The organism is Rhodococcus sp. FG69 (assembly GCF_057808915.1).
In genome coordinates this window covers 1-57,671 of sequence record NZ_JBMDIX010000032.1, presented here as the reverse complement: position 1 = coordinate 57,671, position 57,671 = coordinate 1, and the positions used below count along the sequence as shown (strand labels likewise).

General features: G+C 64.5%; 46 protein-coding genes (1 of these 46 running past the window's edge). 17 read left to right on the top strand and 29 right to left on the bottom strand.

The window, feature by feature from the left end:
- Both ACODSO_RS21740 and ACODSO_RS21735 read right to left on the bottom strand, forming a co-directional pair.
- On the bottom strand, positions 1–1,310 hold the 5' portion of the coding sequence (locus ACODSO_RS21740) for an ABC transporter ATP-binding protein (protein ID WP_489038753.1). 439 nt of this gene lie to the left of the window's left edge; 1,310 of the gene's 1,749 nt are visible here — the first part of the coding sequence; it begins with the start codon at positions 1,308–1,310; the stop codon falls past the left edge of the window.
- Positions 1,307–3,028, bottom strand: coding sequence for an ABC transporter ATP-binding protein (locus ACODSO_RS21735; protein WP_489038752.1), 1,722 nt, complete (start codon positions 3,026–3,028; stop codon positions 1,307–1,309). The genes ACODSO_RS21740 and ACODSO_RS21735 overlap by 4 nt, the downstream gene beginning before the upstream one ends.
- A 180-nt stretch (positions 3,029–3,208) precedes the next feature.
- Between ACODSO_RS21735 and ACODSO_RS21730 the strand changes: the two genes are divergently transcribed.
- Together ACODSO_RS21730 and ACODSO_RS21725 are read left to right on the top strand one after the other, a co-directional pair.
- Complete coding sequence (locus ACODSO_RS21730) at positions 3,209–3,382, top strand: hypothetical protein (protein ID WP_197480703.1); 174 nt, start codon at positions 3,209–3,211, stop codon at positions 3,380–3,382.
- Positions 3,383–3,422: 40 nt separating this feature from the next.
- Positions 3,423–4,874, top strand: a complete 1,452-nt coding sequence (locus ACODSO_RS21725; RefSeq protein ID WP_068373090.1) for an alpha,alpha-trehalose-phosphate synthase (UDP-forming) — start codon at positions 3,423–3,425, stop codon at positions 4,872–4,874.
- A gap of 81 nt (positions 4,875–4,955) precedes the next feature.
- Here the strand turns inward: ACODSO_RS21725 and ACODSO_RS21720 are convergent, their stop codons facing one another.
- Together ACODSO_RS21720 and ACODSO_RS21715 are read right to left on the bottom strand one after the other, a co-directional pair.
- On the bottom strand, positions 4,956–5,423 hold the full coding sequence (locus ACODSO_RS21720; RefSeq protein ID WP_489038751.1) for a h domain protein: 468 nt from the start codon (positions 5,421–5,423) through the stop codon (positions 4,956–4,958).
- On the bottom strand, positions 5,420–6,217 hold the full coding sequence (locus ACODSO_RS21715) for a hypothetical protein (RefSeq protein ID WP_489038750.1): 798 nt from the start codon (positions 6,215–6,217) through the stop codon (positions 5,420–5,422). Before ACODSO_RS21715 ends, ACODSO_RS21720 begins: the two co-directional genes overlap by 4 nt.
- Before the next feature lie 173 nt (positions 6,218–6,390).
- On the opposite strand from ACODSO_RS21715, the gene ACODSO_RS21710 reads away from it, so the two are divergent.
- Positions 6,391–7,332, top strand: coding sequence for an alpha/beta hydrolase (locus ACODSO_RS21710; protein WP_489038749.1), 942 nt, complete (start codon positions 6,391–6,393; stop codon positions 7,330–7,332).
- A 14-nt stretch (positions 7,333–7,346) separates the two neighbouring features.
- On the opposite strand, the gene ACODSO_RS21705 is transcribed toward ACODSO_RS21710, so the two are convergent.
- From ACODSO_RS21705 to ACODSO_RS21660, 10 genes are all read right to left on the bottom strand, one after another.
- A complete protein-coding gene (locus ACODSO_RS21705) occupies positions 7,347–8,747 on the bottom strand; it encodes an MCE family protein (protein WP_489038748.1) in 1,401 nt (466 codons plus the stop codon).
- Positions 8,744–9,907, bottom strand: coding sequence for an MCE family protein (locus ACODSO_RS21700; RefSeq protein WP_489038747.1), 1,164 nt, complete (start codon positions 9,905–9,907; stop codon positions 8,744–8,746). The genes ACODSO_RS21705 and ACODSO_RS21700 overlap by 4 nt, the downstream gene beginning before the upstream one ends.
- A complete protein-coding gene (locus ACODSO_RS21695) occupies positions 9,904–11,160 on the bottom strand; it encodes an MCE family protein (protein ID WP_489038746.1) in 1,257 nt (418 codons plus the stop codon). Before ACODSO_RS21695 ends, ACODSO_RS21700 begins: the two co-directional genes overlap by 4 nt.
- Position 11,161: 1 nt before the next feature.
- Positions 11,162–12,217, bottom strand: a complete 1,056-nt coding sequence (locus ACODSO_RS21690) for an MCE family protein (protein ID WP_489038745.1) — start codon at positions 12,215–12,217, stop codon at positions 11,162–11,164.
- A complete protein-coding gene (locus ACODSO_RS21685) occupies positions 12,204–13,232 on the bottom strand; it encodes an MCE family protein (RefSeq protein ID WP_489038744.1) in 1,029 nt (342 codons plus the stop codon). Before ACODSO_RS21685 ends, ACODSO_RS21690 begins: the two co-directional genes overlap by 14 nt.
- Complete coding sequence (locus ACODSO_RS21680) at positions 13,229–14,377, bottom strand: MCE family protein (RefSeq protein WP_489038743.1); 1,149 nt, start codon at positions 14,375–14,377, stop codon at positions 13,229–13,231. The genes ACODSO_RS21685 and ACODSO_RS21680 overlap by 4 nt, the downstream gene beginning before the upstream one ends.
- A 2-nt stretch (positions 14,378–14,379) precedes the next feature.
- Positions 14,380–15,231 carry an MlaE family ABC transporter permease gene (locus tag ACODSO_RS21675; protein ID WP_068373058.1) on the bottom strand — a complete coding sequence of 284 codons (852 nt, stop codon included), beginning with the start codon at positions 15,229–15,231 and terminating at the stop codon, positions 14,380–14,382.
- Positions 15,232–15,242: 11 nt separating this feature from the next.
- Complete coding sequence (locus ACODSO_RS21670) at positions 15,243–16,007, bottom strand: MlaE family ABC transporter permease (RefSeq protein ID WP_489038742.1); 765 nt, start codon at positions 16,005–16,007, stop codon at positions 15,243–15,245.
- Between the two features lie 239 nt (positions 16,008–16,246).
- Positions 16,247–17,176 (bottom strand): 3-oxoacyl-ACP reductase, encoded by a 930-nt coding sequence (locus ACODSO_RS21665; protein ID WP_489038741.1) that lies wholly within the window; start codon positions 17,174–17,176, stop codon positions 16,247–16,249.
- A 39-nt stretch (positions 17,177–17,215) separates the two neighbouring features.
- A complete protein-coding gene (locus ACODSO_RS21660) occupies positions 17,216–17,407 on the bottom strand; it encodes a ferredoxin (RefSeq protein WP_068373049.1) in 192 nt (63 codons plus the stop codon).
- Between the two features lie 187 nt (positions 17,408–17,594).
- Between ACODSO_RS21660 and ACODSO_RS21655 the strand changes: the two genes are divergently transcribed.
- The 4 genes from ACODSO_RS21655 to rsgA all read left to right on the top strand — a co-directional run bounded on the left by ACODSO_RS21655 (position 17,595) and on the right by rsgA (position 22,593).
- Positions 17,595–18,773: an acyl-CoA dehydrogenase family protein gene (locus ACODSO_RS21655; RefSeq protein WP_489038739.1), complete on the top strand. Its 1,179-nt coding sequence runs from the start codon at positions 17,595–17,597 to the stop codon at positions 18,771–18,773.
- Between the two features lie 19 nt (positions 18,774–18,792).
- Positions 18,793–19,887, top strand: coding sequence for an acyl-CoA dehydrogenase family protein (locus ACODSO_RS21650; RefSeq protein WP_489038738.1), 1,095 nt, complete (start codon positions 18,793–18,795; stop codon positions 19,885–19,887).
- Entirely contained in the window at positions 19,887–21,452 is a 1,566-nt protein-coding gene (locus tag ACODSO_RS21645; protein WP_489038764.1) for an AMP-binding protein, read from the top strand. Before ACODSO_RS21650 ends, ACODSO_RS21645 begins: the two co-directional genes overlap by 1 nt.
- A 145-nt stretch (positions 21,453–21,597) precedes the next feature.
- Complete coding sequence (gene rsgA / locus ACODSO_RS21640) at positions 21,598–22,593, top strand: ribosome small subunit-dependent GTPase A (protein ID WP_489038737.1); 996 nt, start codon at positions 21,598–21,600, stop codon at positions 22,591–22,593.
- On the opposite strand, the gene ACODSO_RS21635 is transcribed toward rsgA, so the two are convergent.
- The 3 genes from ACODSO_RS21635 to ACODSO_RS21625 all read right to left on the bottom strand — a co-directional run bounded on the left by ACODSO_RS21635 (position 22,590) and on the right by ACODSO_RS21625 (position 25,632).
- Entirely contained in the window at positions 22,590–22,811 is a 222-nt protein-coding gene (locus ACODSO_RS21635; protein WP_068373033.1) for a hypothetical protein, read from the bottom strand. The two genes, rsgA and ACODSO_RS21635, sit on opposite strands and share 4 nt — an antisense overlap.
- A 71-nt stretch (positions 22,812–22,882) precedes the next feature.
- On the bottom strand, positions 22,883–23,998 hold the full coding sequence (locus ACODSO_RS21630) for an NAD(P)H-dependent flavin oxidoreductase (RefSeq protein WP_489038735.1): 1,116 nt from the start codon (positions 23,996–23,998) through the stop codon (positions 22,883–22,885).
- Entirely contained in the window at positions 23,998–25,632 is a 1,635-nt protein-coding gene (locus ACODSO_RS21625) for an acyl-CoA synthetase (protein WP_489038734.1), read from the bottom strand. The genes ACODSO_RS21630 and ACODSO_RS21625 overlap by 1 nt, the downstream gene beginning before the upstream one ends.
- Before the next feature lie 80 nt (positions 25,633–25,712).
- Between ACODSO_RS21625 and ACODSO_RS21620 the strand changes: the two genes are divergently transcribed.
- Positions 25,713–26,528, top strand: coding sequence for a crotonase/enoyl-CoA hydratase family protein (locus ACODSO_RS21620; protein WP_489038733.1), 816 nt, complete (start codon positions 25,713–25,715; stop codon positions 26,526–26,528).
- A 10-nt stretch (positions 26,529–26,538) separates the two neighbouring features.
- Here the strand turns inward: ACODSO_RS21620 and ACODSO_RS21615 are convergent, their stop codons facing one another.
- A complete protein-coding gene (locus ACODSO_RS21615; RefSeq protein ID WP_489038732.1) occupies positions 26,539–27,285 on the bottom strand; it encodes an FAD-binding oxidoreductase in 747 nt (248 codons plus the stop codon).
- A gap of 63 nt (positions 27,286–27,348) precedes the next feature.
- On the bottom strand, positions 27,349–28,509 hold the full coding sequence (locus ACODSO_RS21610) for a globin domain-containing protein (RefSeq protein ID WP_489038731.1): 1,161 nt from the start codon (positions 28,507–28,509) through the stop codon (positions 27,349–27,351).
- 327 nt (positions 28,510–28,836) lie between these two features.
- Between ACODSO_RS21610 and ACODSO_RS21605 the strand changes: the two genes are divergently transcribed.
- The gene (locus ACODSO_RS21605; protein WP_489038730.1) at positions 28,837–29,976 is read left to right on the top strand and encodes a nitric oxide synthase oxygenase; all 1,140 of its coding nucleotides are present in this window, start codon (positions 28,837–28,839) and stop codon (positions 29,974–29,976) included.
- Positions 29,977–30,194: 218 nt separating this feature from the next.
- Here the strand turns inward: ACODSO_RS21605 and ACODSO_RS21600 are convergent, their stop codons facing one another.
- The 5 genes from ACODSO_RS21600 to ACODSO_RS21580 form a co-directional block, all read right to left on the bottom strand.
- Positions 30,195–30,596, bottom strand: a complete 402-nt coding sequence (locus ACODSO_RS21600; protein WP_156520309.1) for a heat shock protein transcriptional repressor HspR — start codon at positions 30,594–30,596, stop codon at positions 30,195–30,197.
- A complete protein-coding gene (gene dnaJ, locus ACODSO_RS21595; RefSeq protein ID WP_489038729.1) occupies positions 30,596–31,771 on the bottom strand; it encodes a molecular chaperone DnaJ in 1,176 nt (391 codons plus the stop codon). Before dnaJ ends, ACODSO_RS21600 begins: the two co-directional genes overlap by 1 nt.
- Before the next feature lie 31 nt (positions 31,772–31,802).
- Positions 31,803–32,450, bottom strand: a complete 648-nt coding sequence (gene grpE, locus ACODSO_RS21590) for a nucleotide exchange factor GrpE (RefSeq protein WP_068373006.1) — start codon at positions 32,448–32,450, stop codon at positions 31,803–31,805.
- Positions 32,447–34,291: a molecular chaperone DnaK gene (gene dnaK / locus ACODSO_RS21585; protein ID WP_068373003.1), complete on the bottom strand. Its 1,845-nt coding sequence runs from the start codon at positions 34,289–34,291 to the stop codon at positions 32,447–32,449. Before dnaK ends, grpE begins: the two co-directional genes overlap by 4 nt.
- Before the next feature lie 239 nt (positions 34,292–34,530).
- Positions 34,531–35,022, bottom strand: coding sequence for a Pro-kumamolisin, activation domain family protein (locus ACODSO_RS21580; protein WP_489038728.1), 492 nt, complete (start codon positions 35,020–35,022; stop codon positions 34,531–34,533).
- Positions 35,023–35,262: 240 nt separating this feature from the next.
- Here ACODSO_RS21580 and treS point away from each other — a divergent pair, with 240 nt between their 5' ends.
- Positions 35,263–37,443 carry a maltose alpha-D-glucosyltransferase gene (gene treS, locus ACODSO_RS21575; RefSeq protein WP_489038727.1) on the top strand — a complete coding sequence of 727 codons (2,181 nt, stop codon included), beginning with the start codon at positions 35,263–35,265 and terminating at the stop codon, positions 37,441–37,443.
- Between the two features lie 51 nt (positions 37,444–37,494).
- Positions 37,495–38,046 carry a hypothetical protein gene (locus ACODSO_RS21570; RefSeq protein WP_489038726.1) on the top strand — a complete coding sequence of 184 codons (552 nt, stop codon included), beginning with the start codon at positions 37,495–37,497 and terminating at the stop codon, positions 38,044–38,046.
- Here ACODSO_RS21570 and ACODSO_RS21565 read toward each other — a convergent pair whose 3' ends face one another.
- From ACODSO_RS21565 to ACODSO_RS21555, 3 genes are all read right to left on the bottom strand, one after another.
- A complete protein-coding gene (locus ACODSO_RS21565) occupies positions 38,047–39,513 on the bottom strand; it encodes a dynamin family protein (RefSeq protein ID WP_489038725.1) in 1,467 nt (488 codons plus the stop codon).
- Positions 39,510–41,324 (bottom strand): dynamin family protein, encoded by a 1,815-nt coding sequence (locus tag ACODSO_RS21560; protein ID WP_489038763.1) that lies wholly within the window; start codon positions 41,322–41,324, stop codon positions 39,510–39,512. The genes ACODSO_RS21565 and ACODSO_RS21560 overlap by 4 nt, the downstream gene beginning before the upstream one ends.
- A gap of 106 nt (positions 41,325–41,430) precedes the next feature.
- Positions 41,431–44,142, bottom strand: coding sequence for an IniB N-terminal domain-containing protein (locus tag ACODSO_RS21555; protein ID WP_489038724.1), 2,712 nt, complete (start codon positions 44,140–44,142; stop codon positions 41,431–41,433).
- A 254-nt stretch (positions 44,143–44,396) separates the two neighbouring features.
- On the opposite strand from ACODSO_RS21555, the gene ACODSO_RS21550 reads away from it, so the two are divergent.
- The 5 genes from ACODSO_RS21550 to ACODSO_RS21530 all read left to right on the top strand — a co-directional run bounded on the left by ACODSO_RS21550 (position 44,397) and on the right by ACODSO_RS21530 (position 51,997).
- Complete coding sequence (locus ACODSO_RS21550) at positions 44,397–46,151, top strand: Hsp70 family protein (RefSeq protein ID WP_489038723.1); 1,755 nt, start codon at positions 44,397–44,399, stop codon at positions 46,149–46,151.
- Positions 46,152–46,156: 5 nt separating this feature from the next.
- Entirely contained in the window at positions 46,157–48,268 is a 2,112-nt protein-coding gene (locus ACODSO_RS21545; RefSeq protein WP_489038722.1) for a LuxR C-terminal-related transcriptional regulator, read from the top strand.
- A gap of 82 nt (positions 48,269–48,350) precedes the next feature.
- The gene (locus tag ACODSO_RS21540) at positions 48,351–49,502 is read left to right on the top strand and encodes a hypothetical protein (RefSeq protein WP_489038721.1); all 1,152 of its coding nucleotides are present in this window, start codon (positions 48,351–48,353) and stop codon (positions 49,500–49,502) included.
- 65 nt (positions 49,503–49,567) lie between these two features.
- Positions 49,568–50,575, top strand: coding sequence for a hypothetical protein (locus ACODSO_RS21535; protein WP_489038720.1), 1,008 nt, complete (start codon positions 49,568–49,570; stop codon positions 50,573–50,575).
- A gap of 105 nt (positions 50,576–50,680) precedes the next feature.
- A complete protein-coding gene (locus tag ACODSO_RS21530; RefSeq protein ID WP_489038719.1) occupies positions 50,681–51,997 on the top strand; it encodes a S1 family peptidase in 1,317 nt (438 codons plus the stop codon).
- Between the two features lie 277 nt (positions 51,998–52,274).
- Here the strand turns inward: ACODSO_RS21530 and ACODSO_RS21525 are convergent, their stop codons facing one another.
- Both ACODSO_RS21525 and ACODSO_RS21520 read right to left on the bottom strand, forming a co-directional pair.
- Positions 52,275–53,345, bottom strand: a complete 1,071-nt coding sequence (locus ACODSO_RS21525) for a GNAT family N-acetyltransferase (RefSeq protein WP_489038718.1) — start codon at positions 53,343–53,345, stop codon at positions 52,275–52,277.
- Between the two features lie 407 nt (positions 53,346–53,752).
- Positions 53,753–54,427 carry a DUF8020 domain-containing protein gene (locus ACODSO_RS21520; protein ID WP_489038717.1) on the bottom strand — a complete coding sequence of 225 codons (675 nt, stop codon included), beginning with the start codon at positions 54,425–54,427 and terminating at the stop codon, positions 53,753–53,755.
- Positions 54,428–54,962: 535 nt separating this feature from the next.
- On the opposite strand from ACODSO_RS21520, the gene ACODSO_RS21515 reads away from it, so the two are divergent.
- The coding region (locus tag ACODSO_RS21515; RefSeq protein WP_489038716.1) for a heterodisulfide reductase-related iron-sulfur binding cluster at positions 54,963–57,671 on the top strand (2,709 nt) is incomplete at its 3' end.

The following is a 57,671-nucleotide window of genomic DNA, read 5'->3' as shown; positions in this document are numbered from 1 at the left end:
TCGTCGATCAGACTGCCGGCGAACACGTGCACTTCCTGGCTGACGATCGCGATGTGACGACGCAGACCGTCGGCACCGAGCTCATCGAGGCTCGCCCCGCCGATACGGACCAGCCCCGAGGTCGGATCGATAGAGCCCGCCGCAATCGCCGCAATGGTGGATTTGCCTGCGCCAGTGGATCCTACGAGCGCAACCGTCTCCCCTGCGTGCACCGTCAGATCGATCCCGTGCAGCACCTCGTGACCGGTGTCGTACGAATGCCGAAGACCGGTGACCTCGAGCGTCCCGTCCGTCGGCATCGCTCCGGTACCGCGGGAACGCTCGTCGGGCATATCGATGACACCGACGAGCCGCGCGAGAGACGCACCGGCGGACTGGATGTCGTCGAACGAGAACATCAGCATTCCGATGGGATTGAACAGCCGGTGGAACAGCAGTGCCGCGGCAGTGACCTCACCGACCGTGACATGCCCGTCCTGCACCAACACGAACCCCGCGGCGAGAATTACCGACAGACCCACACACTCGGCGCGATTGCTGCGAGAGCCGAAGCGCGTGAACAACCGGAAAACCTTGATACCGATGTCCCGAGCCTTGCCCGACGCCGCGTCGATCTCGGCAAGGTGGGCCTGCTCCAATCCGTACGCTCGGACGGTTCGCGCGCCCTGCATGCTGCTGATGAGTGCCTGCGATCGTTCACCCATCGCGATACGTTCCGCGGCGTACATCGGCGCAGACCTGGGCAGATACCATCGCAACGCGAGCACGTACATCGGGATCGCGACCATACCGGAGAGGCCGAGCCGCCAGTCGAGGCTCAACATGGTCACGACACTCAGCGACACCAGCAGCAACGCCGAGACGATGTTCGGGATGACCTCACCGATCGATTTCGCCATGACTGCGACGTCGTCACCGACACGAGACAGCAGGTCGCCCTTGCCGACTCGTTCGAGGGTGTCGGCCGGAAGGTGCAGGGCACGGCCGAGCACTCGTTCACGCAGTGACGCGAGAATGCCCTCGCCGAGCTTGCTGATCAGATACGAACTGAGCGCGGTGAACACCCCACCGACGAGAGCGGCGACGGTGATGATGGTGACGACGGAAACGATCGTCGACGTCGGCGCCCCCTCGGTCACACGGTCGACCAGCACGCCGAACACGTAGACCGGCACGAGCGACATCGCCGCGGCGACAGCCGAAATCACGAGAGTGACCAGGCCGAGGACCCGTCGTCCCCTCAATTCGCCCGACAGAAACGCCCAGGACCGTGCGCCTGTCGCGATGGGAAGCAATTCGGGTGTGCTCATCGCAGGACCGTCTCCCGGTAGCGTTCGTCGTTCGCAGCGAGATCGTGGTGTGTGCCCTCGGCGACGACCCGTCCGCCGTCGACGACAAGCACCCGGTGAGTCACCGCGAGCAACGCGGGACTCGTCGTGATCAGCACGGTTGTCTGCGCGAGATCACCCGTATGACGCAACTGCTCGATCCCAGCGGCGATGGCGTGTTCGGTGACGGCGTCGACGGCCGTCGTCGGGTCGTGCAGCACCAGCACCGGCGCGGACACCGACAACGCTCGGGCGAGAGCGACGCGTTGACGCTGGCCACCGGACAGCGACGCTCCCCGGTCGGTGACGGCGTGATCGAGCCCGCTCTCGTGCATCGCGACAACGTCCGTGGCAGCGGACGCTTCCAGAATCCTGTCCAGTTCGTGATCGGCGCGATCACGTCCGGCGATGACGTTGCTGCGCACCGTGCCTGCGAAAAGGTCGGTGTTGTGTGGTTCGACCAGAACGGTTCGGCGCGCCTCGGTGAGTCCGAGTTCGCCGACTCCGACGCCACCGATCGTGACAGAGCCGAGATAGTCGTCGGCACCGATTTGTCCGGACAGGACGGCCGCCAGCGCCTCGCCGTCCTGTGCACGCAGCGTGACAACGCCCAGCAGCTCACCCGGCGCGGCCGCCATGTCCAGCCCGTCGAGCGAGCGGTAAGTGACACCCTTCACGGCGACGTCGGTCGCCGTCGGCACCTGGGAACCGCCCTCGGCGAGTACATGGTCGGCGCCGAGCACCAGCGCGAGTCGGTCCGCCGATCCTCGTACCATCGCGGCGATCCCAGGTAGGCGCGACATCGTCGTCAACGGCTCGATCACGAACTGCGAGAGTCCGACGACCGTGATCAGCTCACCCACCGAAATGCGCCCCTGCAGAGCGAAGAAGCCTGCAGTGCCCGCGATCCCGACCGAGAGCAGCGCACTGACGGTCGTCGAGAATCCGAGGTAGATGCTGTTGGCTTTGGCCATTTTCATGGTGGCGGTCAATGCTTTTCGGCTCGACTCGTCGAACCGCGCCGATGCCGCACCCTCGGCGCCGATTCCGCGCAGCGGCCGCACACCGCTGACCAGGTCGGTCGCCATCCCGGATACCCGGGCGACCTCGGCCTGCTGCGTCGTCGCGGTGCGCGTCAGAAGCGGCGCCGCGCGTTGCAGCAGATACATGATGACCGGCGTTCCGACGAGCACTGCGAGGCCGAGGGGAATGTCGATGATCAGCAATGCGACCGCGCAGACGACGGTCGCGGTGATCGCGGCGACAGTCCGCGCGATGACGTCGAGAATCCAGGAGGTCTTTTCCGCGTCGGAGGTCGACACCGTCAGGAGCTCGCCGGACATCAGATCGGTACGGACGCCCCGAGGGTGCAGAACCCGGCTCGCGACCTCGACGCGCATCATGTGCGCCTCACGCTCGATCGCCACGATGATGATGCGGGCACCGAAGCGGTAGGCATACGACAACACCACGAACAGCCCAGCCAGGGCGAACAACGAGACGATCATCGCCCTGCCGTCACCGGTGTCGATCGCCCGGCCCACGATGAGTCCGATCGCGACGGGAACCATCGTCTCGCAGAACTGGTGGACGCAGAAAAACAGCGAAGAAATGATCATTCGTGCTCGTTGGCGCATGACGGTCCGGCGAAGAATCGAGCTGCCGGTCAACGGTGAAGTGGCGTTCGAGGACGTCGGCATCACGTCGCCGGTGGAGAAAAGGACATTAGCCGACCCTAAACCATCTGCCCGTCCAGTTGGCCGCCGACAACAGAAAGTGGCGTGAGGGCAGCGAACTCTCATAGAGTCGGGGCGCGAGAAGCACATCGACGCTCGACATGCTCCCGCAGTCGACACCGACGAAGGAAGACGGAGAAGATCATGCCCGCCAAGACGACCACCGACACCGACATTGCAGACGAGGATCTGGTTCCTCTCGCCGACGAAACCGCCAGCCAAGCGCAGCGTGTTGTCGCCGCCTACGCCGCGGATGCGGACGAGTGCCGCATGCTTCTGGCGATGTTGGGTATCGAACCCACAGCGAAGGTCGACTGACTCGCGTCATTCTCGAGATCGATGAACGAAAAGGACAGTAGTGGCTGACGCCTCGAAGGGCTCGGATTTTGTCGTAGTAGCCAACCGGCTACCCGTCGACCTGGAGACACTGGCCGACGGCAGCACCCGATGGAAGCGCAGCCCAGGCGGTCTAGTCACTGCACTGGAGCCGATCCTTCGTGCCAACAAGGGTGCGTGGGTCGGCTGGCCGGGAGTTCCCGACGTCGAGGTCGAGCCGTTCGTCGAGGACGAGCTCGAGCTGTGCCCGGTCACGCTGAGCGAGCAAGAAGTTGCGGACTACTACGAGGGCTTCTCCAACGCGACACTGTGGCCGCTGTACCACGACGTCATCGTCAAACCGGTGTACGACCGGGCGTGGTGGAACGCGTACGTCGAAGTCAACCGGCGCTTCGCCGAGACCACCTCGGCGGCGGCAGCCGAGGGCGCGACGGTGTGGATCCAGGACTACCAGCTCCAACTCGTCCCGAAGATGCTGCGGATGCTGCGTCCGGATCTCACCATCGGTTTCTTTCTGCACATCCCGTTCCCGCCCGTCGAGCTGTTCATGCAGATGCCGTGGCGTACCGAGATCGTGGAGGGTCTCCTCGGCGCCGACCTGATCGGCTTCCATCTCCCCGGCGGGGCGCAGAACTTCCTGTACCTGGCTCGGCGCCTGGCCGGGCAGGTCACCTCGCGTGGAAGCGTCGGAATTCGCTCGAGGTTGGGTTCGGTACAGGTCGGGTTCCGAACAGTTCGTGTCGGCGCCTTCCCGATCTCCATCGACTCGGGCGATCTGGACGTCAAGTCCAGGTCCAAAGCCGTCCGTGACCGGGCCAAGGAGATCCGCAAGGAACTCGGCAACCCGAAGCGCATCATGCTCGGTGTCGACCGCCTCGATTACACCAAGGGCATCGACGTCCGGCTCAATGCATTCCGCGAACTCCTCGAAGAGGACCGCGTGGACCCGGCTCAGAACATCATCGTTCAGCTCGCCACTCCGAGCCGTGAACGAGTCGAGAGCTACAAGGCGATGCGCGGTGAGATCGAACAGCAGGTCGGACGCATCAACGGCGAGTACGGGCAGGTCGGCCATCCGGTGGTTCACTACCTGCACCGCCCGATACCCCGCGACGACCTCATCGCCTATTTCGTTGCAGCGGACGTCATGCTCGTGACCCCGCTGCGCGACGGCATGAACTTGGTCGCCAAGGAGTACGTCGCTTCCCGCAGCGATCTCGGCGGTGCGCTCGTACTCAGTGAATTCACCGGCGCTGCAGCCGAACTACGTCAGGCGTACCTCTGCAACCCGCACGACCTGGACAGTGTCAAGGACGCGATCATCTCCGCGCTGGATCAGCCGGCGGAGGAAGGTCGACGGCACATGCGCGCCATGCGTCGTCAGGTCCTGGCCCACGATGTCGACCGGTGGGCGCGGGCGTTCCTCAATGCGTTGTCCGATCCGCCGCAGGACGGTCAGGCGACGTCGAGGTAGGGGACTCCACCCCCAGTGTCATAACGGGCTCCGCCCCCAGTGGCACGGTTGAGTGCACTGGGGGGACGCTCTACCGCGCCACTAGATGGGCTCCAGGTTGCTCGTCAGCCAGCGCCCGTCGACCTTTTCGAGGCTCATTCGCACCCGGCTGCCGCTGCTCGCGGCGTCCGGGGCATCGGAACTCGTGGTGATCTGATTGAGAAACAGCAATACCGACGCGGCGTCAGGTTCTGCGGACACGACGGCCGTACCCTGCACCGTGACCTGCACCGTCAGCGACTTCTCCTTCGCGGCCGGTGCAATCACATCGGTGATGAGCCCTAGGTACTCGTCTTTGAAGTCGCCCGTCAGTCCTTCTGCAGCGGAGCTCAATTGCTGATCGACGCCGGTGTAGTCGTAGGCCAACATCGCCAGCGCCTGGGCACTGGCAGCGTCGACTGCCTCCGAACGTGCCTGCTCGACCTGCTGAGTCTGTCGATACTGGTAATACAGGGCACCGACACCCGCGGCCAGAACGACGACCACTAACACAGCCAGCAGTTTCTTCACGGTACGAACTCCACTCTCGACGCCGTCATGACGCCACCCTCATCGACGACTCTGACGCGAAGCCTGAAGTCCCGTGGTTGGGGTTCTTCTGCGTCCGAGTTCTGCACCATCGCCCGCGCTGCGACCAGAACTTCGGCGTAATCGTCTGCGCTGCTCTCGATTCCAGCTTCGATGATCTCACCGTTGGAATCGACCTTGGCTTGCTGGACGACCTCCACGAACGGCCCCTCGCGCCCTTCGAACTCCGCCTTGAAGTCGCCGCTCGCACCTTCGAGCAAGCGGTCGACGTCGGCCTGAGCCGAATCCGGGTGAATGGTCGTCAGATTGAGGACTGTCTGACGTGCAGTCTGCACGAACCTCTCTGCGCGAGCATCATCCGCATTCGAAGTACGCAGGCCGACAACGAGATACGCGCCTGCGGCCACCAGAGCCAGAACGACGATCACGAACGCCGCCGTCAGCAGGACACCTCGACGCCGAGCAGGAGCATCCTCGGTCGGCTGAGGTTGCCGAGACTCGGACTCGGGCTGGGTTTCGGACTCGGGCCGGGACTGGGACTCAGCTTCCAACGAGGGCTGGGTTTCGGACTCGGGCCGGGACTGGGACTCAGGCTCCCCCGAAGACTGGGACTCAGGCTCTCCCGAAGGCTGGGACTCACGCTCTCCCGAAGGCGACGGCGACGGCTCGATCGGGGTCGTGCGCTCTGCCGGTGCGCTCGCGCCGGCCACCGGCCCCGCCGCTCGCACAGCTCGACGGCGTGGACGCCTCGGCGTCGTACCCTCGTCCTCGTCCATGAAACCCTTCCTCGTACCAGCAGTCATCGACATGCTAACTAGAACCGGTTTTTCGGGTACATCAATGACGATAGTGCATGCCAATCGTTGCCGGACACACCCCAACTGGAACCCGTTCCTTCGACTGCTAGCCTCACAAGGTCCGGTCTCACCCGCGAGAGGATGTTCGCCGCATGCCCCACACGCTCACGTGGCATCACGACGTCAGCCGCCAGGCACGAGTGTTGTCCTACGCCATGAGGCTGATGTTCAAGCCGGCTCTGCGCATGTGGCCCCTCACCGACGGCGGCATCAAAGCGATCGCACATCTCGACCGTGCGGTGGACAAGATGCCCAGACCGAAGCGCGTCACGATCGAACAGGTCGCGCTCGGCGGCGTTCCGTGCGAGAAGACGACGCATCCTCGCACCGCGAGCGGCTCGCTGGACGGTGCGACGGTCCTGTACTTCCACGGCGGAGGCTTCGTGTTCTGCGGCCTCGCTACCCACCGCGTTGCCTGCGCGACCATCGCTGCGCGCTCGGGCGTGCCCGTCTACTCCGTCGAATACCGGCAGATTCCCCATGGCGGCATCGGGACATCCATCGCCGACGCCATGGCGTCGTACCGGGCGGCACTCGACCTCGTCGCCGATCCCACGAAGATCGTCGTCGCTGGAGACTCCGCGGGTGGATACCTGGCGATGAAAGTCGCCGAGATCGCCGTGCTGGAGGGCCTCACTCCACCGGCCGCGGTCATCGGATTCTCGCCGCTGCTGAACCTCGACCTGAAGAACCACCCGCGCAAGTTCATGAACAAGGACGCCTACCTGCCGATGAAACAGGTTCTTGCGCTGGAGGATCGGTGGATGAACGGCCCGGACGCCATTCCTGGTTCGGCATCGCCCATCGACGCCGATCCGTCGGCGTTCCCCCCGGTCTTTCTCTCGACCGCCGAGTACGAACTCATGCGCCCTGACGTGGAAACGATGACACGACGACTGGTCGACGCGGGCGGCACCGTCGAGACACACGTCTGGAAGGGGCAGGTGCACGCTTTCCCGGTCCTCGCCGGAGCTGTGCCGGAGGGCCGCACCATCCTCGAGCTTGCCGTCGCGTTCGCTGCCCGAAACCTCTAGGACTGCACCCCTACTCACCCGACATCCTGCTGCCCCGTCATCAGGCCGGCAATACCGTCTACGCCTCCGAGCGTCGGCTGATGGTACGCCGTGCCGTCGGGTGCGACGTAGGTTCCGGTCTGCGGGTTGTACGGCCTGGCCGCCGAAGCAGGCGCGACACTGCTTTCGCCGCTCGGGATTTCGGTGTACGACGGTTGATCCTGTTCGACGGGTCCCCACGGTGGGTTGTTGCCGAGCGGCACGTATCCCTCTGCGCTGCGGCAGATCTCCGGCGTCGGGGCTCGCCGTCCAGGCACTTCCATACACGGCAAGTTACGCGACCCACGGACGGCGGTGCTGTCGTTCTGGTCGACTTTGCAGAACAGATCGGCGGGGGTGTCGGGTATCGACATCTCGTTGGGATCGCGGCGTTGCTCGGGTAGCAGGAAGCCCGTCGTGCATGCCGGAGGATCGTTGACCTCGAGTTGGAAGTCGACGATGGCCCCCTCGTCCGCCGGTCCGCTTCCCGCTGCGGTGACAAGTGCGGCCGTGACCGGCGGGTACAGCACCAGAATCTGCTCGATGCCTGCGTTGTAGATGACTCCAACCTCCCCGATGCTGACGAGGTTGGCGACCAGGATGGGGAGCGTCGGCCGCAAATTCTGAAACAGTTGGTTCGCCTCGGCTGCCGCTGCAGGACCCTTCTCGATGATCGCTCGCAGATTCGGATCGCTGGCGCGCAGCTGGTCGGTGAAGGTCGCGAGATTGCTTGTCCACGAACGTATCGCGTCACTACTGACGACTTGTCCGTCGAGCAACGGGCCGGCTTGATCCAGCAGGATCTTGGTCTGTTCCGAGTTGGCCTGCGCTTCCTGGACGAACAACCGCGCCGAATCGATGAGCTGTTGCAATTCCGGACCGGTCCCGTTGAACGCCTTGAACGCTTCGTCGACGACTGTCTCGAGCCTGGTATCGGAGATACTCCTCAGCAGCACGTCGGCCTGATCCAACATCGGACCGACGTCCTGCGGCACCGTCGTCCGGTCTTCGGGTATCACGTCCCCGTTCACCAGCGCGGGTCCCGAACTCGTGCGCGGGATCAGATCGACGTATTGCTCACCGATCGCAGATACGCTCTTGACCTGAGCATCGACGTCGGCGGGGATGCGATAGGAACTCTCGATCGACATTTCGGCGTCGACGCCGTCGGGCGTCAGGCGCACCGAACTCACCTCGCCCACCGTGGTGCCGCGGTACGTGACGTTCGCGTGTGGGTACAGACCACCCGTGGTGGGCAGCTGCACGGTGACGCCGTAACGCCCGATGCCGACCAGAGCCGGAGCTCCGACGTACTGCGTCGCCATGACCACAAGCCCGAGGACGGTGAGGATCGAGAAGATGATCAATTGTGCGCGAACGAACTTGGTGAGCATCATGGCGCCGGCACCCCGAGACCGGGAATGACCGGAAGCTCGATCGGTGGTAGGCCCGGGATCTGCAGCGTCGGCGGAGCCACCGGGGCGAGCAGCGGATCGACTGCCGACGATGCCGTCGGCGCAGCCTGCGTCCCGAGCGCGCCCTCCAGTCCACCCATCCTGCCCGCCAACGGTGTTCCCGTCAGGAAGTTCGCGTCGAGTCGTGGAAGCGACATGTCGATCGTCATCGCCAGATTTGCATAGTCCCCGCGCATGACGTTGTCGATGCCCTCCTGCGGGAATGGGTATGTCAACAGCACCGACAACACGTCGGTGAGTGCGTTACCGGAGTCGGCCAAGGCCTTCAGCACCGGTGTCAGGCTTGCGATGTTGGTCTGCAAGTCCTGCCCCGACGTCTCGATCAGCCGACTCACCACCTCACTCAGATTCCCGAGGGACGAGAATGCAGTGGTGATGTTTTCGCGGTCTGCGATCAGCACGTCGAGCGCCGGCGGAATCTCGTTCAGCGCCCTGGTGAGAGTCGCGTTCTGATTCTGGACGGTCACTGCCAGTCGATCGATGCCGCTCATGGCGTCGATGATGTCCCCGCGTTGCGCATCGAGGCTGGATACGAGTTCGTCGAGTCGCGGCAGCAGGTCACGGACGGAATCCTCGCGTCCGCCGAACGCGTTGTTCAGTTCCGTCGTGATGTCCTGGATCTGCGCGAGACCGCCGCCGTTGAGCACCACCGACAGTGAGGACAGTGTCTGTTCGGTCGTGGGATACGCGCCGGCGCGGTCGAGCGGAATCGTATCGCCCGCTTCCAGACGGCCTTCCGGATTCTCGGGTGGCACCAACGCCAGGTGTTGGGAACCGAGCAGCGACGTCTGACCGATCTTGGCCGACACGTTCTCCGGCAGCTCGACTCCTTCGTTCAGCGCGACCGTCACCAGCGCGTGCCAGTCCTGGACCTCGATTCCCGCGACGCTTCCGATGGTGACATCGTCGAGCATGACCGGCGAATTCTGGGACAGCGTCGTGACATTCGGCATCTGGATCTGCACCTGATACGCGTTCTCTCCTCGTCCTTCCGTTCCCGGTAGTGGAAGCGAGTTCAGTCCGTCCCACTGGCAGCCGGCCAACGTAAGCACCAACAGAGCAGCGAGTAGGGTGCGCTTCATCGTCCGCCTCCCAACAGGTCGCCGAGGCTCGGCACCGCAACAGTCGGCATAGCCGGCGCGGTAACCGGTGCAGGGGCAGGGGCAGGTGCAGGTGCGGGGGCCGCCGGTTCCAATCCCGGCTCGGTGTAGACGATCTGATCGGGATTGGCGTCGGCACCCATGATCGGGTTCGCGAGAAACGCTGGATAGTTGAACACCAAGGAGCTCAGAACCGGTCCGAGATACTGCTTGCACAGGTCCGCACTCCGCTCCGAGGTGGTGTTCTCGATTCCTGCCACGGCACCACACACGAAGTTGATCGGATTGCCGAAGTTGTTCGCCGCGATCGCGCCCGTCAACGTCCCCTGTGCCGGTTGGTAGATGTTGTTGAAGTTGGCCAACGCATTGGGCCCAGCGTGCAGTACCCGCTCGATCTCGGGACGCTTGGTGGTGAGCACCTGGGTGGCGTCGGCGAGCCGCGCGACTCCTTCGACCAGGCCGGCCTGGTTGTCGGCGACGAAGCGTTGCACCTCCCCGATGGCGATGTCGAGATCGGTCATCGCCACACCGAACTCGTCGGAACTCTCGCCGAGCATCTGCGATACCGACGCAAGCCTGCCACCGAACTGGACGATCTGCTCGTTGCTGTTCGAGAGCGCGGTGACGAACGTCTGCAGGTTGCGAATCGTCGCGAACAGGTCGGTGCGACCGTCGGAGAGCACCCGCATGGTGTCGGACAGTTCCGTCAACGTGGACCTGAGCGACTCACCGTTGCCGTCGAGGTTCTCGGCGGCCGTGTCGATGAATCGTCCCGCAGGTCCCTGTTCGTCGACACCATCAGGGCCGAGGGCGGTCGACAGCTTCGTCAATTCGGTCTTGATCTGGTCCCACTCGACCGGAACTGCGGTGCGCTCCAACGGAATGACAGCACCGTCGGCCAGCTCGGGTCCCCCTGCGTAGACGGGCGTGATCTGGACGAATCGAGCCGAGACGAGACTCTGCGCGATGATCACCGCCTGTGCATCGGCCGGGATGCTCACGTCCGAGTCGATGTCCATGGTCACCGTCGCGTCGTCGCCCTGTGGGTCGATCGACCGCACCTTTCCGACGTTCACGCCGAGCACTCGAACGTCGTCGCCCGCGTACAGGCCCGTCGTCGAGGAGAACTGTGCGACAACGGTTGTACGCGTCGCGCCCATGTAGACGAAGTAGCCTGCGGTGGCGATGGCAACGACCAGCACGGCGGCCACTGCGGCGATCACGATCTTCTTCATCTCACTCCCCCGGCGGCTTCAGGATCGGTGGTGCATTCTTCGGGAGCAGATCGATGAGCGTGCTGGGCAGTTGCTCCGGCGCGACAACACTGTCGACGACGGTCTTCCACCACGAACTGGGCAGAATGTTCTGAATGTAGGCGTTGAAGAACGGACCGCTTGCGACGGATTCACCCAACGCGCTGATGTACGGACCGAGACCGTCGAGTGCACCGGCGATGTTGTCGTTGTTCTTCTGCAGCACCGCCACCACGGAGTTCAGCTTCTCGAGCGTCGGTCCGAGCTGTGCCCGATTCTCCTGGACCAACGCCGTCAGCTGTCGCGACACCGCCGAGATGTTGGTGATCAACTGGCTGATCGCGGTGCGGCGACGATCGAGCTCACCGAAGAGTTCGTTGCCGTCGAGTATCAGTTGGTTGATCTGACCGCTGCGATCGGCGAGTATCCCGGTGACGCTCTCGGCCCGTTCGAGTAGGTCCTGCAGGCTTTCGTCGCGAGAGTTGATGCTCTCCGACAGACGAGAAACGCCGTCGAGTGCAGCTTTCAGGTCGGGCGGAGTATCGGCGAAGGTGTCCGACACGACGTTCATCGCATCGCCGAGCTGCTCGGTGTCGAGTTCGGACACGGTGGTTCCGAGATCGCCGAGCGCTTCGGTCAACGAGTACGGCGAATTGGTTCTGCTCGAAGGGATCACGTCGTCGATACCGATCGCGCCGGCGCCGGCTGGGGTGACCTTCAGCGACTTGCGACCGAGGATCGTGTTGGTCTTGATGTCCACGCTCGTCGCGTCGCCGAGTTCGATGTCTTCCTGCACCGTGAACTCGACGCGGACCTCCTGCTCGGAGAGGGAGATGTCGTCGACCTTGCCGACGGCAATGCCTGCGACCGTCACATCGTCGCCGATCATCAGTCCGCCTGCGTCCTCGAACAGTGCCGAGTAGTTCGTACCGCTGGAGAGGAACGGAAGCCTGTCGTACTGCAGCGTCGCGAGCACGATGCAGACCGCGAGCACGATCCCGATGATGCCGACGTGTGCGAAGTTTCTAGTTTTGTCCATTTATGTTTGCACACCTCCCCGTGTCCTGTTTCGCCGTAGGAACGAGAAGCGTCCGACCGTCGGGTCCGGACAGTTTGAACGTATTGGAGCACAGGTAGAACTGGAAGAAGCTTCCGTACGATCCGACGCGAATGAGCTTCTTGTAGTCGCTCGGCAGTCGCGTCAGCACCTGATCGATGGTGTCCTTGCCCAGGTCCAGTTGTGTCGCAGTGCGTCCGGCCTCGGCGATCATCGACTGGATGTCGGGTCGCGATGCTTGCAGAAGCCCGGCGAGATCTGCTGCGGCGGAGTCGATCTTGGGTATCGCGGCGCCGATGGGATCACGGTCCTGAGCAAGCCCACTGATGAGCTGCTGCAACGAGTCGATGGTGGTCTCGAACTGTTCTCCCTGACTGTCGATGGTCTCGAGAGTGGTCTCGAGGTTGGTGATGACGTCACCGATCAGTTGATCTCGATCGGCGAGGGTATTGGTGAACGAATTGGTATTGGCCAGAAGCGATACCAACGTTCCTCCTTGACCTTGCAGCACGTGCAGCAGTGCCGCTGACAGGTCGTTGACCTGCTGCGGATCGAGCCCCCGCAGCAGGGGCTTGAATCCGCCCAGAAGCATGTCCAGGTCCAGGGCAGGCGATGTCTGCGCGACTTCGATGGTCCCACCATCGCCGAGTTCCTCGGTGCCACCGGGTCCTTCGAGTAGTTCCAGGTAGCGGTCGCCGACGAGGTTCTCGTATCGGACCGTCGCCGCCGTGCTCGACAGCAGGCGATACTTCGAATCTACGTCGAAGTCGACCTCGGCGAGGTTTCCGTCCGCGACCTTCACGCCCGACACCGATCCGACGGGCACACCCGCGATGCGGACTTTGTCACCGGACTTCAGCCCCGAGGCGTCGGTGAAGACGGCGTGGTAGCCGTCGGTGCTACCGAATCGGTACTGGCTCAACACCAGCGCCAACGCACCGAAGACCAGCACCATCACGAGCGCGAAGATGGACAGTTTGACCGTGTTGCTTCTCATGGCCACGCTCCCGCGAACAGGAACTGGAAGATGGTCGGCACGTTGACCGAGGGCTGGGTGGACGGGATGTACGGCTGGGTCCCGGTATCCGCGACAACGAACGGCGCCGGGCCCTGCTTCGGATCGAAGTCCGGCAGCCCGTAGCAGTTGGGCCCGCCGGACGCAGCAATCTTCGGTAGGTCCTTCTCGACCGTGTACGCCGGATCGCCCAGCAGGAAACTCGAACTCAACTGGATCGACGCATTGTCTCCCGCACCCGCGAGTGGTCCGAACGCGATCCGACCCTTGTTGAGGCCCACGAGGAAGCATGTCAGGGCGGGGGAATACTCGTCGAGCAGAGTCGTTGTCGCCGTAAGCGTTCCGAGGGCCGTTACGAGGGGCTGTTCGTTTTCGGTCAGAACCTGATTCGCCGTGTCGGCGAGACCCGTGACATTCATCAGCAGCAGGTCCAGGTTCGCCTGCTCGCTGACGATCGTGGCCGAGGTCGTGGTCGCGTTATCGAGAACGCGCATCAGATCCGGCGTCGAATCCGCGTAGACGTTCGTCACGATTGCCGCAGCCGACAGATCACGTTGCAGCGCGGGAAGAGACGGGTTCATCGTTGCCAAATATGCATCGGTGTCCTCGAGTAGCTCACCCAACTCGTTGCCGCGCCCGCGCAGTGCCGAGGAGACTGCACCGAGAGTTGCGTTCAGTTTCTCCGGTTCGAGCTTCTGTAGCACCTCGGACAGGTGCTGGAACAATGTGTTGAACTCGACGGTCACACTCTCTGCCGGGATAATGGCACCGGCCTCGATGCTCTGCGCCGACGGGTCGGCGGGAACGAGGAAGTTGACGTACTTGGATCCGAACACCGTGGTGGACTTGATGTCGACTGCGGCATTCGCCGGGATCATCGGCAACATGGCAGGGTCGAGATCGAGATGTATCTGCGCCTCGCTGCCCTCGTGCGTGATGGATGCGACCCGGCCGACCTCGACACCGCGAAGCTTGACCTTGGCCTGCGGATCCATGACCAGGCCCGCGCGGTCGGAGGTGACGGTGACCGGGACCGTCTCGGTGAACCCACCACCGAACATCGTCAACGCAATCGCGACGATGGCAACGAGACCGAGAACGAGGCCGGCAGCGGCGAGCTTTTTCATCGCTATCCCGACAGGTTGAAGTTGCCGGAGCTGCCATAGATGGCGAGCGAGATCAACAGGGTCACGGTGACGACGGCGATCAGCGATGCGCGTACCGCATTACCTACTGCAACACCGACTCCGACCGGTCCACCGCTTGCCGTGTAGCCGTAATAGGTGTGGATCAACATCACGGCAAGAGCCATCACGATCGCTTGCGCGAACGACCACAGAATGTCCGTCGGTATCAGAAAGGTGTCGAAGTAGTGGTCGTACACCCCGGGTGATTGGCCGTAGATCACCACTGTCGCAAAGCGACTCGCGATGAACGAGGCGATCACCGCCAGCGAGTACAGCGGGACGATCGCCACCATCCCTGCCAGTACCCGGGTGCTGACGAGATACGGAATGGACGGAATAGCCATCGATTCGAGTGCGTCGATCTCCTCCGAGACGCGCATCGCGCCGAGCTGAGCCGTCGAACCCGCACCGATCGTGGCGGCCAGCCCGATACCCGCGATGACCGGAGCTGCAATCCGCACGTTGATGAATGCCGCAAAGAATCCGGTGAGCGCTTCGACGCCGATGTTCCCGAGTGAAGAGAATCCCTGAACCGCAATGGTTCCGCCGGCGAACAGTGTCAGGAAGCCGACGATGACGACCGTGCCGCCGATGACGGCGAGCGCTCCCGACCCCATGCTTATCTCGGCCACGAGTCGCAGCGTTTCCTTCTTGTAGCGCACCGCGGCACGCGGAACCGAACCCAGTGCCTGGAGATAGAAGATCGCCTGCTCACCGACACGGTCCGCCGAACGCGACGCGCCGGCAATGCGCCGTCGCGTCAACGGGAATCGACCTGTCGCAGCGAGGGCCATTCAGCGCTCCCTCATCCGGCCGTCAACTTGATACCGACGGCGGTGACGACGACATTGACGACGAACAGCGCCATGAAGGCGAACACGACGGTCTGGTTCACGGCGTCGCCGACGCTTTTCGCGCCGCCCCTGACGTTCAACCCGAGGAAGCACGCGACGAGCCCGGCGATCATTCCGAACAGTCCGGCTTTGACCTGAGACACAATGAGCTCGCCGAACCCGGTGAGCAAGGTGATCCCGCTGACGAACGACCCCGGGTTCACACCCTGCAGGAACACCGAGAACACGAAACCACCCAGGATGCCGATGGTGCACACCAGGCCGTTGAGCAGGAGAGCGATGACGGTGGATGCCAGTACCCGTGGCACGACGAGGCGGTGGATCGGGTTGATGCCGAGCACGCGCATCGCGTCGATCTCCTCGCGGATGGTGCGTGCCGCGAGGTCGGCGCAGATAGCCGTCGCACCAGCACCGGCGACGATCAGGACGGTGACGATGGGGCCGACCTGGGTGACCGCGCCGAGGGCGGCGCCCGCCCCGCTGAGGTCGGCTGCACCTATTTCTCGCAGCAGAATGTTGATGGTGAAGCTGACCAGGACCGTGAACGGGATGGCGACGAGGACAGTCGGCACCATGGAGACGCGGGCGATGAACCAGGCTTGGTCGACGAACTCGCGCCGCTGGAACGGCCGAGAGAATACTGCGCGGAGGGTGTACCACGCCATGTCGAAGAACGCGCCTACCGCACGTAGCGGTACGAGAAGGAGGTCGTTCATGAATCCTCCCCTACTTGTCGCGTGTGACTCAGGTCATATTAACTAGAACATGTTCGGTAGTCAAAAGAGACGCGCCGTTCACGTTTGTTCTGTTGCAGTTCAACGTATTCGACAACATCATTGACGTCTGGCGAATCCCAAACTAGAACGTGATCTAGTTTTCCGATCGACGACAATGACCACCCGACGGTCACCATCTTCGTACTCTCCGGCTACCGATGTAGCCGAAACGACAAAGCTCAATTACCAGCCGTGACCTGCGGCGCACCGAGATCGAGCGCGGCAGAGGCAGAGAACGTCCTCGACGGATCACGTCCGGAGAAGTGCGAACCCAGCTGCTCGGCCAGATTTTCCGGAGTCCAGGCCCCGTCGACGGCGTCGAAACGCGCCTCGACCGTCGGTGCCGCCATGAGTGCAACCATCGGACCGTAGACGACGAAGACCTGCCCGTTGACACTCTCGGACGACGGTGCGGACAAGTAGCGGACCAAGGTGGCGACGTGTTCGGGCGAGAGCGGATCGAGGCCGTCGCTGGGCGCCGACCCGAAGACCGACTCGGTCATCGAGGTTCGCGCCCTAGGGCAAATTGCGTTGGCACGCACACCGTATCGCGCAAGTGCGCGTGATGCCGACAATGTCAGCGCGGTGATGCCGGCTTTCGCCGCACCGTAGTTCGCCTGCCCTTCCGGCCCGAGAAGCCCCGCCTCGGAGGACGTGTTCACGATTCGGCCATAGACCGGACTGTCCGCGGCCTTGGACCGAGCCCGCCAGTAGGCGCCCGCATTGCGGGTCATCAGGAAGTGCCCCCGGAGATGCACCTTGATCACAGCGTCCCAGTCCTCGTCGGACATGTTGAACAGCATGCGATCTCGGACGATCCCGGCGTTGTTGACGACGATGTCCACGCGGCCGAATTTCTCCTGCGCGACACTGAACATGGCGTCCGCGGTCGATCGTTCACCGATGTCGCCCGCGACGAACGCGACCTCACCTCCGGCCTGTTTCACCAGATCGATGGCTTCGTCGACGGCTGGTCCCGGGGCGATGTCTCCGAGCACGACGCTCGCACCCGACTGCGCGAGCCCGATCGCCTCTGCCCGCCCTAACCCTGATGCCGCACCGGTGACGAGCGCAACCCGCCCGTCAAGTCGTACCTGTTCGTCGCTCACGGACAAAATGTAGAACGTGTTCTCATTCTTGGCAAGGTGCTAGGTCCGCCACCGAATCGCCGCGCGCGGGCAGCCGGCAATGGCCTCCTCGATCGCATCCTTGTTCTCGGGCAGCTCGGCCGCCGCGTCCGACACAATCAGCTCGTCGCGCTCGTTCAGATCGAACACGTCGGGAGCTGCACCGACGCAGACGCCGTTGGACTCGCAGAGATCGAAGTCGACCTCGACCATGGTTCGCTCCTTCCGTAGGGCGGTTCTGCCGCCGTTTCCGTAGGGCGGCTCCGCCGCCAGTGGCACGGTTGAGTGCACCAGGATGCACATAACCACGCCAGTGCGGCGGAGCCGCGCCCCCACTCAAGACTAGAACCTGTTACACCTCGTGTGCAATGATTTGCCCAGCACCGAAAAGAGGTATGGCATGCATATCGCATACACCCAGGAGCAGACCGCGCTCCAAGAGGAACTCCGCACCTACTTCGCCACCCTGATCACTCCGGAGCGTCGCGAAGCACTGAGCTCCACCTCGGGCGAATACGGCGAGGGCACGGTCTACCGGGACGTCGTCCACCAGATGGGCAAGGACGGTTGGCTCGCGCTCGGCTGGCCAGAGGAGTTCGGGGGGCAAGCCCGCTCGGCCATGGAACAGCTGATCTTCACCGACGAGGCGGCCATCGCGGGCGCACCGGTCCCATTCCTGACGATCAACAGCGTGGCACCGACGATCATGGCTTTCGGGACCGAGGAACAGAAGTCGTTCTTCCTCCCCCGCATCGCGGCGGGCGAGCTGCACTTCTCCATCGGCTATTCCGAACCCGAAGCCGGCACCGACCTCGCATCCCTCCGCACCACCGCGGTGCGCGACGGCGACGACTTCGTGATCAACGGGCAGAAGATGTGGACCTCGCTCATCCAGTACGCCGACTACGTATGGCTCGCGTGCCGCACGGATCAGGATGCGAAGAAGCACCGCGGCATCAGCATGCTGATCGTCCCTACCGACGCCGACGGATTTTCGTGGACCCCGGTCCACACCATGGCCGGTCCCGACACCAGCGCCACCTACTACCAGGACGTGCGCGTGCCGACGAGTGCGCTCGTCGGCGAGGAGAATCGTGGGTGGTCGCTGATCACCAACCAGCTCAACCACGAACGCGTCGCGCTCACCTCCGCCGGGCCGCTGGTCGCGTCGCTTCGCGAAACCCGTATGTGGGCCCAGAACACGAAGCGGCCGGACGGCACCAGAGTCATCGACCAGGAGTGGGTCCAGATCGCCCTCGCACGGGTGCACGCCAAGGTGTCCTACCTCGAGCTTCAGAACTGGGAACTCGCGAGCGCCAAATCTGCTCCCGGACCAGCGGACGCGTCGGCCAACAAGGTGTACGGCACCGAACTCGCCACCGAGGCGTACCGCACCATGATGGAAGTCCTCGGTCCCGCCGCTACCCTTCGCCAAGGTTCTCCCGGCGCGCAGCTACACGGCAGACTCGAACGCCTGCACCGCTCCTCGTTGATTCTTACATTCGGCGGCGGCACCAACGAGGTGCAGCGCGACATCATCGGTATGACTGCACTCGGCCTGCCGGCCTCGGCTCGCTGACTCCCGAAGGAATGAGACCATGGAATTCACGACGACCGAGGCCCAACGCGATCTCGCCGGACTCACCCGCGACCTCGTAGCGAAATACAGCACCAACGACGTTCAACGACAACTCGATTCGACCCCCGACACGATCGATAAGTCTCTGTGGAGCGCGTTGGCAGCCGGCGGGCTGTTGGCAGCCGCTGCACCCGAGTCCGTCGGCGGTGACGGATTCGGCGTCCTCGAATCGACGTCGATTGCCGTCGAGCTGGGCCGAGGTCTCGCTGCGGTGCCGTTCGTCGTGAGCTCCACTGCCGCGGCCGCAGTGGCCGAATTCGGGACGGCACAGCAGACGACGGACTGGGCAGCGCCGGCTGTAGCCGGATCGTCGATACTCACGCTTGCCCTCGAAGAGGAACAGGGCGAGGACTTGCTCGATCCCCTTACCCGAGCCGAGGAAACAGCCACCGGATGGACGGTGACGGGTACGAAGATGTCCGTCGACAGTGCCACTGTCGCAGATGGATTCGTCGTGACCACCACCGACGGGGTATTCCTCGTTCGCGCCGACGACCCGGGGGTCACCATCACGCCACAGCACGGCGTCGACAATCGTAGCCTTGGGCTGGTAGAACTGGACTCCGTTGCCCTCGAACCGAACCGACGCCTCGGGGGCAGCGACATTGCACGCTGGATCAGGGCTCGAATAGTGCTGGGAACCTGCGCCTACCAGCTCGGCGTGCTGGAGGAATCGCTGAAGGTCACCGCCGAATACGCGCGCGAACGGGTGCAGTTCGGAAAGCCGATCGGAAGCTTCCAGGCCGTGGCGCAGCGGTTGGCCGACGCCTACATCGACGTCAAGGGTGCGCGACTGACCCTCTGGAAGGCGGCCTGGGTCCTGTCCGCAGGCAGGCAGGGCGACGACGAGGTTGCCGTCGCCAAGTTCTGGGCTGCCGACGCCGGCCATCGAGTTGCGCACACGCTGGTCCACATCCACGGCGGCGTCGGCCTCGATCGAGATCATCCGGTCCATCGATACTTCCTGGCCGCCAAGCGCGCTGAATTCGCATACGGGGGCGCCACAGCGCAACTCGGACGACTCGGCGCGACGCTAGCGTCCGTCCCGGCGTGATGGAGACCGTCACCGACCTGCTCCTCGCACGCGAAAACGACTCGACCACGGCGCTGCTGTTCGAAGATCAGCGCATCACCTGGGCAGAGCACGTGACGGAATCACGACGCTGGGCCGCGTACATCGACGGCATGCTCGACGCCGATGCGCCGCCCCACGTCGGAGTGCTGCTCGCCAATGTTCCCGAGTTCTCCTTCCTGCTCGGCGCGGCCGCGCTCGGAGGCTTCGTTGTGGTCGGACTCAACTCGACGCGTTCGGGACCGTCGATCGTCGATGATGCCCGGCGGACCCACTGCCAGCTGATCCTCACCGACTCCGAGCACATCCATCTGGTACCGGACGCCATGAACATCGCCGACATCGCACTGGGCGAACCTCTTAGCGAGCCCGACCCGCAGAACCTGTTCATGCTCGTCTTCACCTCGGGAACGTCCGGCGAGCCGAAAGCCGTCCGATGTACCCACGACAAGGTCGTCACTCCCGGAATCATGTTGGCGTCGAGGTTTCAGCTCGGCCCCTCCGACACCGTCTATGTCTCGATGCCGCTGTTTCATTCGAACGCGATCATGGCAGGCTGGGCCGTCGCATTGGCCGCGGGCGCGAATCTCGCTCTACGAAAGACTTTCTCGGCATCGGGGTTTCTTCCCGACGTCCGCCGGTTCGGGGCCACCTACGCCAACTACGTCGGCACTCCCCTGACGTATGTTCTGGCGACGCCCCAACAGCCGGACGACCGCGACAATCCTCTGCGCGTGGTCTACGGCAACGAAGCGACGCCCGGTGCGGCCGCACAGTTCGCAGACAGGTTCGCGGTGACGGTCGTGGACGGCTTCGGATCCTCCGAGGGAGGGATCTCGATAGCGCGGACTCCGGACACACCGCCGACGGCACTGGGGCCGATGCCGGAGGACGTGAAGATTCTCGATGCATCGGGCAATGATTGCGCCATAGCGCAATTCGATGACGGATGCCTCGTGAACGAAGAAGCCGCCGTCGGCGAGCTCGTCAACACAGCCGGTCGCGGAATGTTCTGCGGCTACTACGACGACGAGGACGCCGATGCCGACCGCATGCGCGGCGGGATGTACTGGAGCGGCGATCTGGCCTATCAGGACGCCGACGGTTTCGTGTACTTCGCCGGTAGGTCCACCGGGTGGATGCGAGTCGGCGGCGAGAACCTCGCGTCCGCACCGATCGAGCGGATACTTCTGCGTCATAGCGGGATTCATGCGGCCAGCGTGTACGGGGTGCCTGCGCACGGCCCGGGCGACAGAGTCATGGCGGCGATCGTCGCCGAGGACGTCGATGCCGTCGCCGACGTGGTTGAGTTCCTGGCGAGGCAGCCCGACTTGGCGAGGCGCGCACGACCCGAGCTGATCCGGATCTGCACGGAACTCCCCAGAACCGCCACCCACAAGGTGCTCACGCGAGAGCTACAGCGACAGCGGTGGAACACTCCCGACCCGGTGTGGATGTCGACGGAGCCGGCCGGCCCGTATCGGCGCCTCTCCGAGCTGGACCGTCAGCATCTCGAAAAATCGATTGGCACCCATCCCGGGCGCTGATAACGTCTGGTCGAGTCAACACTTCGAATCGAACTTCAGGAGGTCAACATGCCCATTCGGCATACGGCCGCGCCGTCGGCACCTTCTGCCCACGTTCCTGGCTGACCTGTACACCGCGGGTCGGCCCTTCGAAAGGCTCACCCTCATGCTTCTCGACTCCTACGGTTACAACTCCCACTGGCACGACCTCTATCAGGCGATCGACTCTCCCGGCGAACCCGGTCGTGTGACGGTGGTCGACCGCGGCGCCTGCGGGGTCGCCACCGCCCACGGCATCGTCCGCGCCCGATCCGGCCGACACGACGTGTGCACCGGCGACTGGGTTCTCGTCGACTCCGACACGATTTCGGCGGTACTTCCGCGTCGAACAGCGATCGTCCGGGCGTCGGCGGGAACCACCTCGACCCCCCAGACACTTGCGTCCAATGTCGACACGGTTGTCGTCACCGTGGCGGCCGACACCGATCTCGATCTCGGTCGTGTCGAACGATATGTGGCACTCGCTTGGGACAGCGGTGCAACACCTGTCGTCGTCGTCACCAAGTGCGACAGGGGCATCGACACCGACAGTCGGCTCGATGCCGTCCGATCTGCCGCTCCGGGCGTGGTAGCACTCGCGGTGAGCTCGCACACCGGTTCGGGAATGGACTGCTTCACAGACAGTCTCGCGGGGACGGTCGCCCTGATCGGGCCGTCCGGGTCGGGCAAGTCGACCCTCGCCAACGTTCTGATCGGCGAACACGCGCTCGACACCGGCACTGTCCGAGAGGCCGATTCGAAGGGGCGACACGTCACGGTCCGGCGCGAGTTGATACCGCTGGCGACCCCGGGGATGACCGTCATCGATACCCCGGGACTGCGTTCGGTCGGGCTCGTATCTTCGGAAGAGGGCTTACAGCAGACGTTCTCGGATATCGAAGCACTGGCGCAACACTGCCGCTTCGACGACTGCGCACACACCAGCGAGCCCGGGTGCGCTGTCCAGGAGAACGTCGACCCCCGGAGAATCGCCAACTACCAGCGGTTACAGCGGGAGAACTACTGGGCAACGACGCGGCATGATGCGCGCGCCAACAGTCGCCGACTCGCCGAAGCCAAGAAGTTGTCGAAAATACAGCGGCGAATGTACAAGAACCGCTAGTCGAACAGGGTCGGCGATTCGGGCTCGTCGACGGCAGGCTTTGCAGCGTCGACGGGCGATGCCTTGCGGACCACGGACAGCGTCGTCGTCCGCACGGACAATCGGTGGCCGTCGAGGTGCTCGAGCAACGCGAGACCCTGGCGTATCTCGAGCACCTTCCACGGCCCGGCATGACCGCTCGCCTGAACCAGGTCGCCTACTGCGATCTCGGAAGCCACTGATCGTCTCCATTCGACTCGTCGACTTGTGCTCGTGGAGCAGCTTAGTCTCACGTGTCGACCGACCAGCTCTACCGCAGCTCGACGAGCCTGTCGACCGCACTCTCGTACCCTGCGACGAGCTCGGCGACGATGTCCGCGACCGGGAGGATCTGGTTCATCCGACCCACGATCTGGCCGACGGGCATCGCCACGACCTCGGGATTCTCGGCCTCGTTGATCCGCTGGTGCGCCTCACTGACCAAGATGTTCTGCAGCGGCATGGGCAGTGGTTTCGGTGCGTCGGGCTTGTCCCAGGCGTCGGTCCACTTCGTTCGGAGGAGCCGCGCCGGCTTGCCCGAATAGATACGCGTGCGCACGGTGTCGCTCGAGGTCGCTGTCAACAGCGCTTCCTGCATCGCCGACGGTTTGCCCTCGTGCCGTGCCCCGAGTCGATACTCCGCCGCTGTCAGCCACGTCGACCCCATCCACACGCCGTCTGCGCCGAGCGCCAGGGCAGCTGCCACCTGACGCCCGCTACCGATCCCACCTGCGGCCAGGACACTCGCGCGCCCGGCTACGGCGTCGACGATTTCCGGAAGCAGCACCATCGACGCGATCTCACCGGTATGACCCCCTGCTTCATACCCTTGAGCGATGACGATGTCGACGCCGTTCTCCACATGCCTGCGCGCATGTTCCGCAGTTCCCGCGAGAGCGGCAACCGGCACGTCGCGCTCATGTGCCTGCACCACGACGTCGTTCGGAGGCGAGCCGAGTGCGTTGGCTATCAACGCGATTCGGTGCCGCAATGCGACGTCGACGTGTGATCGCGCGACCGAATGGAGCCATCCGAGCACACCCTCGTTCCGCGCGGCGTCGTCGCCGAGGGGTGGGACACCCAGCTGTTCGAGCGTCCTGTCGATGAACGCTCGATGCTCCGCAGGGATCAACTCGTTCAGGTCCACCGATGCACCCTCGGTGGGCACCTTGGCCGGCATGACGATGTCGACGCCGTACGGCTTGCCGTCGGTGTTCTCGTCCATCCACGTCAGCACGGCGTCGAGATCCTCGGCGTCGTTGAAGCGAACACACCCCAGCACACCGAGCCCTCCCGCCCGACTGATCGCTGCCGCAACATGTTCGGACGGGGTGAAGCCGAAGATCGGATACTCGATGCCGAACTTCTCGCTGAGATCGGTGCGCATCAACGCACCTTCTCGGACAGGTGCGAGGAGTTGACCTCGTCGGCGGGTCTGAGCTCGGTTTGGCCCACCGCCCACCGATAGTCCGGTTTACCCGCCGGGGAACGCTTGATCTCGTCGACGAACCACACCGCGCGCGGGACCTTGTAGCCCGCAATCTCTTTACGAGCACACGCATCCAGTTCCGCGAGCGAAGGGCGAGTGGAGCTTCGCGGCTGAACCACCGCGGCAACCTTGTGCCCGAGGCGCTCGTCGGGAACACCGACGACGATTGCGTCGAACACCTCGGGGTGCGATTTGAGCGCACCCTCGACCTCTTCGGGGAACACCTTCTCGCCACCGGTATTGATCGAGACGGACCCGCGCCCGAGCATCGTCACGGTGCCGTCCTCCTCGACCTGCGCATAGTCGCCGGGAATCGAGTACCGGACTCCGTGGATCTCCTTGAACGTCGCCGCGCTCTTGACCTCGTCCTTGTAGTATCCGATCGGAATATGACCATGACGAGCGAGCAAACCTGTTCTGCCGGAACCTGGTTCGACGGGATGCCCGTCGGCGCCGAGAACCGCGGTCGAGGCGTCGATCTTCACTCGCGGTCCGCCGGTGTGCTCGGTTCCCTTCACGACGATGCTGAGTCCGCCGAATCCGGTCTCCGACGAACCGATCGAATCGGTCAGCATGCGGTTGGGCAGAAGTTCGAGGAACTTCTCCTTGATACTCGGCGAGAACAACGCCGCACTGCTCGCCATCAGGTAGAGCGTCGAGAGATCGTAGGGCGTCCCGTCGGGCTTGCCCTCGATCAACGCGTCGAGCATCGGTCTGGCCATGGCGTCGCCGGTGATGAAGATGAGATTGACACCGTGACGATCGACAAGCTGCCAGATGGCGTGACCGTCGAAATCCGGATGCAGCACTGTCCGTCCACCGCCGAACAGGCTTTGGAAGGTTGCCCATTGCGCACCGCCGTGGATCATCGGCGGGATCGGCATCCGAGTCATGACGGGGTTCTCGGCACCCATCTTCGCCAGATCCCATTCGTCCTCGACGTACTCGCCCGTCATGAAGTTGATGCCGCCACCGAGTACCCGCCAGACGTCCTCGTGACGCCACATCACGCCCTTGGGGCTGCCCGTGGTGCCGCCGGTGTAGAGCATGTAGATGTCGTCTGGGCTACGTTCGCCGAAGTCGCGCTCCGGGGAGGACTCGGCAAGAGCGTCTTCGTAGGAGACTTGGCCGTCCACCCCGTCGATCACCACCGTCGTCTTCAGAAGCGGGCACGACGGAAGGACAGCGGCGACTTTGTCGGAGTAGCGCGCCTCGTGAATCAGGGCAACCATGTCCGAATTCTGGAAGATGTACTGCAACTCGTTCTCGATGTAGCGGTAGTTGACGTTCACGACGACACCGCGGATCTTGAACACCGCGATCATCGACTCGATCGTCTCGATGCCGTTCCGGCTGTACACACCCACCTTGTCGCCTGGCTTCACCCCCTGTTTCTGCAGGTAGTGCGCCAGTCTGTTGGTTCGATCTTCCATCTGCGCGTAGGTGATCTCGCGATCACCACACACCAGTGCGACCCGGTCGGGTACCAGGTCTATTGCATGTTCCACGAGGTCTGCGATGTTGAGGGCCACGTGTCAAAAATAGAACGTGTTATCGTTTCTGGCAATAGCCAGTTGGAGACGCAGGTCACATAGAGTGGGAGTACCGAACAGTGTCCTCGATCGCACCCGAAACATCTGCGAAATCAGCACACGCGCTCGTCGAGAAGCGTGGCCACGTTCTCATCGTGACGATGAATCGTCCCGAGGCCCGCAACGCGCTCTCCGGCGAAATGATGGCGATCATGCGCGACGCCTGGGACCAGGTCGATGCCGATCCCGACATCAGAGTCGCGATCCTCACCGGCGCCGGCGGAGCATTCTGTGCGGGTGCGGACCTGAAAGCGATGACGTCCACGCACCCGGGTGACAGTTTCTCCTCGGGTGGATGGGACATGTCCAAGATCGAGGCCCTACTGAAGGGCCGCAGGCTCACCAAGCCACTGATCGCGGCAGTGGAAGGACCCGCGATCGCGGGCGGTACCGAGATCCTTCAGGGCACCGACATCCGCGTCGCCGGAGAGAGTGCAAAGTTCGGAGTGTCCGAGGCCAAGTGGGGACTCTTCCCACTGGGTGGATCAGCCGTGCGGCTCGTCCGGCAGATTCCGTACACCATCGCAGCCGATATCCTGCTGACGGGCAGGCACATTCGAGCCGCCGAGGCTTTGCGCATCGGATTGATCGGACACGTTGTGCCCGACGGACAAGCGCTCGAGAAGGCACTGGAACTGGCCGAGCAGATTGCCGCGAACGGTCCACTCGCAGTGCAGGCGATCCTGAAGACCATCCGCGACACCGAGGGCATGCACGAGGAGGCAGCTTTCCAGATCGACGCCGAACTCGGCGTCGCGGTCTTCAAGAGCAACGACGCGAAAGAGGGACCGCGCGCGTTCGCAGAGAAGAGAAAGCCGACGTTCGAAGGGCGGTAGTCCTCGAACGTCAGCGCACGATCGCCTCGATCGGGGTCCCGTTGCCGACGAGGGCGGCAACCGTCGCAGCCTCCATCCCAGGCGAGCCGCACACCAGAACCTGGTGATCGGTGAACGGTTCCTGCACGCTCATGACGTCGGCCAAGCTCCCTTCCCAGCAGTGCTCGGGCCCGAAAACTGCTGAGGCACCTTCGATCTCACTGCGAATGGTGTCGTGCCAACGATCCGGTGCCCACGGATCGGAAAGCTGATCGACCACGGGGATCACCGTCAACCACGGCAACTCGGAGGCCAAGATCCACAGCAGATCGGCGGCATAGAGGTCACGTGGTGATCTGCCACCGACGAACAACGTGACCGACGGCGGTGACTGGCGTCGGGTCAGATCCAGGATGAGCGACCGCATCGGCGCCAGCCCAGTTCCACCTGCAACCATGATGACGTCACGTCCCGAGTCGTCGATCCGAAGTGCACCGGCGGGGTTGCTCAGCTGCCAGATATCTCCCGGCCGGGTCTCGTTGACGATCGATCCGCTCACCCAACCGGCAGGCACCGCTCTGACGTGAAACTCGAGCTTGCCGTCGAGAGATGGTGGCAGCGCAGGCGAGTACCGACGGCGCAGGCGTGCGTTCTGCGGAACGGTGACCTCGAGCGACTGGCCGGCCGAGAACGGGATCGCATCTCCGACGAGTCGAATCACGGCCAGGTCGTTGCGAAGTCGGTGGTATTGCACCACCTCGGCGTTCCACGTCTGCATGGACTCCAGGATATGTGGCGCCGGTGGCTACACCGACCATGCGGCAAGGTCAGGGACCCGTGATCACCAGGGGTCGTGACGGACCGTCGAGAGATCGACACCTGCCCCTTGCAGCCGAAACTTGGTGGTGTTGATCATCGACGGCGAGCCCACGATCTGGATGTCGCGGTCGGTCCACCGGCCGAACTCGGCGACGACCTTGCCGATCTGTCCGACGATCGGCGACGAGCCACCCGGATTGGTCGGATACTGCGGACCGTCGTACCACCAGGGGTCGGCTTCCTCTTCGACGATTCCGACGACCGACAACCACGGATTGGTCGAGGCGATCTGCTGAAGGACCGGCAGGTCGTACAGGTCACACGGGTAGCGGCCACCGTAGAACACATGCACACGGGGGTTGTCGGTTCGGCTCGCCATCTCCATCAGCTGGGCCCGCAGCGGTGCAATGCCGGTGCCCGACGCGATCAGCAACCGGTCCCGTCCACCTGCAGTGTGCCGTGTCATGGTGCCCAACGGGGATCCGACAGTCCACCGATCACCCACCGCAGTGCTCGCGACCAGTGCCGGGCTGACCCAGCCGCCGGATACTCGTCGAACGTGGAACTCGATCTCGCCTGCCTCGTTCGCCGGAATCGCGGGCGACAGATATCTCCACATGCGAGGTCTGCTCGGAATGGACACGCTCACATACTGACCTGCGCTGTAGTCCAACGGTTGGTCGAGCTTCAACCTGATGACCGAGACGTCGTCGAGCATTCGAATGTGATCGACGACAGTCCCATGCCAGACCGGAGGCCCATCGTCGGCCTCGGCGGCTTCGATCATCGTTCCGGCCATGACCGAGATGACGTCGCGCCAGGCCGCGTCGACCTCCTCGGTCCAGATTTCGTTGCCTGCGAACTGCTCGAGAGCAGTGATGAGAGCGTCTCCGACCGCTGAATAGTGAGCGTCGACGACGCCGTACTTTCGATGGTCCCGCCCCAATTGCGCGAGAAAAGGAAGCAGCCGATCGAGATCTTCCAGCTGATCGATCGCATACGCGATGGCGGTCACGAGCTTGTCGCGCTGCGTTTCCATCGAGGCTGGAAAGAAGTCGCGGACAGCGGGATTTCGGGCGAAGAGAATTGCGTAGAAAGACCGCGTCAGCTTCTCCGGTCCACCCTCCACCGCCGCGACGGCTTTGAACGTCGTTCGCACAAGCGAAATTGCTCGAGCATCCATCTCTCGAAACCCCTATCCACCTTCAGGCCAAGCAGCCTTCAGCTCGCGTACGTGTGACGGAAGGTGTTCGACAGCTACACGCGGGCACCGTCCACGGCAGTCGCTGTAATTGCCAGGGAGTCTAGCCCAGTCGCCGCGCATTGACGCATCGACGAATTCCATCGTCGGATTCACCTGCTGTAACCGTCGAACTGCCCGAAATGGACGGCATAACCAACCACCCGATCGAAACCGATTGGCCCGCATCCACATTCAGGCCTTTCCACCGGTTGTCCGAGGCCCTAGGATTCGCAGCGTCGATCGAATCGAAACGGGGTAAGGCGAATCGTGACTCTCACTGTCGGGGTGGGCTTGGACGAACCAGAAATCGACGACTCCCTCCTCGCCCGGAGACTCGCCGAATGCCGCGAATTCTTCGACCTACCGGAGCTGCGCCACCTCCCCGTCGAGCGCGCGACGCAGGCATTGGCCGAACTCCGAGCCACCGGAACCTACGTCCAGTCGGCCGAGGAAATTCTGATCGGCGCAAAGATCGCCTGGCGAAACCACGCACGATGCGTCGGACGCAAACACTGGCGCACACTCAAGCTGCTCGATGCGCGTCACGCCACCACCGCCGAGGAGATCGCCGAAGCCTGCTTCGAACACTTACGCGTCGCGACCAACGGTGGCGCACTGCAGTCCATCGTCACCGTGGGCCCGACGCCGTTGCCCGACGGGCGCGAGTATCGAATCATCAGTCCGCAGCTGATCCGGTACGCCGGGTATCGGGGCTCGGACGGCACTGTCGTCGGCGATCCAGCGCACATCGAGCTCACCGAGCTCGCCTCGCGACTGGGGTGGCGCGGCGAGGGCACCCCCTTCGACGTCCTGCCGTTGTTGATCTCGACGCCCGACGAGCCGATCCAGTGGTTCGAGGTACCGCGTGACCTGGTGATGGAGGTTGCACTGGAGCATCCGAACTACCGGTGGTTCGCAGGCCTCGGGCTCAAGTGGCACGCGGTCCCCGCAGTCTCCAACATGGACCTGGAGATCGGCGGCGTTCGGTACCCGTGCGCGCCGTTCAACGGGTGGTACGTCAACACCGAAGTCGGCGCACGAAACTTCAGTGACACCGACCGGTACGACATGCTGCCGACCATCGCGAAGAAGCTCCGGCTCGACATGAGCTCCGACCGCACACTCTGGAAAGACCGTGCGCTCGTCGAGCTCAACCGCGCGGTCATCCACAGCTTCCGTGAGGCGGGGGCATACATGGTGGACCACCACACCGTCGCAAAACAGTTCGTCGACCATGTCGATCGCGAGGCACAGGCCGGACGAATATGCCCGACGGATTGGTCGTGGGTGAATCCGCCGATGTCGTCGGGAATAACTCCGACGTTCCACAGGCTCTACGATCCGCCGGACATGGATATCAGGCCGAACTTCGTCGCCAGGAGTTCGGCGGGCTGCCCGTTCTCGTGAGGTTCGGGGTGCTGTGTCGTCCGCGCCCCCTCGAGTGACCGAATGTCTGATTCGGTCACTTCCGGGACCGAGCGCGCACCTTCCAGCCCACGCGCACGTTGCAATCTGTGCGCTCGCTGGAACCTGCGCGGACCGACACCCAAGGTGAGCGAACGGCTCATTCGGTCACTTCCGGGGCCGAGCGCGCACCTTCCAGCAGCCGAAACTCCGACCGCAGATCAGCGCTGGTTTCGCGGCTTCCAGACGACCAGGGCGTTGCGCTGAACCGGCACGAGATCGCGGCGATAGCTCGCGTGCACGTTCGCCAGCTCCTGCGCGAGCTCACCCACTCGGGCTTGCAGTGCCTCGACCTGGTTGGACAGTTCGATGATGCGCTTGATGCCCGCGAGGTTGACGCCCTCGTCCTGCGACAAACGCTGAACCTCGCGGAGCAGGGCGACGTCTCGCGGCGAGTACCGACGTCCACCACCGGTGGTGCGGTGCGGCGTCACCAATCCGAGTCGGTCGTAGGTTCGCAAGGTCTGAGCGTGCATCCCCGCCAGCTGGGCTGCGACGGAGATGACGAAAACCTGTGCGTCGGGATCACCCTGCGGAGGAGGGGGTCCAGGCGGCACCGTCATCATGCACCTGCCCATCCCGCCCGCGGATCGAATCCGCTGGCCTTCTCCGCTGCCAGATAGGTCTTCAGTGCTTCGGTTGCGGGATCGTCGAGCTTCTGAGGGACCGCGACCTTGACAGTGACCATCAGGTCACCGGGGTTGCCGGTCTTCTTCGGCACGCCACGACCGCGGACTCGTAGGACTCGTCCGTCCACCGTGCCGGGCGGAACCTTGACGCCGACTCGTCCGTCGAGCGTCGGAACCGACAGAGTCGTTCCGAGTACCAGCTCGCCGTAGCTGACCGGGACGGTGACCGTGAGGTCGTCTCCGGTGCGGCCGAACACTTTGTCGGGTCGAACCCGAACGGTGACGTAGAGGTCACCCGACGGGGCGCCGCGCAGTCCGGCTTCGCCTTGACCTGCAAGCCGGATCTTCTGGCCGTCGGACACACCTGGTGGCACTCGAACGGTGATGGTGCGGGTGCGGTTCTGGACGCCGGTGCCACGGCAATCCGCGCACGGGTCGTCGATGATGGATCCGGTTCCGCGGCAGTCGTCGCACGGCTCACTGAAGCCGAACGCACCCTGGTTGCGGTTGACGACGCCGGCGCCGTTGCACCTAGGGCACACACGGGGGCTGGTTCCCGGCTTCGCTCCGCTGCCGTGGCACGTCGTGCACGACGACGGGCTGGTGAGCCTGAGCGGAACCGTCACACCTTGCGTGGCTTCGCGGAAGCCGAGTGTTGTCTCGGTTTCGACGTCGCTGCCACGTCGCGGCCTGGTGCCCGCGGGGCGCTGCTGCGTTCCGCCGCGATTGAACAGGCCACCGAACAGGTCTCCGATGCCGCCGTCGCCGCCGCCCTGACCGAAGATATCGCCGACGTCGAACGTTTGACCGCCGCCACCGAATCCGCCTGCGTTGGGATTGAATCCACCGCCCTGGCGACCGAAGCCGCCGGACGCGAAGAGCCGTCTCGCCTCGTCGTATTCCGCGCGCTTGGCGGGGTCGGCGAGGACCGCGTGGGCCTCGCTGACGGCTTTGAACTTCTCTTCGGCGGAAGCATTGCCGGGGTTGGCGTCAGGATGGTTGTCCCTCGCCAACTTTCGGTAGGCCTTCTTGATCTCGTCTGCAGTTGCGCTGGAGGAAACGCCCAGCTCCTTGTAGAAGTCCTTCTCGATCCACTCCCGCTGGCTCACCGGGCGTTTCCTCCTCTCGCGCTATTTCTGTTTACTTCTCGTCGGGTGCATCGGCACCCGACTCTTGTCCAGCATCATCTACGACGCCGACCATCGCGGTCCGCAGAACACGCTCACCGAGCTTGTAGCCCGGACGCATCAGCGTTCCGACGACGGGGCTGCTGCCGTCACCCTCGTGGGAGACGGCCTCGTGGATGGCGGGGTCGAAGGCGTCACCCTCGGCTCCGAACGTGCTCAGACCGATGTTCGAGAACACCCCTGCCAACTTGTCTGCCACAGCCTTGAGTGGACCGGTTTCGAGATCGCCGTGCTGGCGGGCCCGCTCCAGGTCGTCGAGCACAGGAAGCAGCTGAGAGATGACGGACGCTTTCGCGTTCTCGGCACCGGACTGCTTCTCGCGATCGGTGCGACGCCGGTAGTTGGCGTACTCGGCCGATACTCGCTGCAGATCAGCGGTGAGCTCGAGGACCTGCGTGTCACGCGGATCTTCCTCGACTTCACCTTCGACTGGCACTACATCGAATCCCTCTTCGTGCACCGAGCCGGGCTGGGGCGCAGCCCCGGTGCCCGCAAGGGGCTCCGGAACTGCGTCACCTTCCCGTGCTGCACCGGTCTCGGGATCGATCTTTCGCTTGTCCACGAAAGTGACCGGTTCTTGCTCGGTATTGTCCGAGGTCACTTCTTGTCCGTGTCGTCGGCGGGCTCGTCGACAACTTCTGCGTCGACCACCCCGTCGTCAGCTGACTGAGCGCCACCTTCTGCGCCGCCCTGCTCCTTGGCCTGAGCCTCGTAGATGGCGGTGCCGAGTGCCTGCGACTCGGTCGAGAGCTTCTCGACGGCGGTCTTCACTGCCGAGATGTCGCTGCCCGCGAGAGCCGACTTGGCCTCTTCGATTGCCGACTCGACGCGTCCCTTGAGCTCTGCGTCGACCTTGTCCTCGTTGTCCTTGACGAACTTCTCCGTCTGGTGGACGAGGGATTCCGCCTGGTTGCGGACCTCGGCCTCTTCGCGACGAGCCTTGTCCTCGTCTGCGTGAGCTTCCGCGTCGGCGACCATGCGATCGATCTCTTCCTTGGACAAGCCGGAGCCGTCCTGGATCTTGATCGTGTTTTCCTTGCCGGTGCCCTTGTCCTTGGCCGTGACGTGCACGATGCCGTTGGCGTCGATGTCGAAGGTGACCTCGATCTGCGGGACGCCGCGAGGAGCAGGCGGCAGCTCGGTCAGCTCGAAGGAGCCGAGGAGCTTGTTGTGCGAGGCGATCTCGCGCTCGCCCTGGAAGACCTGGATCTGCACCGAAGGCTGATTGTCGTCAGCGGTGGTGAAGGTCTCGGAACGCTTGGTCGGGATGGTGGTGTTGCGCTCGATGAGCTTGGTCATCACGCCACCCTTGGTCTCGATGCCGAGGGACAGCGGTGTGACGTCGAGGAGCAGAACGTCCTTGACCTCACCCTTGAGCACGCCGGCCTGCAGTGCAGCACCGACGGCCACGACCTCGTCCGGATTGACGCCCTTGTTGGGCTCGCGTCCGCCGGAGAGTTCCTTGACCAGTTCGGAGACAGCAGGCATACGCGTCGAACCGCCGACGAGCACGACGTGGTCGATGTCCTTGACGGCGATGCCGGAGTCCTTGACCACTGCCTGGAACGGCGCGCGGGTGCGGTCGAGCAGGTCGGAGGTGATCTTCTGGAACTCGGAGCGGGAAAGCTGCTCGTCGAGGAACAACGGGTTCTTGTCGCCGTCGACCGTGATGTACGGAAGGTTGATCGAGGTGCTCTGCCCGGAGGACAGTTCGATCTTCGCCTTCTCGGCAGCCTCACGAAGACGCTGCAGGGCCATCTTGTCCTTGGTCAGATCGATGCCGTTCTGAGCCTTGAACTTGTCGACGAGCCAGGTCACGATGCGCTCGTCCCAGTCGTCGCCGCCCAGGTGGTTGTCACCCGACGTCGCACGGACCTCGACGACACCGTCGCCGATTTCCAGAAGCGACACGTCGAACGTGCCGCCACCGAGGTCGAAGACCAAGATTGTCTGCTCGCTGTCGCCCTTGTCCAGGCCGTATGCGAGAGCAGCCGCGGTGGGCTCGTTGACGATGCGCAGGACGTTGAGGCCGGCGATCTGGCCGGCTTCCTTGGTGGCCTGACGCTGTGCGTCCTCGAAGTAGGCAGGCACGGTGATGACCGCGTCGGTGATTTCCTCGCCCAGGTACGCCTCGGCGTCGCGCTTCAGCTTCTGCAGCGTGCGCGCGCTGATCTCCTGTGGCGTGTACTTCTTACCGTCGATCTCCACGTTCCAGTCCGTGCCGATGTGGCGCTTCACGGATCGGATGGTGCGGTCGACGTTGGTAACCGCCTGGTTCTTCGCGGGCTGGCCGACCAGTACTTCGCCGTTCTTGGCGAAAGCGACGATCGACGGGGTGGTGCGTGATCCCTCGGAGTTGGCGACCACAACCGGCTCGCCGCCCTCGAGGACGGACACGACCGAGTTGGTGGTCCCGAGGTCGATACCGACCGCACGAGCCATAGTGTTTCCTCCTGTTTGTTGCTTGGTAAGTCCCTAGCTGAGCGAACTGCACTCAAGTCTGCAAGACATTTCGAACTTCTGTCAACTCGGACTTGAGCCTCATCCACTCAAGGCTGTCGAACTCCTCAACGGAGGGTTTCGCAGATTTGTTCCCGGGAGGTCGGCTCCGCCCCCAACGGCAGCACTGCGCCGCGACGGCAGATGCTCGTCGCGGCGCAGTTGGTGGGACCGACCTGGGGCTACTCGCCCTCGGGCACGTCCTCCGGCTCGCAATTGACGCTCAGGAGGCCGAACGCGACGTTGTCGGGGTAGTTGGCATCGAGCTGCGGCGAGAACACGGCTGCTCCACTCGGACGCGACTGCCATACCTCGTCTGCGCTGGGGATCGTGTAGGTGAGCCCTTCGCCCGCCTTGATGACCTTCTCGTTCATGACCCCGGGTGCGCCCGGGAGAACCGCAAAGTTGGTGGCGACGTTGGAGGCGTCGCCCGTGCCGACGTTGTCGACGTCGATCTGCAGAGCAGCGACATCGCCGCCGAGATCCCCGTCGCGCGGGTCGCAGATCGCGGCGATGGTGACGACCAGGTCGGGCGACTGGGCGGCGGACGACCCGAAGGGCATGGGAGCCGGATCTTCCTGAGCCGACGCCATGGGTGCGAGGGCGACCGCACCGACAGCGGCGGCGATCGCGGCCGTCGAGGCCAAGACAGTGGTGCGGACGAAGCGACGCATGTGTTACTCCTGTGACTGAAGGGGTTGTTGTTGCGTCTAACTATTACTCATTTCAATCGGACATTCCATACCGGGCAGTCTCGATCCGGACACGTTCGGATACTCCGTCGGTCTCGGATCACAACCGTGTAATTCACTTCCCGTACAGGTTTCGCCGTCGGATCTTCGGGGGATGCCCCAACACTGCAGAGAGCACGTTCCCTCCGTAGGGTTCAAGTAAAGCGAGGCGAGAAGAGGCACATGGATCCCGAAGTGCAGCACGAACCGAGCGAGATCACCTACGACGAGAAGTTCTATCCAGCACGGCCGCGCCCACTGCGCCCGTCCGTGCGACGAGCCGATCGAAACGGCGCGACCCCGCAGGACGGCGACCCGTCGGCTGCCAACCCCGAATACGTCGAGTGGCTGGCCGAGCAGTCGATGTTGCGCGACGCCAAGCTCATCGCCGAACAGCTCTCCGGCAAGGGGAGCATGTGGCAGAACCCGTACGCCGACCCGAATCCGCGCGGCGCGGTGGAGCGAGCCCCTGTCTGGTTCACCGCGTATCCCATCTCGGTGATCAATGCGCCGCGCACGAGTTTCCTCAGCACACTCGGCGACGAAGCGCTGTGGCAAGCGTTCTCGGACATCGGCATCACCGCGGTCCACACCGGACCGGTGAAGGTTGCGGGCGGCATTCACGGCTGGCGTCCGACGCCATCCGTCGACGGTCACTTCGACCGAATCGGGATGCAGATCGACCCGGCGTTCGGATCCGAGGAAGAGTTCCGACGCCTGTGCGTCGTCGCGGCTGCATACGACGGCATCGTCATCGACGACATCGTCCCCGGCCACACCGGCAAGGGCGCCGACTTCCGCCTCGCCGAGATGGCTGTCGCAGACTATCCCGGCATCTACCACATGGTCGAGATCGAACCGGAGGACTGGCACCTGCTCCCCCGGGTTCGCGCAGGCGCGGATTCACAGAACATCGACGCCGAAGCCGAAGCCAATCTGGCGCGCGCCGGCTACATCATCGGGCAACTCCAACGCGTCATCTTCTACGAACTCGGCGTCAAGGAAACCAACTGGAGCGCAACGGCTCCCGTGATCGGTATCGACGGGGTCGAACGACGCTGGGTCTACCTGCACTACTTCAAGGCGGGGCAGCCGTCGATCAACTGGCTCGACCCTTCGTTCGCCGGAATGCGTTTGGTTATCGGCGACGCCTGCCACTCCATCGCCGATCTCGGCGCGGGCGCGCTTCGTCTCGACGCCAACGGCTTCCTCGGCGTCGAGCGGCGTGCCGAGGGTCCGGGTTGGTCCGAGGGCCACCCCTTGTCCGAGGCCGCAAATCACCTGATAGCCAGTGTGGTTCGCAAGATGGGCGGGTTCACCTTCCAGGAGCTGAACCTGACCATCGACGACATCAAGGCCATGGGCGCCAACGGCGCCGACCTGTCGTACGACTTCATCAATCGCCCTGCGTACCAACACGCACTCGTCATGGGGAATACCGAGTTCCTTCGGCTCACGATGACGCTGTCGCGCGATCACGGCGTCGACCCGGCGTCACTCGTGCACGCGTTACAGAACCACGACGAGCTCACCTTCGAGCTGATCCACTTCGCGACGCTCCACGCCGAGGACGAGTTCCACTACGGCGGCGAGGTAGTGAAGGGTTCCGATCTGGGCAATCAGATTCGAGCCGAGCTCACCGATCGGCTCACCGGCCGTTGGGCGCCGTACAATCGACTGTTCACGACCAACGGAATCGCCTGCACGACAGCCAGTGTCATCACGGCATCGCTCGGGATCCGTGATCTCGACCGCATGAACGAGGCGGACATCGAAACCGTCAAGACTGCGCACCTGATGCTTGCGATGTACAACGCGCTGCAACCGGGCGTGTTCGCACTGTCGGGATGGGATCTACTCGGCATTCTTCCGATCGACGCCGACGACGTGGCCGAACTCATTCGCGAGGGTGATACCCGCTGGCTCAACCGCGGCGCCCACGACCTGATGAACAGCTTTCCCGACGCCGTACGCTCCGAATCCGGCATCCCGCGTGGTCGCAGCCTCTACGGTTCGCTTCCCGAACAGTTGAAGGACTCCAACTCGTTCGCTCGCCGACTGGCTCATATCATCGAGCTGCGCAACAGGTACGGCATCGCAACAGCGCAACAGCTCGACGTTCCTACGGTGTCCCACAAGGGATTGCTGGTTCTGGTACACGAGCTTGCACAGGGCGCGATCCAGGCGACCGTCATCAACTTCTCCTCCGACGAGGTGGCCGCGACGATTCAGTCCAAGCACCTGACGCCCGGCGCCGGGGTCTTCGACATGTTCGACGATTCCGATATCGGCGTGGTCGACGAGTTGAACAGCTTCCCGATGACTCTCGGCCCGTACCAGGGAGTGCCGGTGATCCTGCGCTGATGTTGCGCCGCGTGCCACGTCGGCACGAAGTCGCCGATAGGATCGACAGTTGTGACCGATCCTGCCAGCCATCGTCGCCCGGACCCAGTACCGCGGCCGCAGCCGGAACGACCGGAGTTCGCAGTTCGACCGCTACGACCGAGGGACGAGCCGGCACGACCCGCGGTCGCCTTCCGAGTGACGCTGGCAGCGTGGGCGGCGGTGACACTCGTCGTTCTCGGGCTCGCGGCTGTCGTTGCGCTGAACTACGACGCAGTACGCGTTGCGCTGGAAACGACGGTGTCGAAGAACAGCTCGGGTGCCACGGCGAGCGAGGTCGCAGACACCGTCACCGTGACCGTTCTCGGCAGTGCAGCAATCGCAGTCACGCTTCTTCTGGTGGCGGGAGTGGGACTGTCGCTCGCATCGGCGCGAAAGACCCTGGCCGTCATCATCCTTCTGATTTCGGGGTTGGCGACCACGGGCGCGTGCGTGCTGTTCTGGACGTTCACGGCCGATGCCGGTGACCTCGCAGCGGGCGCGCTTCGTTGGGGACCGCTTCTCGGCGCGGTCCTCGCGGCAATCGCGACGGTGGCGGCTGGAACGGCCCTGACACGAAAGTAGCTATGCCCGCACGGGAGGCGCAGCCGCAATCCCCTCCGCGCTGCGGGCGGCCACCGCGCAGGCCCGCGAGGTGAACTGATCGAGCAGTGGATGCTCGGACAGCCGCCGCCACTTCCACGCCGCACCGATTGCCGCGTCGTAGCGCTCGGTCGGTCCCGCATCGGGACTCAGTCCCAAGCGCGTCGACGAGTCGATTCCGAATCCGCCGATCAGTCTGTGCAGTTCGGCGAGTTCGGTCTCCGGGAGCTTCGGCTTGGTCGACCGCATCCGGCCCAGCAGTCGCAGCTCTTGAAAACCGTGCACATCGGCGAGCATTCGCCCGGCTTCGGCACGAAACGCCGCCGATTCGGCGATCGGTCGTGCCTCGAGTGTGCGCTGGAGCGCCACCAGTGCCGAGTGCAACTTCAACTGATCGGCACGCTGGCCGAATTGGACGTCGATGACCGAGCGCAGCTCGTCGAGTCCGCTACGCTCCACCAGTTCGGCGGCGAGTGTAGGAGAGTCGCGAACACCGAGCTTGATCAACGTGACGGCCATTCTGATCCCGAACAATCCGAATCGGTCGACGATCGACGCCCGCAGCTCCGAATCGACCGGCAGCAGACCCGGTCGCGAAAAGCGGTCCGCGGACAGCATGGCCATCTGCAGGTCCTCGTCCGGGACCTGAGCCAGAACTTCGAATGCCGCGAACTCGGTTTGCCGCATCGTTTCTGCGGCCAGTGCCAGCAATCCCGCAACCGGCACCACGGCCTGACACAGTCCGGTCGCCTCCAACTCCGAGGCGAATCGAGCGGCGACATCCCTGGCCGACATCATTGCGTCCATGCGACCGCCACCGACCTCGTCGGCACGCGATACGACGCCGACGACACCGAGCGGGCCTGATTCCCCGCCCACATGCGACCCGATCTGGCTCAGAAACGACACGTCCGTCGCGTTCAGCGTACGCAGCAGATACACGACGGCGTCGGCACCGGAGGAAGCGTTCTCCGGCGTCAGCATCGACAGAGTGCGCGCGGACACGTCACGTGAGAGCGACGAGGTTCCCGGCGTGTCGATGATCGTCGTCTGGGTCAATGTCCGTGCCGGCCATTCGACGTCGAGGCGATCCACCTGCGCTGCCGTCAGCTCCCCCAGGTCGAACGTCAACCGGCCGCTCCGGCGCTGGACGGGGACGTGCGCCGAACGGTTGCCGTCGTACCAGGCCGTCACGCTCGGGGTTGCGCCGCTGCGATACCACGTGACGACTTTGGTGCACTCTGTCGCATCGGTCGGCGCAATATCCTGTCCGACAAGCGAATTGAGTAGCGTCGACTTACCTGCCTTCAGCGATCCGGCCAGGGCTACGCGCAGCGGTTGATCGAGCCGGTCGAGGCATTCGGTCAGCGTCGCCGCCGCGTAGGTATCGATGGAGTACGCAGTTCGTGCGGCAGCGATCAGCGCACGGGCGTCGGCGAGCGCTGTCACTTCACCACGTCTTTCGGGCCGACGAGCGCAGCGGCCCGCTCGTTGAGCTCGGCGACGGCCTTCATATCCCGATCCAACTGTGCTGTGCGGGTGGCACGTTCGGTCGACTCGACCTTCGCAGCTTCCTGCGCAGCGCGCAGCGAATCGTTCAACGATCGCAGGGTCTGCTCGGCGATCGAGGTGAAATGATCCCGAAGAACGCGCTGAATCTGACGCAGCCGGTCTTTCGATTCCTTGCCGACCTGGAAGCTGACGTCGTCGGTGAACCTGCGGATGGCCATCTTGGCCTCGGCTCGCCGCGCTCGAACCCGATTCTCCTTGTCTTCCTTGTACGCCTTTGTGCCGAGGAGAACTCCGGCGCCGATCGAGATGGGGTTGAGCAGGCTCAAACCGACGAAGGTAGTGATCAGTCCGAACATCAGGACGCCGCCGTACGATCCTCGCATCCCGACGAGGATCTTCTGGGTGATCCCGATCTTCCCGCTCTCCAAATCGGCAAGGGAGGCAACCGGATCGAGAACATTGTCGAGGTCACCGAGATCCAGATCGGGGAGCTGAGCGGCACCTGCGGCTGCGAAATGATCTGCGACGAGCTCCGCGAGCCAGAGCGCACGCTCGTGAGCCCACACGAAATTGTCGCCGACCGAGGTCGCGATCTGCTCCTCCAGCCAGTCGCCGAGTTCGAGCCAATCGGATCCGGGATCGCCCTCGTCGACGGTCTCCTCGGCCTCCCGTGTGACGCGACGAAGCCGATCACGCAGGTCGTGGTCGATGTCCGACGCCAGGTCGGCGATGCCGTCGGCGAGGGTCTGTTGCCACTGCGAGGTCTTCTTGTGCAGTTCCTCGGCCGCGGACTTGGCCCGTTGCAGACCCGCCACCGCCGCTGCGGCGCGATCGGGGTCACGCAACGCCGCCAGTTCGCTTCCCATCGCAAGAGTGAGATGCTCTGTGACGGATCGGATGTCGAGTGACACTGCGGACCGAGTCGTGGCATCGGCACGGGACACGACCTGCTCTCGCAGAAACGCGTAGAGCTCCGGAAAGCCGGACTCGACGTTCAGTTCGTCGTCGTTGAGCCGCAGCGCATGCGAACGGAGGAGCGAGGACAGCGGAAGCATCGGAACGTCGAGGCCTTCACGCTGAAGGTGGGCTCGGTTCGCCTCGACGATCTGCCGCCAGTGCGGATACAGATCGGTTTTCGTGATCAGGACTGCAACGGTAGGACAGAGGCCGAGAACCTGACGGAGAAAAGAGATTTCAGGCTCGGTGAACTCGCGACTCGCATCGGAGACGACGAGCACGGCATCTGCCGACGGAATCAGCCCGAGAGTTCCTGCTGCGTGCGGGTTTCCGTGACCACCGACTCCAGGCGTGTCCACCAGTACGAGGCCGTCGGCGAGAAGCGGACTCGGCACGTTCACTTCGAGCCGCAACACCTCGCGTCCTTGCGCGCGAGGACTCGACGGGGTGATCGCCTGCAGCTCGTCGAGTGGAACGTCGACGCGCACGGCGTCGTTGCCTGGATCCGCCACCACCAACTCCGCGAACGAGCGCTCCGAGTTCTGCACCAGCGTAGGAATCGCCGTCGTTTCGTCATCGCCGACAGAGCACACGTTCAGGTTGAGCAACGAGTTCACGAACTGGCTTTTTCCCTGTTTCAACGGGCCGACGACGACGATGCGCCTGCGCGGATCCAGGACCCGCTCTTTGGCGAGCTCCATTCTCGATACGAGATCGGACCGTCCGACCGTCTGCGCTACCGCCGCAGTTCGATCGAGCAGCTCGGCCAGCTGTTTCGCTTGCCCGTCCATGGCCTTCTTTCGGTACACGTGCATCGACTGCCCTGAACTCTAACGAGCGGAAAGACCCCGGGCAGTAGAACCGCCCGGGGTCTTGTCCAACAATTCACCGATTACGTTACGGGTTCAGCAGATCCGTGTGGTGATCGACGGTGGCGACGTCCGCGACGGCGTCGGCCGAGCTGTCCACGTCGCCGTGCAAGCCGGCGTCCGAATGCAGCGAGGACTCCGCCTCGCCGAACACGCTGGAATCCACCGAGGACCACGCGTTCGAATCGAATGCGCTGGTGAACGATCCGGATGCGCTTCCAGCGACGTCTGCAGCACCCTCGAAGCCGCTCGTGACTCCACCTGCTGCGCCGCCGACGACATCCGCGCCTGCACCGATTCCACCCGCCACGTCACCGGCAACGTCCGTACCGGCCTCGACTCCACCTGCGATTCCACCTGCCACGTCTCCGGCAACATCCGTCCCTGCAGCAGCACCACCCGCGATACCGCCGGCCAGATCTGCTCCCGCCGACGCACCGGCGTCGAGTCCTGCACCGAGTCCGGTGTTCAGCCCCGCGCCGAGGTCACCGGCCGCCGTAACACCGAGGTCTGCGGCGCCCTGCAGCGATCCGGTCAGGTCCGCACCGGCCTGAGCCCCTGCGTCGAGGCCGGCTCCGACAGTTCCGTCGATGGCTCCTTCGAGCGACCCGCCGAGGCCCGCTGCACCCGAAACCACACCCGAGACCGCGCCGTCGACTCCGCCGGTGAGTCCCGCGCCCAGCTCTGCACCGGTCTGGGCTGCGCCGTCAAGCCCGGCGGCCACACCACCATCAAGCCCTGCGGCCAGTCCGCCATCGAGCCCCGCGGCCAGTCCGCCACCGAGTCCTGCGGTAGCGCCTCCGATCGCACCGAGGCCGAGGTCCCCGGAACCTTCGAGGCCACCGGTGATGCCACCTGCTGCGCCGAGGGCTGCGTCTACTGCACCGGTGAGTGCGCCGCCGAGTTCGGCTCCGCCACCGAGGGCGGCGCCGAGATCGAGTGCGCCGCTCGTGTCGAGCACGGTGTCGAGTGCAGCGCCGAGATTCGCGCCCGCTTCACCACCGACGCCGAACGCTGCACCGAGCACGCCTTCCAGATCGGTTGCGGCCGCGATGTCGGCTCCGACCGAAGTGTCGATCGCGGTTCCCAGTGCGGCGGTGAGGCTGCCGACTGCGCTGGTGTCCAGGTCGAGCGCCGAGCCGACCGCACCGCCGATGACGGTTCCCAATTCACCTGACGTCAGCCCGGCCAGATCGAGATCGGACAGGGCGCCTGCGTCGAGGACCGCGCCGAGCGAGGAACCGATGCTCGACGCCAGGTCACCTTCGAGGGCGAAGACGCCTTCCAGTCCGGACGCGAGGTCGAGTCCTGCAAGTCCACCGAGATCGATGCCGCCGGTGAGGTCGCCTGCCGCACCGAGTGCGGCGTCGAATGCTCCCTCGAGCGCGCCGCCGAGAGCGGTTCCGGCACCGAGTGCAGCGCCGAGATCGAGCGCTCCGCCTGCGCCGACCACTGCGTCGAGAGCGCCGCCGATGGCTGCGCCTGCTTCGCCACCGACTCCGAATGCGGCACCGAGAAGACCTTCGAGGTCTACGACTCCGCCGAGGCCCGCCCCGAACGCGCCGTCGATGGCCGTTCCGATCGAGGTGGTCAGGTCCCCGACGATTCCTGCGTCGAGGTCCAGTGCGGTGCCGAGGGATCCGGCGATGATTCCGCCGAGGTCGATGCCCGCAAGTCCACCGAGATCGAGATCGGCGAGGGCGCCGGCGTCGAGCACCGCGCCGAGCGAAGCTCCGAGAGCCGCCGCGAGGCCGCTCTGCAGCGCGAACACTCCTTCGAGGCCACCGCCGATGCCTGCGGCGAGTCCGCCGCCTGCGCCGAGTGCCACGTCCAGAGCCGAACCGAGTTGTGCGGCGACGTCAGCGCCGATGCCGAGGCCTGCGGTCAGTGCCGTGCCGAGTCCGCCTGCGAGACCTCCAGTGAGGTCGATCTGTCCGGCGTCGATGACTGCACCGAAGACGTCTCCCAGAGCTGCGCCCAGGTCGGCGCCGATGTCGCCACCGACACCGAAGACCGTTCCGAGTGCTGCACTGAGAGCTCCTTCGATGCCTGCGAGCGCGTTCAGGTCGAGTCCGCCGACCGCGCCGATGGCTGCGTCGAGTGCGCCGGTGAGTCCTGCCGTGACGTCTGCACCCAGTCCTGCACCAAGTCCTGCGCCCAGTCCGAGGCCGCCGCCGATCAAGCCGGTCAGCGCGGCACCGAGGTCGGCTGAACCGCCGAGGTCGACCGATCCGCCTGCACCGATGACCGCTTCGAGTGCAGCGCCGAAGGCCGCACCGAGGTCCGCGCCGATTCCACCGCCGACGGCGAGGGCAGCGCTGAGTGCGGCGCCGATGGATGCCGCGATATCGCCTGCCAGGTCGAGGTCACCGCCGAGCCCTCCGCCGATGCCGCCACCGATGACTCCGCCACCTGCCAGACCGCCACCGACCACCGCGCCGGCGGTGAGACCGAGGCCCGTCGACAGACCGCCGCCGATGGCGCCTCCGCCGGCAAGCCCGCCTTCCAGGTTCGCTGCTGCGCCGGCTCCTGCACCGAGAATTGCCGACAGCTGCGAACCTGCACCTGCGAACAGTCCGGACTCGGCGACCAACGGGGCGACGGCGACGATGTCCGCGTGGCAGACGTCGCCGAGGCCGGCAGCAGCCAAAGTCCCGTCCGGGTTGGCGCAGTATGCGGCAGCCGCCTCGTCGTCGCGGAGGAGGCTGAGGATGAAGTCGAGTACAGCGTTCGTGGCCATTGCGTGGCTCCTTCGATGTCGGACGTTCGTGGTTGATCACAAAGCTATGGGTCCCACACAGTTCGCCCAACGGGGTCGATCCCCCTACTCGATCCAGTGCACCCAGGGTTGGCGCATTAGGGGATTCGCAGCCATTAGGGGGTTTGCCCGCATGTAGGCCGTCACCTGCTGTGAGACGTAACGAAAAGTGCCATGCTGGCGACATCCCCAACAGCGTCGGCGGGCGTCGCGAGCAGAGAAATCGGAGATTGCAGATGAGCGCAGGGCTCGGTATACGGATCGGCACGGTCACCTCGGTGGCCGCCATGGATACTTCCTACGACCCGTATGCACCGCGCGACTTCGCCACCGATGAAGCAATGCCGACGGTCGTGCGCAGGTCGGCTCTCGATCTCCGCCCCGGGGCGACACCGAGCCTTGCCGCTCTGTCGGATCGGCAACAGCGCCATCTGATCACCGGATTCGCAGACCGGGTGGGGGATCCCGTTCCGCTGCTCGACGAGGACGGCGTGTCCTACCTCGCCGAGGATCTGTTCGCGACCGCGACCCGCGTACTGGTGGCCGAAGTAGCAGCAGGTGCCACCACCGAGCCTGCCGTCGTCGTCACCCATCCCGATCGGTGGACTGCGTACACCGCCGATGTCCTGCGCGACGCCCTGGAGCGCGCAGGGGTTCCCGACGCCACCCTCGTTCCCGAATCGTTCGCGGCGATGCGCTGGCTCGAAGGCTCACGCGGAGCACAGAGCGACGGCCTGACGGTCATCTACGATCTCGGTGCGACCTCGCTCGCAATCACGTTGATGCGCACCGGTTCCGATGCCGGTGTCATCGGAACCGGAGTCCACTCGCAGGATTTCGGCGGATCGCAGTTCGATCACCTCATCACCCAGTACGTTCTCGACACCGTCTCGGGCAGCCAGTCGTTCGAGTTCGACCCGTTCGATCCCGACACCGTCGGCGCGCTGGTGGAGCTGCGCGCTCGGTGTTGCGAAGCGAAGGAACAGCTTTCGTACGAGACTGCGACCACGCTCACTGTCGAGCTGCCGGGTCTGCACAGCGACACACGCCTCGTGCGTGACGAGATCGAGGATCTCGTCCGCCAACCGATTCTCGAGACCGTCGAGTTGATCCGCGACACCTTGCACACCGCCGGCCTCGACGGTTCCGACGTCACCCAGGTGCTGCTCACCGGTGGAAGTTCGAGCATTCCCCTTGTCGCCGAGCTGATTTCCTCGGAGCTGCGAGTGCCCGTCGCAACCGGACCGCACCCCGACCGCATCCCGGCCATCGGCGGCGCGATCATCGCCAACGAGATCTCCGCCTCCGTCGTCGCCGACGTTCCTCCGGCTCCCGTCGCAGCGGACATGCCCCAGCCCACGCCGCGCCCGGTGTCGACGTCCGTCGGCACTGCTGCCGCGTCCCCCGGGATGTCCGGACGCAAGAAGGCAGGCATCGTCTTCGCCTCGGTGGCCGCACTCGTGGTCATCGCCGGTGGCGGTCTGTCCGTCGGCACCGCTCTGACATCGAACGAACCGGTCGAGACAGTGTCCGAGAACACTGCGGGTACCAGCGCTACGACCGCGCCCGAGACGACGGCTGAAGCCGTCGCCGATGCCGGTGTGGGTGCCACTACCGAGAACGGATTGCCCGCACCGACCGTCGCAGCGGACGGCAGCCTGATCCCGGCCGCGGGCACCGTGATCGCCGAGGACGGCAGCGTCGTGGCCGCTCCGAACACCGGCGCTGCGTCGGCAGCCCCGGGGGCGCCGGCTCCGGCAGCGACAGTTCCGGATGTCACCGTGCCGAACGTGCAGGTACCGAGCGTGCAGGCCCCAAGTCCGCAGGCCCCGAGCGTGCAGCCACCCACCTACAACGGACCGACACTCGGCGACGTCGGCCAGGGGGTCGGCGGAGCGGTCGACGACCTGGGCAACGGAGTCGGCGGGCTGACCGGAGGCGTGGTCAACGGCTTGGACGGCGCCCTCGGTGGCCTGACCGGGCTCAACTGACACCTGTGCATACCGCACTGACGAAACCACAGATCGCGGCGTTGGCCGCCACCCGAGGCCGCCCGATCTCCGCGGCGCTCGCCGCGACGATCGCGACGGTTACCGGGGGGTGCCCACGGACGGTGGAGGCGGCGCTCGACGCCGCCCAACACGCCGACGCCGACGCCGCGGTCACCAAGGTCATCGCCGACGCGGTGCGCGGTCATCGAATCGAAGTGCTGCGTGCGATGGACGAGACCGACCGAACCGTTGTGACATTGGCGCACTTCGGTGTCGGCGCGGACCACGATGTGATGCTCGATCTCGTCGATGGCATCTCGGATGTCGATTGCATACTGGACGAGGCGGTCGCTGCAGGTCTGGTGTCCGACTCGTTCACCGCGCTCCCCGACGTCGACAGCGCATTGGTCGGCGCGGTCGGTAAGCGACGAGTCCTGGCCACAGCAACTCGACTTCTCGAATATCGCTGCAAGACAGACACTCTGGATACGCCAACGGCCGTGATGATGACACGGGCCGGTGTTCGACATGCCGAACTGGCACATTTTCTGGCGACAGCGGCATCGGGAGCTGGAACCGACTCCGCGGCACTGCTGTACGGCTACGCCGTCGACGCCGGAGCCGACGCTATCGCGCTGGCCCCACAACGCGCCGAGATCGCGTTTCTGCTCGGCGACCTACAGTCAGCCGAACAGTTCTGTGATTCGGTTCTCGAACAACATGATTCGGTCGACGATCGACAACTGCGCACAGCCGTACGGGTGGCCGCCGCGGTGGCCGCCGAACGAGGAATGGCGACTCGAAGCAGTGCGTTGTACTCGTGGCTCGGCGTCGAACGCGCGGGCAGCGACGCCGATATCGCTGCCGCGGTGGCACTGACCGTCGGCGATCGGACTGTCGCCGACGCCATGGCCGGCGGATCGACCGCGCCGCCGACCGCGTCCAGTGCGGCGAGCGGCCTGCTCGCAGCGGGACTGCGCGAGTCCGTCGCGGCGATCTCCACGGCGGATGCGACCGCTGCCACCAGCACCTTGATGCGGGCGGTCTCGCTCTCGACCGGAGCATCTCGTCGGGCAACCCCCGATTCCGCTGCCGCAACGACAATCCTGTTCGCGCTACACAGCGGCGACCTCGCTCGAGCCGAGTCGACAGCGATCCGAACTGTCGCGACTCTGCCGCCCGGACATCCCCAATCAGCGCGGATCGCACTACTGCACGCCTGGACGGCTATGCTCGCCGGTGACGTCGCCGGCGCTCAATCCCGCATCGATTCCGTCCAGATCCCGTTGTCGCACAGTAGGAATCAGCTATTTCTACACGGACTCCGCGTCGGGCTCGCCCGACGGTCCGGCGACAGCGGATCGTTGTCGAAGGCATGGGACGACGCACAGGACGTCGTCGCGTCGTATTCGGTCGATCTCTTGTCCTTCCTGCCTGTGGGAGAGCTGTGGCTCGCCGCCGTCCGCGTCGGTCAACGTGAGCGGGTCTCCCACCTCCTCGCGCAAGCGGACACGGTGATCGCCCAGCTCGACGAGCCGCACGTGTGGTCCTCGGCGCTGCACTGGTACGGCGTGCAAGCGGCGATTCTGGCAGAGCACCCGGCCGAGCTCGTCCCCCACGCCCGTGCACTTGCGCAGGCGGCGGAATCGAATGACTACGCCGCGGCTCTCGCCGCGGCGGGCCGAGCGTGGCTCGGCATTCTGCAGGGCCGTGCCGACGTGCCGGAAGTCGAGGCAACTGCCCGGTCGTTGACGCGCTTCGGGTTGTCCTGGGACGGGGCTCGGCTCGCAAGCGAGGCAGCTCTACGCGTCGAGGACACTCGCTCGGCGACAACGCTCCTGCAGGTGGCGCGATCGCTGCGAATGCCGACTTCCGCCCCGACGGCCGACGTCGCCGACGAACCGAAAGGCTCGCTCAGCGCACGAGAAGCCGAGGTCGCCGAACTGCTCGTCCTCGGCGTCACCTACCGCGAGGCGGGTGCCCGCCTCTACATATCGGCCAAGACCGTCGAGCATCATGTGGCGCGAATCCGACGACGGCTCGGCGCGGGCTCCAGGTCGGAGCTTCTGTCGATGCTTCGCGCACTGGGATACGGCGCGGATTCGGCGGACGTGTAACCCTGGCACGCTCGAATGCGACATCCTTGTCAGTGCGGCGACCGCCCCGGTGCGCCGATCAGTTGACGAGGTAGCGCAGAACATGTCGAACCGCCACGCCGAGCACGACGCGGCCTTGCCGCCGTCTGTCGGCCTGCCCGACGTCGGGTTGTACATCGACGACGAGCGGTCCATCGCCGCTGTCTCTCGTCCCTCCGCGGCCAACCCGTCGCTGCACGTCGCGTCGCTGCACAGCACAGTCCTGTACGTCCACGCGGACGGTTCGGTATCACTGGGCGGTACCGACGACCTCGATGCTGCGGAGTTCACCGACTACGTCGGCGCCGAGGTCGACTCCGGCTTCGAGCCCGGCGACCTCGTCGCGATGACGCTGCGCTGCCTGCTGGCCGAGGTAGCTCACTCCATCGGCACCGACATGTCGTTCATGGCCGCAGCCGCGACGTTCCCGGCATCGTGGACAGCCGAACGAGTATCGGATGTTCGAATCGCCATGAACCGGCACGGCCTCGATCACGTCGCGCTGGTATCCGAAACCGACGCCCTGGCTGCCTGGGCGAATACCGTGCAGGCCACCTGGGCCGGTGCGGACACCGGGATCGCAGCGGCGCGAGGGGCGGCATCGATTGCATCCGAATACCCGGTAGACGCAGTGACCGAAGAGATTCGCCTCGCCCGGCCCGCACCGCCGGTCTGGGCACGCACGCCGATACTCGCAGCCGTCGCGTTGGCGTCCATCCTGGCGCTCGGCGGCGGCGTCGCAGCGCTGGTCCTGCAAGACTCGACGACGCCCGCAATTCCCGCGATCGAGGGAGCACCGGCCGCGGCTCCGCGGACCACTGCCACCTCTCCTACGTCCGTCATCCCGTTCCCAACGGTGGTTCCTATCATCGAACCGGCCGTACCGGCGCCATCCTCGCTGGACGCGGGCCCACCAACGGCTACCGACGTCGCGGTCGACGGCACTACCGAGAATCTCCCCAGGACCAGGCCGGTGTCCGACACGACTGCGCCCAGCGGCGCCGAGGACGCCGCCGAGGACCGCGGTGGCGACACTTCTCCCTCCGACGATTCGCCCGACGATGAAACTTCCAGCGGCGAGACGTCAGCAACCGAGACTCCCAGCGGGCCGACGGGCGAGGAAACTCCGGACGGCGAGAGCGGGTCCGACGACGATGGCGGCGAGGAGTCCCCGTCGGGATCGAACGGGTCGACCGATTCGGAATCGGGCGCCTGATGGGATACCTCGCGATATCGATCGGCGACACGAAGTCCGTCGCCGTCCACCGCAGAGACACAACGGTGGACCCGACAGTCTTCGAGACGACGACCGATCTGAGCTTCGCCGAGGACGGAACCGTCAGCCTCGGCACCGAGGCCCAGCGCGACAGCGGGAGCGGTGCGACGACGGTTGCCGCATCCATCTCACGCGTCGGCCGACCGCCGTCCGAGGGCGACGTCTATCTCGCCGAGGATCTCGTCGCGCATGCGGTGAACTGCCTGGTCGCGATGACCGCGTCCAACCACGGCGGGGTGACGCCCAGCGTCGCCGTGGTTCATCCCGACAGCTGGGGAGCCGCCGAAGTCGATCTTCTTCTCGGCGCGTTCGACCACACCGGATTGCGAGGGGTCAACCTCGTACCGCAGGCCGCCGCAAGAGGCGCCTTCGCGGCTCTCGACTCGGGCGCCGGATTGTCCGACGACGTCGGGCTGGCGATCGGGGCGTTGGCGGTGCTCGAGGATGGTCGATCGGCCGACGCCGCCGATACCGATGCGCTACCGGTGGTCGCGCCGCCGCAAGCGCTGGCATTCTCCGAAGCCATCCCCGTCGTAGTGGCCGAGCCCGCCTCCGAAGTCGAGAGCGACAGCCGCAAACGAAAGCCGTTGCTGGTCGTCACCGGCCTGGCGGCTGCGGTGATTCTGGCATCGGTCGGGATCGCGGCTGCTCTCGGCACGTTCTCGGACGGAGAGGAAGTAGCGCCGCCGCCGATCACCGATGCGCAGTCCCCGTCCACGACGTCGTCGCCGCCCACCACCCCGCAAGCCGTAGCTGTGCCGTTTCCTACGACAGAACCCGCGCCGCCGACCACGGAGGCGCCGCCCGAGTTGCCCCCGCAGGATGCCGTCGAGACCGCGGCCCCCGAGCCGGCTCCGCCACCTGCCGTCGAACCTCCGCCTGTCGTCGAGCCGCCACCGGTAGCGGAACCCCCGCCCGTCACGACAACACGGTCCCTGCCCCCTCGTATGGAGATTCCGCGGCTCACTCTGCGTGAACTGCCGCCCGCGCTCGGGATTCCGGGCGCCAACTGACGCGACCCAAGCTCCTGCCCGTCGCTGTGAGCTGCAGGTTCTCACTATCTGCGACGGCATGGCCTAAGGTGGGGCGCTGATGCTCAGACCCGATGAAGGGATTTCATGCGTAACACGGGGGCACTGCGCGCCGCAGTGATCTGTTCGACGGCGTTCTTGTTTTTCGGTATCTTCTCGGCCCCCGCGTCGGCAGACCCAGAATCATCGGTGAGTCAGAGTCCTGCCGACCAGCTCCCCCGCGAGCTCGCAGACGCTGTCGTTCGTGATCTGAATATTTCTCCGCAGGAATACCTCGACCGCGCAGCGCGCGCTCAGGAGCTGTCCACCTACGCTTCCGACTTCCGCGCGTCCCGGCCGTCGGATTTCGCCGGCGCCTGGATCGGTCCCGACGGCAATGCCGTCGTCGCGGTGACCACTCCGGATGCCGCACAGGCCGTCGCCAAGGACGGGTACGACACCGCTCACGCGCCGGTGTCGGCCGATGGCCTGGAAAAGTCGCTCGCCGAACTCAACTCGTGGATTGCATCGCTCCCCCGCGAGGTCGCCAGTCAGGTCAATGGCACATCGATCGACATCCTGGACAACCAGATCGTCATCGATCTGGCCAACAGCCCGATCGGTAGTGCTCTCAACCTTCCGACGTTGCTCGCCAACCTGAAGGTGATTCTGTCTCCGGGGGCACCGAAACCAGTCGATCCTTCGCCTATGGGTGGCGACACCTACGTCACCACCGAGGGCGATATCAAGAACACACCCTCCACAGAGATCAGCGTCTGCTCGTTCGGTTTCAACGCCACCGACGCATCAGGGAGCCCTGTCAATCTCAGTGCAGGACACTGCAACCCGAATGCCGACACAGGAAGCGGCGGAGCGCCCGTCTACCTCCCCAACCCGGCGAACGTGCAGGAGAGCACTCGGATCGGCACCGTCGATCGTTCGAGCCTCGGATCCCCCAGCGGCCTCGACTGGTCGGTCATCGCGCTGAACGATCAGGGTGTCTCCTCCGGTCTCGACCGTCCCACCGTCCGCGGCGCCAACGGCAGCACGATCACTGTCACCGGCATCGCGTCGCCGGTCGTCGGAGCGCCGGTCTGCAAGTCGGGACAGTCCTCGTCGTTCACCTGTGGCGTCATCGCGGCCGACCGAGTCGAGACGCAGCTGTTCATGGAGGACGGCAGCAGCCGTACCGTCCGTGGATTCGCCAGCACGGCATGCACTTTGTCCGGTGACAGTGGCGGTGCAATCGTGACGGGAACGTTGGCTCTCGGCATCACCAGCGGCTCCAACAGCGGTGGCGCACCCGACTGCGCGGAGGCCAACCTCGCCCTCGCTCAGTACGGCGGAACAGCGAGCCTCGGCATCCCCATAGCTCAGGTGGCTGCAGAAACCGGAACGACAGTGCGGACCTCGCCCGTCACATAGCTTTTCATGCCCCAACAGCCCGCCGCGACAACATTGTCGCGGCGGGTTCTTTTGTTTCATGTCACAGACTTTCGCTCGGCCATGGCTGCGCGATCTGAATGAGCGGTACCTTTTGTCGGAAATAACGGCCGGGTCGGCCGAACTCACGAGGGGACACAATGCCTGCTTTCACAATGGTCTGGATTCAGCTTGCCGAGCACGCGGTTGCGCTGTGGCAGAACGCAATCAACTTCATACCGCCGATTCCAGAGGACGCGTTGCCTCCCAGAGAGTGACGTCACCGGCGGGGCTTCGCGCGTGCGGCAGCCCTTCCGACGCTCGACAAGACCTGCGGTGCCGTGTAGAGAATACGAAGCATTGTCCCTGACATCACCCACGCACTCGGCACCGCAGACAGTCGCAGTACGTCGTATCCGGTATTCGCCCACGTCGTCTTGATTCGATTGACGCCGACGCCCTGGTCCAGCCAACGGACAGCGAGCTCGTCGTGATGGTCGGCGAACCACTCGATCATCTGATGACCGGGCTGCAGTCTTCCTACCGAGGCGTCGTAATGCGTCAGCCAGCCTTCCATTCGGTTCCCGGTACGGAGCCCGACCTCGTGTGCGCTCCAAACACCGTCGATCACCAGACCGACGACACACAGGGTGCCGGCACGCGATTCGCTGCGCAGAAAGTTCTTCGCGAACTCACCGTGCGGCGGAACGAGGTAGTTGACCCTGCCGTTGCGCTCGACTGCAGACGCCGCTACCCGTTCGATGTCAGCCCACCGGGATTCGAGATGCTCGACGCCGGTCACCATCTCGAACTCGAACGCCGTGGCTCCGCGCCGGTACTGCCGAAGGCGTTTGAGCGACTTCGCACTTCTGATGCTCGACGCCTTCTGCCCGGGCCCCAGCTCGACGACGGGCACACTCTCGCGGATCGGCGCGTGCACGTTCCACGACGAATGCCGCAACAACCGCTGCACGGTGAGATCGTTCGCGATCATCGAATCTGCAGACAACATGTAGCCCTGATCGGCAATTGCGCGCAGGAGCGCGTCCGATGCCTCTGCGTCATCGCTGAGAATCTCCAGTGGCACACCCAACCCGGTGCCGACCACTTTCGCGAGCGTGAACGGTCCGCGCTTGAACTTCGAGAGCGCTGCAAGGGCAACGAGACGGTCCTCACGACGGATCTCGACATACTCACACGCGAGCGCTGTCGCATCCACGACGTTCGATACGAAGCCCGGTCGAGACGAGAAGACGGTGCCGACCCGCTCTGCGAGCGAATGCCACTCCGCGAGTATCGACTGAGCGTCGGTGTGAATTCGAGCCACGACAGTCTCTGCACCCGTTTTCACGCCTGTAAATTTACCAAGAGTCTGTAAAGATTGCGAAAACAGTCATTCAGACAACTGAGCGATGTTCGAAACCACTTGCGATGTGGCACTGCCCTATTCGTCGTTCGGTTGCACCAACTCCGACGCGTGTGGCGGCACGATCCCCGGGTCAGATGCGTCGTATGATCACCGTGCACTCAGGTACCCACGTACCGATCAACCGGCGGCGCCTCGCGCCTGCATCACTCGACTGGAAGGCACTCCCCTCATGCTCGCACTCCTCGGCGTCGGCTTCGACCTCCTCGGCTATGCGGCCGTAATCGTGATCGAGGCAATCAATTTGGCGTCGCCAGGTATTCGATTCGGCTGAGCCACGCAACGAAAAAGCGGCCCGTCACCTTCCGGTGTCGGGCCGCTTTCGTGGCTGTCTACTTGCTGGCGGCGTCTGCAAACTTCGACGTGCCCGGTGCTGCCTGGAGGGTGTTGATCAGGTCGATGCCTGCAACCACCAGGGTGGGGCCACCGGCGATGATCGTGCCGATGATTCCACCAACTGTTGCACCCAGCGGCACGGAGGCCAGCCCGACGGGACCTCCCAGGAAACCGAGACCGCCGGCGATCGCGCCGATCACAGTTCCGGTGAACCCACCGATTGCCGTAGCGATTCCCAGCTGCGTTGCGAAGGTCTGCTGAGCGATCAGGTTCTCCTCGGTCGATGCGACCTGAGTGGCGCCGATGCTGCGCGAGTTGGCCGATGCCTTGGTCAGGTCCACCTGAGGAACGAGGCGAAGCGTCTTGCCGTTGTCGGTGACGTTCTGCTCGTACGGGAAGTTGAGCCCGCCCAAGTTGAACGACAGCGGCAGCGTGACGACTACCTTGTCAGCGGAGTCGAGGACGTCGACGGTCTTGCCGTCGTCGGCGACCTTGAAGACACCGGCGTCGATCGTCGTGACGATCGTGCGGTCTTCCAGGTTCGATTCGTAGTTGATGTTTTCGGTGGTGGCGGGAGCGTCCGGGGTCGGATCTGCATAGGCCGTACCGCTGGCGAGACCCATCGCGGCGGCCACGAGCACCGACGTAACGACCAGTTTGCTGAGTTTCATGTAAAGAATGTTCCGTTTCTATGCAGTCGAGCCTTGCAGTACCGAGCTAAGGGCAGCGTGTCAGCCGCAGATACACCCAGACCGAATCCGCGAGTTAATCGGTGCGGCAGCAGCATAACCCACAACTCCGACCGAGCGTTATCGTCCTGGCATCAATGCGAGTCCCACTGGTTACCAACTGCATCAACGGGTAATTCGGACAACCGACACCATCTGCGCAAACTGCCAGTTGAGGAACTCGAACAGCAATTTTCGTACCCTCGGGTTAATTCTTGGGAACACAACTTAGGACTGCCTTCTGGCAACCCCACGAGGCACTGCGCATAACGTGACCTACAGGACACACCCTACTGACCGGTTCAGCCCGCCGCGAAGACAGGCAGATCCGGCGACCGACCAGCAGCCCGCCAGGCGTCGCCACTAAGTTACCCATGAGTAGCAACCGACTTGTTACCGACGGGTAGCATCGCTACCCTTAGGCTGATCGGGCTGAACCGAGGTGGCTCTTGCTGCCGATGAACGAAAGGCCGCTTACATGAACGCCCTGACGATCACGTTGGGCACGGTCGGATTCCTCCTTAGCCTTGTCTGCTGGGGCTACTTCTTCCGTGGAATCTGGAAGATGGTTGCGGCCATCGCACAGGGTCAGCCGGACAAGACCCGACTCCGCCCGTTCATTCCGCGTTTCAAGCAGATGATGATCGAGTTCATCCTGCACACCCGGATGACCAAGTTCAGGACCGTCGGCTGGGCTCACTGGCTGGTAATGATCGGATTCCTCGGCGGATTCCTGCTGTGGTTCGAGGCCTACGGCCAAACGTTCAACCCGGAATTCCACTGGCCGATCTTCGGCAACACGTTCGCCTGGCATCTCTGGGACGAACTCCTCGGTATCGGCACGGTCGTCGGCATCATGACGCTCATCGTCATCCGCCAGCTCAATCACCCACGCAAGCCCGAGCGGCAGTCACGCTTCGGCGGCTCGCGGATGAAGGTCGCGTACGTCATCGAGGGCATCGTCCTCCTCGAAGGCCTCGGCATGATCCTGGTCAAGGCCGGCAAGATCGCCACCTACGGTCACGCGAACGCCTACTCCGACTTCTTCACGATGCAGGTCGCGAAGCTCCTGCCTGCCAGCCCCGAAATGGTGTCTGTCTTCGCATTCGTCAAGTTGATGACGGGCATGATCTGGCTGCTGATCGTCGGACGCAACATCAACTGGGGCGTCGCCTGGCACCGCTTCACCGCGTTCCCCAACATCTACTTCAAGCGCGAGGCCGACGGCGGCGTCGCACTCGGTGCTGCGAAGCCGATGATGTCCGGCGGCAAGGTCCTCGTGATGGAGGACGCCGACCCCGACGTCGACGCGTTCGGAGCGGGCAAGATCGAGGACTTCACCTGGAAGGGCTGGCTCGACTTCACCACCTGCACCGAGTGCGGTCGATGCCAGTCTCAGTGTCCTGCGTGGAACACCGGCAAGCCACTGTCCCCGAAGCTGCTCATCATGTCCCTTCGCGACCACGGCAACGAGAAGGCCCCGTACCTGCTCGCCGGCGGCAAGAAAGACATGGCAGGTGACGAGGTCGGACTCGTCGACGCTGATGGCCAGCCCGATCAGGCCAAGCTCGACAAGATCCCGCAGGCTGCGCGTGACGAGGCCGATCGCAAGCTCGTCGCCGACGCCATCGAGGGTGGCATCATCGATCCAGAGGTTCTGTGGAGCTGCACCACTTGTGGAGCGTGCGTCGAGCAGTGCCCCGTGGACATCGAGCACGTCGACCACATCATCGATATGCGCCGTTACCAGGTTCTGATCGAGTCGGAGTTTCCGTCCGAGCTGGCCGGCCTGTTCAAAAACCTCGAGAACAAGGGCAACCCGTGGGGCCAGAACTCGAAGGACCGTCTCAACTGGATCAACGAGATGGACTTCGACATCCCCGTCTTCGGCCAGGACGCCGATTCGTTCCAGGACTACGAGTACCTGTTCTGGGTCGGCTGCGCCGGTGCATACGAAGACCGCGCGAAGAAGACCACCAAGGCAGTCGCCGAACTGCTCGCCACCGCGGGCGTGAAGTTCATGGTCCTCGGCGCCGACGAGACCTGCACCGGTGACTCGGCTCGCCGCGCAGGCAACGAATTTCTGTTCCAGCAGCTCGCAATGCAGAACATCGAGACCCTCAACAGTGTGTTCGAGGGCGTCGAGCAGCAGAAGCGGAAGATCGTCGTCACCTGTGCGCACTGCTTCAACGCGCTCGGAAACGAGTACCCGCAGGTCGGCGGTGACTACGAGGTGGTCCACCACACGCAGCTCCTCAACCGTCTCGTGCGGCAGAAGAAGCTGATCCCGGTGGCCTCCGTCAGCCAGGACATCACGTACCACGATCCGTGCTACCTCGGCCGTCACAACAAGGTCTACGACGCTCCCCGCGAGCTCATGGCCGCGTCGGGCTCCAATCTCAAGGAGATGCCGCGCCACGGTGAGCGGTCCATGTGCTGTGGTGCCGGTGGTGCACGCATGTGGATGGAAGAGAACATCGGCAAGCGCATCAACATCGACCGGGTCGACGAAGCACTGTCGATGAACCCGAAGAAGATCGCTACCGGTTGCCCGTTCTGCCGCGTCATGCTCACCGACGGTGTCACCGCACGACAGGAAGGTGGCGCACACGAGGGCGTCGAGGTCGTCGATGTCGCGCAGTTGATGCTCGAGTCGATCACCCGCGTCGACGCGTCGGTGCTGGCCGAGAACATCAAGGTCATTCCGCGTGAGCGCACTCCCGAGGAGGAGTTGGTCACCGCGAAGGCCGCTGAGGTCGAAGAAGCCCAGCGCATCCAACCCGTCGAAGAGCCTGCAGAGTCGAAGTCCGCTCCCACAGCGCCAGCGCCCAAAGCAGGCGGCGGTTTGAAGATGAAGGGGCTCGCAAAGGCGCCGGGAGCGAAGACCCCCGGCAACGCAGCGCCAGCCGCCGAGTCCTCGGACGACGCTCCAGCAACGCCTGCCGCTCCGTCCAAGCCCAAGGGCCTCGGAATGGCCGGTGGAGCAAAGGCACCGGGCGGCAAGGGTCTCGCGATCAAGGGCAAGGCACCGGGCGCGAAAGCTGCAGCACCCAAGCCCGCAGCGGCAACGCCTTCAGCTGATACGCCCGCAGAGCCGGCCGAGGCAGCGACGGCCGAGGCAACCGAGTCGACGCCGACCGTCAAGCCCAAGGGCCTGGCAGTCAAGTCCGGATTCAAGAAGCCGGGC

Bases quoted from the DNA above. Each gene is read 5' to 3' on its own strand.
- ACODSO_RS21540 (WP_489038721.1), top strand. From the start codon at position 48,351: ATGTCGAACCGCCACGCCGAGCACGACGCGGCCTTGCCGCCGTCTGTC.
- ACODSO_RS21615 (WP_489038732.1), bottom strand. From the start codon at position 27,285: ATGCAGACGTGGAACGCCGAGGTGGTGCAATACCACCGACTTCGCAAC.
- ACODSO_RS21730 (WP_197480703.1), top strand. From the start codon at position 3,209: ATGCCCGCCAAGACGACCACCGACACCGACATTGCAGACGAGGATCTG.
- ACODSO_RS21705 (WP_489038748.1), bottom strand. From the start codon at position 8,747: ATGATGCTCACCAAGTTCGTTCGCGCACAATTGATCATCTTCTCGATC.
- ACODSO_RS21520 (WP_489038717.1), bottom strand. From the start codon at position 54,427: ATGAAACTCAGCAAACTGGTCGTTACGTCGGTGCTCGTGGCCGCCGCG.
- ACODSO_RS21675 (WP_068373058.1), bottom strand. From the start codon at position 15,231: ATGGCCCTCGCTGCGACAGGTCGATTCCCGTTGACGCGACGGCGCATT.
- ACODSO_RS21715 (WP_489038750.1), bottom strand. From the start codon at position 6,217: ATGGACGAGGACGAGGGTACGACGCCGAGGCGTCCACGCCGTCGAGCT.
- ACODSO_RS21530 (WP_489038719.1), top strand. From the start codon at position 50,681: ATGCGTAACACGGGGGCACTGCGCGCCGCAGTGATCTGTTCGACGGCG.
- ACODSO_RS21680 (WP_489038743.1), bottom strand. From the start codon at position 14,377: ATGAAAAAGCTCGCCGCTGCCGGCCTCGTTCTCGGTCTCGTTGCCATC.
- ACODSO_RS21710 (WP_489038749.1), top strand. From the start codon at position 6,391: ATGCCCCACACGCTCACGTGGCATCACGACGTCAGCCGCCAGGCACGA.
- ACODSO_RS21550 (WP_489038723.1), top strand. From the start codon at position 44,397: ATGAGCGCAGGGCTCGGTATACGGATCGGCACGGTCACCTCGGTGGCC.
- ACODSO_RS21660 (WP_068373049.1), bottom strand. From the start codon at position 17,407: ATGGTCGAGGTCGACTTCGATCTCTGCGAGTCCAACGGCGTCTGCGTC.
- ACODSO_RS21650 (WP_489038738.1), top strand. From the start codon at position 18,793: ATGGAATTCACGACGACCGAGGCCCAACGCGATCTCGCCGGACTCACC.
- ACODSO_RS21630 (WP_489038735.1), bottom strand. From the start codon at position 23,998: ATGCGCACCGATCTCAGCGAGAAGTTCGGCATCGAGTATCCGATCTTC.
- ACODSO_RS21580 (WP_489038728.1), bottom strand. From the start codon at position 35,022: ATGCGTCGCTTCGTCCGCACCACTGTCTTGGCCTCGACGGCCGCGATC.
- ACODSO_RS21700 (WP_489038747.1), bottom strand. From the start codon at position 9,907: ATGAAGCGCACCCTACTCGCTGCTCTGTTGGTGCTTACGTTGGCCGGC.
- ACODSO_RS21655 (WP_489038739.1), top strand. From the start codon at position 17,595: ATGCATATCGCATACACCCAGGAGCAGACCGCGCTCCAAGAGGAACTC.
- ACODSO_RS21645 (WP_489038764.1), top strand. From the start codon at position 19,887: ATGGAGACCGTCACCGACCTGCTCCTCGCACGCGAAAACGACTCGACC.
- ACODSO_RS21695 (WP_489038746.1), bottom strand. From the start codon at position 11,160: ATGAAGAAGATCGTGATCGCCGCAGTGGCCGCCGTGCTGGTCGTTGCC.
- ACODSO_RS21735 (WP_489038752.1), bottom strand. From the start codon at position 3,028: ATGCCGACGTCCTCGAACGCCACTTCACCGTTGACCGGCAGCTCGATT.
- ACODSO_RS21555 (WP_489038724.1), bottom strand. From the start codon at position 44,142: ATGGCCACGAACGCTGTACTCGACTTCATCCTCAGCCTCCTCCGCGAC.
- ACODSO_RS21610 (WP_489038731.1), bottom strand. From the start codon at position 28,509: ATGGATGCTCGAGCAATTTCGCTTGTGCGAACGACGTTCAAAGCCGTC.
- treS (WP_489038727.1), top strand. From the start codon at position 35,263: ATGGATCCCGAAGTGCAGCACGAACCGAGCGAGATCACCTACGACGAG.
- ACODSO_RS21690 (WP_489038745.1), bottom strand. From the start codon at position 12,217: ATGGACAAAACTAGAAACTTCGCACACGTCGGCATCATCGGGATCGTG.
- ACODSO_RS21670 (WP_489038742.1), bottom strand. From the start codon at position 16,007: ATGAACGACCTCCTTCTCGTACCGCTACGTGCGGTAGGCGCGTTCTTC.
- ACODSO_RS21685 (WP_489038744.1), bottom strand. From the start codon at position 13,232: ATGAGAAGCAACACGGTCAAACTGTCCATCTTCGCGCTCGTGATGGTG.
- dnaK (WP_068373003.1), bottom strand. From the start codon at position 34,291: ATGGCTCGTGCGGTCGGTATCGACCTCGGGACCACCAACTCGGTCGTG.
- ACODSO_RS21560 (WP_489038763.1), bottom strand. From the start codon at position 41,324: ATGGACGGGCAAGCGAAACAGCTGGCCGAGCTGCTCGATCGAACTGCG.
- rsgA (WP_489038737.1), top strand. From the start codon at position 21,598: ATGCTTCTCGACTCCTACGGTTACAACTCCCACTGGCACGACCTCTAT.
- ACODSO_RS21600 (WP_156520309.1), bottom strand. From the start codon at position 30,596: ATGACGGTGCCGCCTGGACCCCCTCCTCCGCAGGGTGATCCCGACGCA.